This is a genomic window from Actinacidiphila yeochonensis CN732 (assembly GCF_000745345.1).
Taxonomy (GTDB): domain Bacteria; phylum Actinomycetota; class Actinomycetes; order Streptomycetales; family Streptomycetaceae; genus Actinacidiphila; species Actinacidiphila yeochonensis.
Map to the genome: position 1 here is coordinate 864,723 of NZ_JQNR01000004.1, position 57,671 is coordinate 922,393.

Annotated in this window: 42 protein-coding genes, 2 pseudogenes and 1 riboswitch (2 of these 45 cut by a window edge); of the genes and pseudogenes, 26 read left to right on the plus strand and 18 right to left on the minus strand. The window is 74.7% G+C overall.

Translation table 11 applies throughout. From position 1 onward, the window contains the following. On the plus strand, positions 1-420 hold the 3' portion of the coding sequence (locus BS72_RS10300; protein ID WP_037909950.1) for a MarR family winged helix-turn-helix transcriptional regulator. 66 nt of this gene lie to the left of the window's left edge; the window shows 420 of its 486 coding nt (coding positions 67-486); the start codon falls outside the window, past its left edge; its stop codon occupies positions 418-420. A gap of 173 nt (positions 421-593) precedes the next feature. After that, positions 594-731: a hypothetical protein gene (locus BS72_RS36435; protein ID WP_157856199.1), complete on the plus strand. Its 138-nt coding sequence runs from the start codon at positions 594-596 to the stop codon at positions 729-731. Positions 732-850: 119 nt separating this feature from the next. Here BS72_RS36435 and BS72_RS10305 read toward each other — a convergent pair whose 3' ends face one another. After that, positions 851-1,507, minus strand: coding sequence for a GNAT family N-acetyltransferase (locus BS72_RS10305; RefSeq protein WP_037908822.1), 657 nt, complete (start codon positions 1,505-1,507; stop codon positions 851-853). Positions 1,508-1,832: 325 nt separating this feature from the next. Here BS72_RS10305 and BS72_RS10310 point away from each other — a divergent pair, with 325 nt between their 5' ends. Beyond that, positions 1,833-2,876, plus strand: a complete 1,044-nt coding sequence (locus tag BS72_RS10310) for an alpha/beta hydrolase (protein WP_078901208.1) — start codon at positions 1,833-1,835, stop codon at positions 2,874-2,876. Positions 2,877-3,070: 194 nt separating this feature from the next. Here BS72_RS10310 and BS72_RS10315 read toward each other — a convergent pair whose 3' ends face one another. Continuing rightward, on the minus strand, positions 3,071-4,438 hold the full coding sequence (locus BS72_RS10315) for an MFS transporter (protein WP_051951019.1): 1,368 nt from the start codon (positions 4,436-4,438) through the stop codon (positions 3,071-3,073). Positions 4,439-5,285: 847 nt separating this feature from the next. On the opposite strand from BS72_RS10315, the gene BS72_RS33875 reads away from it, so the two are divergent. Then, positions 5,286-8,393 (plus strand): betaine/proline/choline family ABC transporter ATP-binding protein, encoded by a 3,108-nt coding sequence (locus BS72_RS33875; RefSeq protein ID WP_198545845.1) that lies wholly within the window; start codon positions 5,286-5,288, stop codon positions 8,391-8,393. Positions 8,394-8,580: 187 nt separating this feature from the next. On the opposite strand, the gene BS72_RS10325 is transcribed toward BS72_RS33875, so the two are convergent. Further along, positions 8,581-8,958, minus strand: a complete 378-nt coding sequence (locus BS72_RS10325; RefSeq protein ID WP_051950911.1) for an ATP-binding protein — start codon at positions 8,956-8,958, stop codon at positions 8,581-8,583. Between the two features lie 672 nt (positions 8,959-9,630). Here BS72_RS10325 and BS72_RS10330 point away from each other — a divergent pair. The 7 genes from BS72_RS10330 to BS72_RS10360 all read left to right on the plus strand — a co-directional run bounded on the left by BS72_RS10330 (position 9,631) and on the right by BS72_RS10360 (position 16,443). Beyond that, entirely contained in the window at positions 9,631-10,473 is an 843-nt protein-coding gene (locus BS72_RS10330; RefSeq protein WP_037908829.1) for an STAS domain-containing protein, read from the plus strand. Then, positions 10,470-10,847, plus strand: a complete 378-nt coding sequence (locus BS72_RS10335) for an STAS domain-containing protein (RefSeq protein WP_037908832.1) — start codon at positions 10,470-10,472, stop codon at positions 10,845-10,847. The genes BS72_RS10330 and BS72_RS10335 overlap by 4 nt, the downstream gene beginning before the upstream one ends. Next, complete coding sequence (locus BS72_RS10340; protein ID WP_037908834.1) at positions 10,844-11,272, plus strand: anti-sigma regulatory factor; 429 nt, start codon at positions 10,844-10,846, stop codon at positions 11,270-11,272. The genes BS72_RS10335 and BS72_RS10340 overlap by 4 nt, the downstream gene beginning before the upstream one ends. Next, a complete protein-coding gene (locus BS72_RS10345) occupies positions 11,269-12,309 on the plus strand; it encodes an ATP-binding SpoIIE family protein phosphatase (RefSeq protein WP_037909958.1) in 1,041 nt (346 codons plus the stop codon). The genes BS72_RS10340 and BS72_RS10345 overlap by 4 nt, the downstream gene beginning before the upstream one ends. Before the next feature lie 19 nt (positions 12,310-12,328). Continuing rightward, entirely contained in the window at positions 12,329-14,485 is a 2,157-nt protein-coding gene (locus BS72_RS10350; RefSeq protein ID WP_063836021.1) for an ATP-binding response regulator, read from the plus strand. Then, a complete protein-coding gene (locus BS72_RS10355; RefSeq protein ID WP_037908837.1) occupies positions 14,482-16,098 on the plus strand; it encodes a fused response regulator/phosphatase in 1,617 nt (538 codons plus the stop codon). Before BS72_RS10350 ends, BS72_RS10355 begins: the two co-directional genes overlap by 4 nt. 159 nt (positions 16,099-16,257) lie before the next feature. Further along, on the plus strand, positions 16,258-16,443 hold the full coding sequence (locus BS72_RS10360; protein WP_037908839.1) for a hypothetical protein: 186 nt from the start codon (positions 16,258-16,260) through the stop codon (positions 16,441-16,443). 108 nt (positions 16,444-16,551) lie between these two features. On the opposite strand, the gene BS72_RS10365 is transcribed toward BS72_RS10360, so the two are convergent. Next, entirely contained in the window at positions 16,552-17,364 is an 813-nt protein-coding gene (locus BS72_RS10365; RefSeq protein ID WP_037908841.1) for a DUF1206 domain-containing protein, read from the minus strand. Positions 17,365-17,528: 164 nt separating this feature from the next. Then, entirely contained in the window at positions 17,529-18,371 is an 843-nt protein-coding gene (locus tag BS72_RS10370; RefSeq protein WP_037908843.1) for a hypothetical protein, read from the minus strand. Between the two features lie 228 nt (positions 18,372-18,599). On the opposite strand from BS72_RS10370, the gene BS72_RS10375 reads away from it, so the two are divergent. Continuing rightward, positions 18,600-18,863, plus strand: coding sequence for a GlsB/YeaQ/YmgE family stress response membrane protein (locus BS72_RS10375; protein ID WP_037908846.1), 264 nt, complete (start codon positions 18,600-18,602; stop codon positions 18,861-18,863). A 279-nt stretch (positions 18,864-19,142) separates the two neighbouring features. Then, a complete protein-coding gene (locus BS72_RS10380) occupies positions 19,143-19,523 on the plus strand; it encodes a hypothetical protein (protein ID WP_037908848.1) in 381 nt (126 codons plus the stop codon). Between the two features lie 87 nt (positions 19,524-19,610). Here BS72_RS10380 and BS72_RS10385 read toward each other — a convergent pair whose 3' ends face one another. After that, positions 19,611-21,065, minus strand: coding sequence for an MFS transporter (locus tag BS72_RS10385; protein WP_037908851.1), 1,455 nt, complete (start codon positions 21,063-21,065; stop codon positions 19,611-19,613). 86 nt (positions 21,066-21,151) lie between these two features. Here BS72_RS10385 and BS72_RS10390 point away from each other — a divergent pair, with 86 nt between their 5' ends. After that, entirely contained in the window at positions 21,152-21,646 is a 495-nt protein-coding gene (locus BS72_RS10390) for a MarR family winged helix-turn-helix transcriptional regulator (RefSeq protein WP_051951020.1), read from the plus strand. 39 nt (positions 21,647-21,685) lie between these two features. Here BS72_RS10390 and BS72_RS10395 read toward each other — a convergent pair whose 3' ends face one another. Then, the gene (locus BS72_RS10395; protein ID WP_037908854.1) at positions 21,686-22,048 is read right to left on the minus strand and encodes an ArsR/SmtB family transcription factor; all 363 of its coding nucleotides are present in this window, start codon (positions 22,046-22,048) and stop codon (positions 21,686-21,688) included. 847 nt (positions 22,049-22,895) lie between these two features. On the opposite strand from BS72_RS10395, the gene BS72_RS10400 reads away from it, so the two are divergent. After that, positions 22,896-23,321: a hypothetical protein gene (locus tag BS72_RS10400; RefSeq protein ID WP_037908856.1), complete on the plus strand. Its 426-nt coding sequence runs from the start codon at positions 22,896-22,898 to the stop codon at positions 23,319-23,321. A gap of 23 nt (positions 23,322-23,344) precedes the next feature. Continuing rightward, positions 23,345-24,706, plus strand: coding sequence for an LCP family protein (locus tag BS72_RS10405; RefSeq protein WP_322942187.1), 1,362 nt, complete (start codon positions 23,345-23,347; stop codon positions 24,704-24,706). A gap of 215 nt (positions 24,707-24,921) precedes the next feature. Here BS72_RS10405 and BS72_RS10410 read toward each other — a convergent pair whose 3' ends face one another. Next, positions 24,922-25,194, minus strand: coding sequence for a GlsB/YeaQ/YmgE family stress response membrane protein (locus BS72_RS10410; protein ID WP_037908857.1), 273 nt, complete (start codon positions 25,192-25,194; stop codon positions 24,922-24,924). Between the two features lie 302 nt (positions 25,195-25,496). Here BS72_RS10410 and BS72_RS38035 point away from each other — a divergent pair. Both BS72_RS38035 and BS72_RS39165 read left to right on the plus strand, forming a co-directional pair. Beyond that, a pseudogene (locus tag BS72_RS38035) lies at positions 25,497-27,589 on the plus strand (glycoside hydrolase family 15 protein). A gap of 218 nt (positions 27,590-27,807) precedes the next feature. Continuing rightward, positions 27,808-30,033 (plus strand): SpoIIE family protein phosphatase, encoded by a 2,226-nt coding sequence (locus tag BS72_RS39165; protein ID WP_051950912.1) that lies wholly within the window; start codon positions 27,808-27,810, stop codon positions 30,031-30,033. Between the two features lie 70 nt (positions 30,034-30,103). On the opposite strand, the gene BS72_RS10425 is transcribed toward BS72_RS39165, so the two are convergent. Continuing rightward, positions 30,104-30,832 (minus strand): hypothetical protein, encoded by a 729-nt coding sequence (locus BS72_RS10425; RefSeq protein ID WP_051950913.1) that lies wholly within the window; start codon positions 30,830-30,832, stop codon positions 30,104-30,106. A 77-nt stretch (positions 30,833-30,909) separates the two neighbouring features. Here BS72_RS10425 and BS72_RS10430 point away from each other — a divergent pair, with 77 nt between their 5' ends. Further along, entirely contained in the window at positions 30,910-31,392 is a 483-nt protein-coding gene (locus BS72_RS10430) for a MarR family winged helix-turn-helix transcriptional regulator (RefSeq protein WP_037909973.1), read from the plus strand. Positions 31,393-31,773: 381 nt separating this feature from the next. Here BS72_RS10430 and BS72_RS10435 read toward each other — a convergent pair whose 3' ends face one another. Continuing rightward, positions 31,774-32,301, minus strand: coding sequence for an NUDIX hydrolase family protein (locus tag BS72_RS10435; RefSeq protein ID WP_037909976.1), 528 nt, complete (start codon positions 32,299-32,301; stop codon positions 31,774-31,776). 93 nt (positions 32,302-32,394) lie between these two features. Next, the gene (locus BS72_RS10440) at positions 32,395-34,779 is read right to left on the minus strand and encodes an MFS transporter (protein WP_078901213.1); all 2,385 of its coding nucleotides are present in this window, start codon (positions 34,777-34,779) and stop codon (positions 32,395-32,397) included. 349 nt (positions 34,780-35,128) lie between these two features. Here BS72_RS10440 and BS72_RS37140 point away from each other — a divergent pair. From BS72_RS37140 to BS72_RS10460, 4 genes and pseudogenes are all read left to right on the plus strand, one after another. Next, positions 35,129-35,531: pseudogene (locus tag BS72_RS37140) on the plus strand (mycothiol transferase). Positions 35,532-36,107: 576 nt separating this feature from the next. Beyond that, the gene (locus BS72_RS10450) at positions 36,108-37,958 is read left to right on the plus strand and encodes an alpha-L-rhamnosidase-related protein (protein ID WP_051950914.1); all 1,851 of its coding nucleotides are present in this window, start codon (positions 36,108-36,110) and stop codon (positions 37,956-37,958) included. A 64-nt stretch (positions 37,959-38,022) separates the two neighbouring features. Beyond that, the gene (locus tag BS72_RS39170) at positions 38,023-39,612 is read left to right on the plus strand and encodes an alpha-L-rhamnosidase-related protein (protein WP_051950915.1); all 1,590 of its coding nucleotides are present in this window, start codon (positions 38,023-38,025) and stop codon (positions 39,610-39,612) included. Then, the gene (locus BS72_RS10460; RefSeq protein WP_037908858.1) at positions 39,558-40,283 is read left to right on the plus strand and encodes an alpha-L-rhamnosidase C-terminal domain-containing protein; all 726 of its coding nucleotides are present in this window, start codon (positions 39,558-39,560) and stop codon (positions 40,281-40,283) included. The genes BS72_RS39170 and BS72_RS10460 overlap by 55 nt, the downstream gene beginning before the upstream one ends. A gap of 49 nt (positions 40,284-40,332) precedes the next feature. On the opposite strand, the gene BS72_RS10465 is transcribed toward BS72_RS10460, so the two are convergent. The 3 genes from BS72_RS10465 to BS72_RS10475 form a co-directional block, all read right to left on the minus strand. After that, positions 40,333-41,196, minus strand: a complete 864-nt coding sequence (locus tag BS72_RS10465; protein WP_037908859.1) for an MOSC domain-containing protein — start codon at positions 41,194-41,196, stop codon at positions 40,333-40,335. A gap of 94 nt (positions 41,197-41,290) precedes the next feature. Beyond that, a complete protein-coding gene (locus tag BS72_RS10470) occupies positions 41,291-43,999 on the minus strand; it encodes an alpha-L-rhamnosidase-related protein (protein WP_078901216.1) in 2,709 nt (902 codons plus the stop codon). Positions 44,000-44,488: 489 nt separating this feature from the next. Further along, positions 44,489-45,346: a bifunctional 5,10-methylenetetrahydrofolate dehydrogenase/5,10-methenyltetrahydrofolate cyclohydrolase gene (locus BS72_RS10475; RefSeq protein WP_037908861.1), complete on the minus strand. Its 858-nt coding sequence runs from the start codon at positions 45,344-45,346 to the stop codon at positions 44,489-44,491. A 21-nt stretch (positions 45,347-45,367) separates the two neighbouring features. Further along, a riboswitch (ZMP/ZTP riboswitch) is annotated at positions 45,368-45,454 on the minus strand. 319 nt (positions 45,455-45,773) lie between these two features. Here BS72_RS10475 and BS72_RS10480 point away from each other — a divergent pair. Next, a complete protein-coding gene (locus BS72_RS10480; protein ID WP_407638953.1) occupies positions 45,774-46,886 on the plus strand; it encodes an ABC transporter permease in 1,113 nt (370 codons plus the stop codon). Between the two features lie 387 nt (positions 46,887-47,273). On the opposite strand, the gene BS72_RS10485 is transcribed toward BS72_RS10480, so the two are convergent. Then, the gene (locus BS72_RS10485; protein WP_322942188.1) at positions 47,274-48,479 is read right to left on the minus strand and encodes a glycosyltransferase; all 1,206 of its coding nucleotides are present in this window, start codon (positions 48,477-48,479) and stop codon (positions 47,274-47,276) included. A 414-nt stretch (positions 48,480-48,893) separates the two neighbouring features. Here BS72_RS10485 and htpG point away from each other — a divergent pair, with 414 nt between their 5' ends. Further along, positions 48,894-50,870, plus strand: coding sequence for a molecular chaperone HtpG (htpG, locus tag BS72_RS10490; RefSeq protein ID WP_037908863.1), 1,977 nt, complete (start codon positions 48,894-48,896; stop codon positions 50,868-50,870). 302 nt (positions 50,871-51,172) lie between these two features. On the opposite strand, the gene BS72_RS10495 is transcribed toward htpG, so the two are convergent. Together BS72_RS10495 and BS72_RS10500 are read right to left on the minus strand one after the other, a co-directional pair. Further along, complete coding sequence (locus tag BS72_RS10495) at positions 51,173-51,442, minus strand: hypothetical protein (protein WP_037908866.1); 270 nt, start codon at positions 51,440-51,442, stop codon at positions 51,173-51,175. A gap of 295 nt (positions 51,443-51,737) precedes the next feature. Continuing rightward, positions 51,738-51,923, minus strand: coding sequence for a CsbD family protein (locus tag BS72_RS10500; RefSeq protein ID WP_037908868.1), 186 nt, complete (start codon positions 51,921-51,923; stop codon positions 51,738-51,740). A 524-nt stretch (positions 51,924-52,447) separates the two neighbouring features. Here BS72_RS10500 and BS72_RS10505 point away from each other — a divergent pair. Beyond that, positions 52,448-53,548, plus strand: a complete 1,101-nt coding sequence (locus tag BS72_RS10505; protein ID WP_037909993.1) for an NADH:flavin oxidoreductase/NADH oxidase — start codon at positions 52,448-52,450, stop codon at positions 53,546-53,548. A gap of 143 nt (positions 53,549-53,691) precedes the next feature. Here the strand turns inward: BS72_RS10505 and BS72_RS10510 are convergent, their stop codons facing one another. Further along, positions 53,692-57,671: the 3' portion of a discoidin domain-containing protein gene (locus tag BS72_RS10510; RefSeq protein ID WP_037908870.1), read on the minus strand. 136 nt of this gene lie beyond the right edge of the window; only the last 3,980 of its 4,116 coding nucleotides appear in the window; the start codon falls outside the window, past its right edge — the gene reads right to left on this strand; the stop codon is at positions 53,692-53,694.

Here is a 57,671-nt window from a genome sequence, read left to right on the forward strand (position 1 = left end):
ACCGACGCCGTCACCCGGATGCGGCGGGCGCTGCGTGCCTCCATCCGCAGCGACTACCCGTGGGAGCAGCTGCCCATGGCGCAGGTCGAGCTGCTCCAGGTCCTGGGGGAGCACTCGCCGGCCCGGATCGGAGACCTGGCCGCCCGCCAGCGGCTGGCCGCCAGCACCGTCAGCGGCCTGATCGGCCAGATGATCACCTCGGGGCTGGTGGCCCGGGAGGTCGACCCGGCCGACCGCCGCGCCTCCGTCGTCACCCTCACCGACTCCGGCCGCGAGCAGCTCGCCGCGTGGACCGACGCGCACGAGCGAAGGATGGACGCCGCGCTCGCCTCGCTCAGACCCGAGGACCGCGCCGCCGTGCAGGCCGCCCTCCCCGCGCTCTTCCACCTCGCCGAGGAGCTGGACCCGGAGAACGGGTGACGGGCCCGGTGCCAGGCCGTCACCGGCCGAGTCGAGCGGGACCAGCGGGACCAGCGGGACCAGCGGGACGGCGAGGCCGAGCGAACCGCCGACGGTGAGGGCGGTCTCCGGCGCTCCGGTGCTGACGCGCTCCGGCGCTGACGCCGGCGTGCTCGGCGGGGACCGTCGTCAGGATGATCATGTTGAGCGGGACGACCGCCACACCCGCGCCCACCCCGACCAGCGCGATCTCCGACAAGGCCCGCCCGTCGCGCAACCGCGGCGGCCGCTCCCGGGGTGCCGCCCGGCAGCGGGCCCGCGAGGGTCCGTGAGGCTCCCGTGAGAGGTCCGCCGGAGGCCGACGGACCCTCGTGGCGAGCGGCTGCGAGCCGTGCCGCGCTGCGGTGCGGTGGGTCGCCGCCGCGCGGGGAGGCCGCGGCACCCCGGTGGTTCAGCGTCCGGCGGGGAGCGTCCCCGCCGGGCGGCGGGCGGTGGCCCGGGCGATCCGGGCCTCCAGCCGGGCGCGGCACTCCGGCCACTCCCGCGCGGTGACGGAGAAGATCGCCGAGTCCCGCAGCAGGCCGTCCTCGCCCGGCGCCCAGGAGCGGGACCAGTTGCGCAGCACCCCCTCGAAGCGGGCGCCGACACTCTCGATCGCCGCCCGGGAACGCTGGTTGCGGGCGTCGGTCTTCAGGTCCACCCGCGCCGCGCCCCAGTTCTCGAAGGCGTTCCGGAAGAGCAGGTACTTGGCCTCGGTGTTGACGCCGGTGCCCTGCGCCGAGGCCGCGAGCCAGGTGAAGCCGACCTCAACCGCGCACAGCCGGTCGCCGTCCGGCCACAGCCTCGGGTCCCAGTAGGAGGTGGTCCCGACCGCGCGGCCGGTGGCGAGGTCCACCTGCGCGTAGGGGGCGAGCTTCCCCGCCGCGGCGCGGGCGGCGTGGGCGGCGAGGTACTCCTCGACCTCGGAAGCGCGGGGTACCAGGGTGAAGCCGTAGGAGGCGCGGTCCTCCTCGGCCGCCGCGGCGAGGTCGGCGGTGTGGCGGGGCGCAAGGGGCTCCAGGCGGACCAGCCCGCCTTCCAGCACGGGCCCGTCGAGGGTGAAGCTCATGGGTCGGCGCTCCTGTGTGTCGTACGGCGTGGGCGTGTGCCGCCGTGCGCCGGTCGGCGGCCCGGGGTGCCGCCGTGCGCCGTCGTGCGGCGTCGTTGCGCCGAGGTTCCGCCGTCGCAACTGCCCTGTGCCGGGCGTACGGTGGCGTGTTGTCAGGCGGTGGACGGTGTGGCCGGGCGTTCGCGGACCGCGGGTTGCGGCGGCGGGCGGCCCGAGTATCGCAAAGCGACCGCCGCCTGTCGCCCGGATTCGACCCCGCGCGGGGCGCGAAGGAGAGCGCCCTATCCTGCTCGGGCCGGGCCGGACGGCGGAGAGGCGGATCACCATGCGCGACCACCAGGAGCACCGGGCGGACCGGGAAGGCAGGGAAGGCTGGGAAGGCCAGGACGGCCAAGACGGCCAGGACGGCAGGGACGGCGGGGAACACCGGGCGGACGGGGACAGCCGGGAGGGACTGGACGGCAGGGAGCACCCCGGGCACCGGGCGTACGAGGACACGCGGGTCGCGGTCGGGGGCGGTGCGCTGGCGGTGCGCCGCTGGCCGGGCCGACCGGGTGGCGGAACGGTGCTCGCCGTCCACGGGATCACCGGCAACGGGCTGTCCTGGGCACGGGTGGCCGAGGAGTTGGAGGGCGTGGAGGTCATCGCCCCCGACCTGCGCGGGCGCGGGCACAGCCGCGACGTGCGCGGCCGGTCGGGCATGGACCGCCACGCCGACGACCTGCTGGCCGTCCTCGACCACTTCGGCGCCGGTCCCGCGGTGCTGGCGGGCCACTCCATGGGCGGCTGGGTGGCGTGCGTCGCCGCCCGCCGCGACCCCGCCCGCTACGCGGGAGTGGTGCTGGTGGACGGCGGGTTGGGCTTCCCCGTGACCGAGGACGCCGACATCGACGCCGTGCTGCACGCCGTCATCGGCCCCGCCATGCGCAAGTTGTCCATGGAGTTCCCCGACCGCTCCTCCTACCACGCCTTCTGGGCCGCGCACCCCGCCTTCGCCGGCCTGGACGGGCCGCTGGTGGCCGCCTACCTCGACCGCGACCTCGCCGGGAGCGAGCCGCATCTGCGGTCGGCGTGCCGTGCGCAGCCCGTCCGGGAGGACGCCGAGAACCAGCTGCGCAGCCCGGAGGTGTTCGCCGCGATCCACGAACTTCCGCTCCCCGCACGGCTGTTGGCGGCAGAGCGGGGCCTCCGGGACGAACCGGTGGGCCTCTACTCGCCGGAGGCCGTCGTGGCCAGCGGGCTGGCGGCCGAGGGCGTGGCCGTCCACTCCGTGCCCGGCGTCAACCACTACTCCATCGTCCTGGGCCAGCGCGGCGCCTCGGCCGTGGCAGGACACATCCGCGAGACGCTGGCCACGGCGGACGCGTAACGGGGCGCGCGTAACGGGGCACGGGGCGCGTGGCGCGCGGCACCATGCGCCCGGTGCGCCCGGTGCGCCGGTCACGGCACCGCTCGGCCGGCACCGGCAGTCCGGTGCCGGTTGTCCGGTGCCGGTCGCGGCGCCGGGACGACCCGCGCCGGTCCGGCGGACGGCTTCAGTACGGCGTACGGGCGGGCGCCGGTTCACCATCCGGGCTCCGGCGTCCCCGGGGCGGGGCGGACGCTCTCCCCCGGCTCTGGACGGGGCCGGCCCGGCGGAGCGTCCCGGACGGCCGGAAGCGTCCGGCCCAGGCGGGCGAGCGGGGACGCGGCCATCAGCACGGGGGACAGGAACATGCCCGCCACCGTCACCAGCAGGCCGGGGCGCAGCCCCCACCCCTGCGCGAGGAGCCCGCCGAACAGCGAGCCGAGCGGCGCCAGTCCGAGACCGGCGAAGGTGATCGTCGCCGCCGCGCGCCCCTGCATCCCGTCCGGCGTCAACGCCTGCCGCACGGCCATCACCGTGACGTTGACCAGTTGGCCGAACGCCCCGAAGACGGCGCCGGCGCCGAGGAGCACGCCGAAGGTCGCGGCGGAGGAGCCGCGCAGGGCCGGAACGCACAGCATCGCACCGTCGCCGACCACCGCCCCCCACACGAGCACCGGGCCGTACCCGAACCGCCTCGGAAGGCGGGCGGCGAGCAGCGAGCCCAGCAGCGCACCCGGCCCCGTCGCGGCGAGCACCACCCCGACGGCCGCGCCCGACAGGTGCAGATCCCTTGGCAGGAAGAGCAGGTAAACGGTCGTCATGGCGGCGAAGGAGAACTGGAAGGCGCCCGAGGCGAGGGCCACGGCCCGCAGCAGCGGATCGCCGGCGACGAAGCGCAGGCCCTCAAGGACCTGCCGCGCCACCGGAGCGAGGCGTTCCCGACGCTTCGGCACGACGGACCCCGGCGACCGGACCGACCGGGCCGACCGGGCTGACCGGGCTGACCGGGCTGACCGGGCTGACCGGATCGGCCGCACCAGCCGGTTCGACCGGGCCGACCGGATCGACCGGATCGACAGGAACGACAGGGCGAAGAGCAGTGCGCTGGAGCCAGCGGCGACCGGCGCCGAAGCCGACGACACCAACGCGCCGCCGAGAGCGGGTCCGCCGATCTGGGCCGCGGAGCGGACCCCTTCAAGTGCGCTGTTCCCACGGACCAGTTGGCCTCGTTCCAGTAGTCGCGGGAGCGCCGCCTGGTACGCCACGTCGAAGAACACCGACAGGGTCCCCACGGCGAAGGCGGCCCCGAGCAGCGCGGGTAGGCCGAGGCGGCCCAGCAGGCCGGCCACCGCGACGGTGCCAAGAGCCAGTGCCCGCGCGCCGTCCGACAGCACCAGCACGGTGCGGGTCCGCCACCGGTCGACCCAAGCGCCCGCCGGCAGCGACAGCAGCAGGACCGGTGCCTGCCCCACCGCACGGAGCAGGCCCAGCCTGCCGGCGCCGGCGTGCAGGGTGAGGACGGCGAAGAGCGGCAGCACCACCAGGGTCGCCTGTTCGCCCAGTTGGGACGCGGCCTGGCCGATCCAGAACCGCCGGAAGCGGTCGTCCCGCCAAAGGCTCGGCGGAACCGGCGGCCGGGAGCCCCGGGTGACGGGCCGCCGGGAGTCCCGGAGCGGAGAGGACCGGCGGGAGTGAAGGGACCGGTGGGAAGGAAGGGACCGGTGGAGGAAAGGCCGGTGGAGAAGGGACCGATGGGGCACGGCCCGGGAAGAGAAGGAACGGAGGCGAGAAAGAGGGAACGGCAAGGGGACCCCTTGGACCACGGGAACGAGGCCCGCCGCACGGCAGAGGTGCCGGCGGATCGGACGGGAACTCCCGCTGTGCCGCTGACTCGGTGCGGCACGCGGTGACCGGCCGCCACGCGCCCTACGGTGTCAGCGCGTGCTGGGACGACCGGGCATACCTCAGCTCCTCCGCTCGCTCGCTGCCCGCACCCTAGCCCTCCGCACAGTGCCGTTCCAGAGAGAAAGCGGAGAAAAGGGAGGAAACGGGTCACGTCGGGCATGCGTAGAGGTCGGGTCGGGGGCGGGCGCGCGGCGGTGTGCGCCGTTCCTCACCTTCCTCACCTTCGTCCGGTCGGCGGACGTCGCGTCCCGTTGGTATATGTTCGACGGGTCGAGCGGCGCCGGGAGACCTTCTCCCGACCTGCACAGTGCAACGGTCCGCGTACAGAGCGCGGCGGTGTCGCCGACCAGTGCGCGCGTGAAGTGCCTGTATCCGGAGGCCCCAGTGTGATCCGGCTCACGGAATCGCCGTGATTTTGTTTGGCCAGTGCAAGGGTTCGGGTACGCGCGCCGCGACCACTACATCCCTGACAGCAGTGCGGTCACGTGGAGTCGACAGGGAGTGACCGAGCATCGGAAGGCAGTTGTGTCGAAGCTTGCAGTGGAGCACGTGTACAAGGTCTTCGGACGGAGACCAAAGGAGGGTGTCCGCCGTCTGCGGCAGGGCGCCGACCGCGCCCAGCTGCGTGCCGAGGGCACGACGGCAGCCGTCATCGACGCCTCCTTCGAGGTGGCCCCCGGCGAGATCTTCGTGGTGATGGGCCTGTCCGGTTCGGGCAAGTCCACCCTGCTGCGCACCCTGAACGGGCTCAGCGGACCCACCACGGGGCGGGTCCTCTTCGACGGGCAGGACCTGGCGGGCCTGTCCGGCAAGGCGCTGCGCGACCTGCGCGCCCGCCGGATCAGCATGGTCTTCCAGCACTTCGCGCTCTTCCCGCACCGCAGCGTGCTGGAGAACGCCGGCTACGGCCTGGAGGTCCAGGGCCGGCCCCGCGAGGAGCGCGAGCGGCGGGCGGCCGAGGCGCTGGAGCTGGTCGGCCTGGCCGGCTGGGAGAAGTCCTGGCCGGACGAGCTGTCCGGCGGCATGCAGCAGCGCGTCGGGCTGGCCCGGGCGCTGGCCACCGACGCCGACCTGCTCCTGATGGACGAGTCCTTCTCCGCGCTGGACCCGCTGATCCGCCGCGACATGCAGGACCAGCTGCTGGAGCTGCAGCGCCGGCTGCGCAAGACGATCGTCTTCATCACCCACGACCTGAACGAGGCCATGCGGCTCGGCGACCGGATCGCCGTCATGCGCGACGGCCGGATCGTCCAGGTCGGCACCGCCGAGGACATCCTGGTCGAGCCGGCCAACGACTACGTCGCCAGCTTCGTCCAGGACGTGGACCGCTCCCGGGTGCTCACCGCGGCCTCGATCATGCAGGAGCCGAGCGTCACCGTGGAGCCCGGCGACGAGGCCACGGACGCCATCCGGGCGCTGCGCACCGACCACGTCCCGGCCGCCTTCGTGCTCTCGCCGGACCACCGGCTGGTCGGCCACGTCACCGAGGAGCAGGCCGCGGAGGCGTTCTCCGCCGACCACGGCCAGGTCCGGGACGTGATGCGGACCGACTCCGCCACCGCCCAGGCCGACACCCCGCTGGCCGAACTGCTCACCCCGGCCGCCCGCTCCGAGGTCCCCCTCGCGGTGGTCGACGAGCAGGGTCGCCTCACCGGCGTGATCCCGCGCGGCACCCTGCTCGCGGCTCTCGGCGAGCATCCGGAGACGGTCGTCGCCGGACCGCGGCCGGTCGCGGACGCGGAGCCCGACGCGGCCCCGCCACCCCGGGAGCCGCCGTGCCGGCCGACGGGGCCCGCAGGAAGGAGGTCAGTGGTGCCTAGGATCCACCTCGGCAACTGGGCCGAAGACGTCGTCAACTGGCTCACCCAGCACGTGTCGTGGCTCTTCGACGCGATCTCCGCCGTCGTCAACCACCTCTACGACGCGGTGGAGTGGGTCCTCGGCGGCCCCTCGCCGCTGCTCATGGCGGCCATCCTCGCCGTCGTCGCGTTCTGGCTGCGCGGTCTGACCGCGGGCGTGCTGTCGTTCGTCGGCTTCGCGCTGGTGGACTCGCTCGCCCTGTGGGACCAGGCGATGCAGTCGCTGTCGCTGGTCGTCGTCTCCGGCGCGGTCGCACTCGTCTTCGCCATACCACTGGGCGTGTGGGCGGCCAGGAGCAGGACGGCCGGCACCGTGGTGCGCCCGGTCCTCGACGTCATGCAGACACTGCCGGCGTTCGTCTACCTGATCCCGGCGATCATCTTCTTCAGCCTGGGCACCGTCCCGGCGGTCATCGCCACCATCGTCTTCGCCATGCCGGTCGGCGTGCGCATGACCGAGCTCGGTATCCGCCAGGTCGACGCGGAACTGGTCGAGGCGGCCGACGCGTTCGGCACCTCGCCGGCCAGGACGCTGCTGCGCGTGCAGCTGCCGCTGGCGCTGCCCACCATCATGGCCGGCGTCAACCAGGTGATCATGCTCGCGCTGTCCATGGTCGTCATCGGCGGCATGGTCGGCGCCGAGGGGCTGGGCTCCACCGTGTTCGGCGCCATCAGCCAGGTCGACATCGGCCTCGGCTTCGAGGGCGGCGTCTCCGTCGTCGTCCTGGCCATCTACCTCGACCGGATGACCGGCGCCCTCGGCGACCAGGTCTCCCCGCTCGGCCGCCGGGCGCTGGCCCGGATGCGCTCCGGCCTGCACGGCACGGCCGTCCTGCGGTACCGGCCGCGCCCCGCCGTCGGCCTGTCCTGCGTCGTCGTCCTGGCCCTCGCGGCCGCCGGAACCGGCGTGTTCACGGACTCCGGCTCGGACTCCGGCTCCGGCGCCGGGACGACCGCCGCCACCGACGTGGGCAAGGGCCGGACGGTCAACCTCGGCGCGTTCAACTGGGACGAGTCGGTGGCGACCGCCAACCTCTGGCAGGCGGTGCTGAGCGACCGCGGCTACAAGGCGAACGTCAAGACGTACGACCCGGGTGCGGCGTTCACGGGGCTGTCCTCCGGTTCGCTGGACTACATCACGGACGCCTGGCTGCCCACCACGCACGCGTCGTACATGAGGCAGTACGGCAAGGACTACACCGACCTGGGCTCCTGGTACGACCAGACGTCCCTGGAGGTGGCGGTGCCGTCGTACGTCAAGGGCGTGAAGACGATGGCGGACCTGAAGGGGAAGAGCGCGGAGTTCGGCGGGCGGATCGTCGGGATCGAGCCGGGCGCCGGTGAGACGAAGCTGCTCCAGTCGACGGTCCTGCCCGGTTACGGGCTGGACAAGGAGTACAAGCTGGTCAACAGCTCGACGGCGGCGATGCTGGCGGAGCTGAAGCGCGACTACGCGGCGAAGAAGCCGGTGGCCGTGGTGCTGTGGTCGCCGCACTGGGCGTACAGCACGTACCACCTGACCAAGCTGGCCGACCCGAAGGGGCTCTGGGGCAAGGGCGACTCGATCCACGACCTGGCGAACAAGGGGAGTGCGGGCAAACTGCCGCAGGTGAGTTCGTGGATGAGGAACTTCCACCTGACCGACGCCCAACTCGGCTCCCTGGAGGCCGACATCCAGAAGGCCGGCGAGGGCAACGCCGCGGACGGTGTCCACGCGTGGCTGAAGCAGAACCCTGGCTTCGAGGACACGATGGCGCCCGTCGCGGCAGGCTGACGCCAACCGGCCACCGGTCACGTATCGCCGGCCGGCCGTCGCCGGCGGGTGGCGCGCGCCCGGCGTCCCGGAACCCTCGCGTACCGGGACGCCGGTCGCCGTCGCACGCCGGGCGCCCGGCGCGCAGCGGACGCCGGTCGCGGTCACGGCGCGCCGTGTTCGCCGTGCTCGTTCCGTCCGCCGGCCGCTACGCCAGCGGCAGGACGACGACGATCCGCTTGCCGCCCACCGGCAGCACCTCCACCTCCACCGAGGAGGCCAGCCGTTCGATGATGGGCCACCCGAAGCCGCCCGGCTTCTCCGGGTCCGCGCCCAGGGTGCGGCGGGCCACCGGCCGGGCGGCGCTGGCGTCGTTGACCTGGAGCCGCAGCCCCGAACCGTCGGGTGTGACCGCCGCCTCGAACGCCACCAGTCCGCCGCCGTGCCGCAGCGCGTTGCTCACCAGCTCGGCGACGACGAGCCCGGCGTCCGCTCTGAGCCGTTCGAGGTCGCCGGGCACCCCGTCCAGCAGCCGCATCACCGCCCGACGGGCCTCCGCGGCGAGCTGGAGGTCGTGGCTGCCCACGGGGCCGGCACCTGGCGGGAACGGTTGTTCGGACATGCGGTGGCCTCAAGACGTGGTGGCTGGCGTACGGTTCGGTTCGGTCGGGCGGGGCTCGCCGTTGCCACGCTCATGCCCTCGGCTGCCCCCGGCGACCCGTTGGTACACAGAGTGCGCCGGAACGGACGGGCGCGCGCCCGGGCTCACCGCGTGGGCCCGAGCGCCGGCCTTGGCGCTGGGCCGTCCGAGGGGACCCGGTCGCGGGCCCGCCAGGGCGCCGAGGGCGGTCGCGGCGTCCGGCTCGAAGCAGGAGCAGGAGCAGGAGCAGGAGCAGGAGCAGGAGCGGAGGCGGCGGCGGTCGTCGTCATCGTCGCGTCGAGGGGACGGCGCACGCCCGCGCCGAGCGGGCGGGGCCGGCCTCCCGCTCAGCGCCCGCGGTTCCGGGGCTCTTCCCTACGGCCTGTCCCGCCGGTGTCCGGACAGCCTGTCCCGCCGGTGTCCGGCGCGCCGAGACCCCGTCGGCGCGGCGCCGTACGCGCACCGGGGCCGATGTGGCGTGAACGCGGCCTACCGGGGCAGGTCATCCTTGCCGCGGTCCCGCACCGACGGCCTTGGCCCGACTGTGACGGTACGTCATGACGTAGGGTGCGTGGCCAAGCGTTCGAAGCCAGGAGACATCGGCGAAGGGGTACTCGGATGGCGCACGACGGGGAGGCGGACCGGCTGGTCCGCCTGCTGACGGACGGCGAGCCGGAGTTCGTGGCGCGCTGGGTGCGCGGCGTCACCACGACGCTGGCCGGCCGGCTCACCCCCGCCGAGGTCCAGCAGGAGCTCGGCGACCTCTACACCGCCCTGCTCGCGGCGGTGCGCGAAGGCGGACTCGCCACCCGCTCGGAGCCCTACGGCGAGGTCCGCAGCATGCTGGCGGAGCTGTCGCGCAACCGGGCCCGGCAGGGCTTCAGCACCACCGAGACGGCCTCCGGGGTCCTCGCCCTCAAGGAGGTGCTGGAGCCGTCGCTGTCGGGGACCGAGGACCTCACGGCGTACCTCCAGTTCGCCCGGGTGCTGGACGACCTCGGCCTGTACACGGTCGAGGTGCACGCCAGGACCCGCGAGGAGATCATCTCCTCGCAGGCCGAGCAGCTGCTCGAACTGTCCACCCCGGTGGTCAAGCTGTGGGAGGGCGTCGTCGGTGTCCCGCTGGTCGGCACCCTGGACTCGGCCCGCACCCAGGTGGTGATGGAGAAGCTGCTCCAGTCGCTGCTGGACCTGAACGCCACCCACGCCATCGTCGACATCACCGGCGTGCCCGCCGTCGACACCCAGGTCGCCCAGCACCTGCTGAAGACCGTGGTGGCGGCCCGGATGATGGGCGCCCAGTGCATCATCTCCGGCATCCGCCCGCAGATAGCCCAGACCATCGTCGCCCTCGGCATCGAGTTCGGCGACATCACCACCAAGGCGACCCTGGCCGACGCCCTGCGCCACGCGCTGGAGAGCATCGAGCGCGGCCGGATCGAGATCGGCGGCCTGGTGTGACCGACCGCGTACCGGTCCTGAAGATCGGCGACGTGCTGCTGGTCTCCATCCAGATCGACCTGGAGGACCAGATGGTGATGGACCTCCAGGAGGACCTGTCGCAGCGGATCGTCGACACCGGCGCCCACGGCGTGGTGATCGACATCTCCGCGCTGGAGATCGTCGACTCCTTCGTCGGCCGCATGCTCGCCTCGATCGCCGCGATCTCCCGGGTGCTCGGCGCCGAGACGGTCGTGGTCGGGATGCGCCCGGCGGTCGCGATGACGCTGGTGGAGCTCGGGCTGTCGCTGGGCGGGGTGCGGACCGCCCTCAACCTGGAGCAGGGGATCGGGGAGCTGCGCCGCTCCCGGGGCGCAGGTCCGGTACGCCCGTGAACCCGACGTCGGAACCGCTTGAGGAGTCGTCGGCGGAGGAGTCCGCGATCGCCGGCAACGCCGACGTGGTCAGAGCCCGTCAGGCGGTGCGGGCCCTGGCCCAGCAGGCGGAGCTGTCGCTGGTCGACCAGACCAAGCTGGTCACCGCCGCCAGCGAACTGGCCCGCAACACCCTCAGCTACGGCGGCGGCGGGACGATGCGGGTGAGCATCGTCAGCCGGGGCGGCCGCCGCGGCGTCCGGGTCGCCTTCCGTGACGACGGCCCGGGCATCCCCGACCTGGAGCTCGCGCTGACGGACGGCTGGTCGTCCGGCCGCGGCATGGGCCTGGGGCTCAGCGGGGCCAAGCGGCTGGCGGACGAGTTCGAACTGGAGTCCGCGCCAGGCCGGGGCACGACCGTGGTCGTCGTCAAGTGGGCGCGATGACGGCCGGCCCGTCCACGGAGGCGGGCGAGGTGGTGTGGCTGCGGACCGACGAGGCGCTCGCCTCCGCGGGCCGGCGGCACGCCGCGCTGCTGGCCCGCCGGGTCGGGCTCGGCGCGGCCCGGGCCGGCGACCTCGCGCTCGCCGTCACCGAGGCGGCCACCAACCTCCAGCGGCACAGCACCGACGGGGCGCTGGCGCTGCGGGTGGCCGCCAGCGGCGGGCAGGCCGACGTCGAGGTGCTCTCCCTCGACAGCGGCCCCGGCATCACCGACCTCGGCGCCGCGCTGCGCGACGGCTCCTCCACCGCCGGCACCCTGGGCCTGGGGCTGGGCACCATACGACGGCTCGCCGACACCTTCGGCATCCACACCCTGCCGGGCCGCGGCACGGGGGTGTTCGCGCGCTTCCGCGGGCCCGCCGACCCGGCAGCGGAACGGTTCGCCGTCGAGGTCAGCGGGCTGACCAGGCCGATCGGCGGCGAGAGCAGCTGCGGCGACACCTGGGCGGCGCGTGAACAGCCGTCCGGGAACGGCTCGTCGGCGCTGCTGGTGATGGCGTGCGACGGCCTCGGCCACGGTCCACTGGCCGCCCGAGCCGCCGACGAGGCACGGCTGGCCTTCCGGGAGAGCCGGGCCGAGGACCCGGCGCGGGTGCTGGCCGACCTCCACACCCGGCTGCGCGGCACCCGCGGCGCCGCGATCGCCGTGGCCCGGGTCGACCCGGCCGCGCGGCGGGTCGCGCTGTGCGGCGCGGGCAACATCTCCGGCTTCGTGCTCGGCCCGGACACCCGGCAGCAACTGCCCTCCACCCCGGGCATCGTGGGCCACAACGTCGGCCGGCCGCGGACCCACGAGGCGGACCTGCCGCCCGGCACCGCCCTGGTGCTCCACTCGGACGGCCTGAGCGGCCGCTGGCAGGCCGGCGACTTCCCCGGCCTGCTCGGCCAGGAACCCGCCCTGATCGCCGGTCAGCTGCTGTGGCAGGCCGGGACCCGCCGGGACGACGCGGGCGTCGTCGTCGTCAAGGTGCCGTCATGACCGGCCGGACGGTGCCGCGATGACGCCCGCCCCCGCCCCCGGACCCGCCCCCGGCCCGGCCCCCGAGGGCGACCCGCTGTGCGTCCTGGCCCGGGCGCTGGGCGGCGAGCGCGACCTGCTGGCGCTGCGCCGGGACGTCCAGGTCGCCTGCCGCACGCTGGGCGTGTCCGAGGCCGGCACCGTCCGGTTGGCCACCGTGGTCAGCGAGGTCGGCCGGGACCTGCTCGCCGCGCCGGGGCTGACCGGCCGGCTGGAGCTCGGTGGGGTGGGGCGGCCCGAGGTGCTGGTCGAGTTCGGCTGGAGCTGCGGCGGAGGCGTGCGGCCCGGCGCCGGGGCCCTGGAGGCCGCCCACCGGCTGCTCCACCTGTGCCGGTGGGAGGAGGAACCGTTTCCCCGGGTCGTCCTGGGGCAGCAGATTCCGTGGGCGGAGACACCGCTGCGGGAGCGGGCGGCAGGGGCACGGGCAGAGTTGAGGGGACTGAGCGGCGTCAGTATGGGCGAGGAGTTGCGCAGCCAGAACCACGACCTGCTCGACGCCCTCCAGCAGGCCCGGGCGCACCAGGAGGAGCTCCAGCGGCTCAACGAGGAGCTGGAGAAGACCAACCAGGGCGTCATGGCCCTGTACGCGGAGCTGTCCGACGAGCTGGAGACCACCAACAGCGGCGTGGTGGCCCTGCACGCCGAGCTGGAGGAGAAGTCCCGGCAGCTCAGTCTGCTCAACGAGGCCAAGACCAGGTTCTGGGCCAACGTCAGCCACGAACTGCGCTCCCCGGTCAACGGCGTGATCGGCCTCACCCGGCTGCTGCTGGCACCGGAGGCCGACCCGCTCAGCGAGGAGCAGCGGCAGCAGATCGGCATGATCGCCTCCTCCGCCAGCACCATGCTGGCCCTGGTCGAGGAGCTGCTCGACGTCGCCAAGGCCGAGTCCGGCCGGCTGGAGCCCGAACTCGTCCCCGTGGACCTGCGGATGCTCCTGCACCAGCTGCGCGGCACCCTCGGCGGCACCGCCCGGCCCGGCGTGGCCCTCGTCATCCCCGACGTGCCCGACGCGCCCGATGTCCCCGACGCCGTCGGCGGCTCGGGCGACGGCGCCCCGCAGCCGTTCACCACCGACGAGGTGATGCTCACCCGGGTGCTGCGCAACGTGCTGTCCAACAGCCTGAAGTTCACCGAGCAGGGGGAGGTCCGGCTCACCGTGGAGCGGCAGCGGCGCGACGGCCGCGCCTGGTACGCGTTCACCGTCGCCGACACCGGAGTCGGCATCCCCGCCGAGGAGCAGAGCCGCGTCTTCGAGGAGTTCTACCAGGTGCGCGGCCCGCACCAGCGAGCCCGCTCCGGCACCGGCCTCGGCCTGCCCTACGCCCGGCGGCTGACCGAACTCCTCGGCGGGCGGCTGGCGCTGTCCAGCGCCCCGGGCGCCGGCACCGAGGTGACGGTCGAGATCCCGGCCGGCCCCGCCGCCGGAGCCGGCCCGGTCGGCGACCGGCCCGCCCGGTACGAGGGCGGCGGCGGGACCCGCGGCGGGGACGCCGGACCGCGCCTTGACTCCTTGGTCGTCGTCGACGACGACCCGGTCTTCCTGGCGTCCATGCGGCCGGTCCTCGACCGGCTGGCCCGGTCCGTCACCGAGGTCACCGACAGCGCCCGGGCCGTGGCCGTCATCCGCCGGCGCCGGCCCGAGGCCGTCCTGCTGGACCTCGGGATGCCGGCACCCGACGGCTACCAGGTGCTGGGGACGCTCTCCCGCGACGCCGCGCTGGCCCGGATACCCGTGGTGGTCCTCACCGCGGGCGACCGCTCCGAGCTGGACGCCTCGCGGCTCGGACACGCGCAGGCCGTACTGGGCAAGACCCACCTGTCCGCGGACCGGCTCGCCGACGTCCTCGCCCCGGCACTGGGCGGCGGACGACGACCCCCGCGGCCGGAGGAGCGCCACCCGGCGGACCAGAGCCGGTCGGACCAGAGCCGGTCGGACCGGAGTCCCGGCGAACGCCACCCGGCCGACCGAGGCCCGGCGGGGCAGCACCCCGCCGACCACGGCGGGCCGGACGGCGAAGGTGCCGGCGGCTCCTCGAACGGCGGCGCCTCGAACGGTGGCTCCACGGACGGCGGCTCCACGGATCGCGGCCCCACCGGCGCGGGTCCTGCCGGCGGCGGGGACACGGCGCAGGCATGACACGGGACCCGCTCACCGACGGGGCACCGGCCCTGGTGCTCATCGTCGACGACAACCCCACCAACCGCTACGTCCTGGGCACCTACCTGCGCCGAGCCGGACACGAGGTGGTCGAGGCCGAGGACGGCGCGAGCGCGATCGCGCTGCTCCGGGAGGCGCCGCGGCTGCCCGAGGCCGCCGTCGTCGACGTACGGCTGCCCGACATGACCGGGTTCGACGTGTGCGAGGCCGTCAAGGCCGAACGGCGTACCGCCGGACTGCCCGTCATCCAGGTCTCCGCCTCCGCGATCAGCGTGACCGACCGCGCCCAGGGCCTCAACCGGGGCGCCGACGCCTACCTCACCGAGCCCGTCGCGCCCGACGAGCTGCTCGCCACCGTGGCCGCCGCGCTCCGCTACGCCCGGGCCCGGCAGCGGGCCGAGACGCTGGCCGAGCGGTTGAGCGAACTCAACCGCGCCACCGTCGACTTCTACCGCGCCGAGGACGCCGCCGAACTGGCCGCCCGTACCGTCCTGGGCGCCACCCGCATCTACCGCACCGCCGCCGCCGTGGTGGTCCGCACCCCCGAGGACCGGCCGATCCAGGTGGACGGCGCCGCGGACGGCGGCACCGCGGTGGGCGCCGAGCCACCCGAGCGGTTCGTACGGGAGTTCCTGCGGCCCCGCTCCCCGGCCGCGGCCGCCGTCCGGCTGGAGGTGGTGCCGGCCGGGCGGCTGGCCGTCCCGGGCCTGCCCGCCGGCGCGTCCGGGCAGCTGGCCGTGGCCTCGGCCCAGGCCAAGGGCGCCGGCTCCGCCGCCTGCGTCGTGCTGCCGTACGACGCGCTCGACGCCGACGAGGAGGTCCTCACCCAACTCGTCCACGCCTGCGCGCTCTCCCTGGAGGCGCTGCGCTCCTACCGCAGGGAGCACGCCCTCGCACTGACCCTCCAGAGCACCTTCCTCCCGGTCTCGCTGCCCTCCACCCCGCTCGCCGAACTGGCCGTGCGCTACCTGCCGGCCAGCCGGACGGCGGAGATCGGCGGCGACTTCTACGAGGCCCTGACCGTCCGCGACGGCCTGCTGCTGGCCGTCGGCGATGTCGCCGGGCACTCGCTGGACGCCGCCGTGGTCATGGGCGAGCTGCGGCACGCGCTGCGCGCCTACGCCCTGGAGGGCCACGGCCCGGTCGAGATCCTCACCCTGCTCGACCACCTCCTGCAGCAGGTCGACGCCTCCGTCGGCGCGACCCTGTGCGTGGTCCTGGTGGAGGCGGGTGCCGACGGCGGCGCGGGCGGCGGTGCGGTGCGCGTCGCCAACGCCGGCCACCTGCCGCCGGTGCTGCGGGACCCGGACGGCGGTACCCGCTTCGTCACCGGCCACGGCCCGATGCTCGGTCTGGGCCTGCCGCACCCGCCCGCCACGCGGGTTCCGGTGAGCCCCGGGACGCAGCTGGTGATGGTGACCGACGGCCTCGTCGAGCGGCGCGGCACCGACCTCGACGAGGCGATGGAGCGCATGGCGCGGGTGCTGGCGGACGGCCCCCAGGACGTCGAGGGGGTCTGCGAGCTGCTGCTCGCCCACTTCCCGCCCGACGGCGGCGACGACATCGCGCTCATGGCCGCCCGCCTCTCCTGACCAGCGCGACCGCTCCTCCCGCGACCGGCCGGTCCGCCGAACAGCGGTGCGTCAAACGCGAGTTCACGGGAAGCCGCGAGGTGAGGGCGCCGAACGCGCCCGACCGGAGCGCCGGTACCGGCCGGTGTCCCTCCGGCCACCAACCGGGAGGCATTCGCCATGTTCGCCGCCGTGGGCGCCGTCGTCCTCGCCATCGCCTATCTCCTCAACGCCACGAGTACGCACACCGACGCGGCGTTCACGCCGTTCAGCCTGCTGATCGCCGGCGTGTTCCTCGTCGCCCTGCACCTGGCCGGCTTCGGCGCCGGCTGGTCCACCTCCGGCAGACGCCGCGGGCGCCGCTGAGTACGGAACGCCCCGTGGGGGCAACGGAATCCACGTCCGTTGCCCCCGCGGGGCTTTCCCTTCGTCCGCGCGGCCGCCGATCTGCCGGCAAGCGGTGGACGGGGCGGTTCACAGCCTGCGCCAGCGCGCCGAGGCGAAGGAGAACACGCCGAACAGGGCCAGCCCGGCGGCCACCGCGACCAGCAGCCACGGCCCCGCCGGGGTGTGCGCGAAGGCCCGCAGCGTGTCGTCCATCCCCTTGGCCCGGTGCGGGTCGAAGCGGACCGCCGCGACCACCACGAAGACGCCCGCCCCCGCGTACACCGCGCCCCGCGCGGCCCCGCCGCAGGCACCCGCCACGGTGACCGCCATCCGGGTGCGCCGACCCATCCGCGCCGTCTCCAGCTTCTTCAGGAACGTCCGGCGCACGGCGCGCACCGCGACCGCCAGGCCCGCCGCGCACAACCCCACCCCGGCGGCGCCGGCCAGCCAGCGGCCCGCGGGCAGCTTCAGCACGGTGGCCGTCCAGTCCTTCGACTGCTGGTCGCTGCCCGAACCGCCGCCGACGCCGGCCGCGTACGTCGCGGTGCCCCAGCACACCACGGCGTAGAAGACCGCCCGGGCCGCGCCCGCCGCGCGCTTGCCGGCCCCCTCGCCGCCGGCCGCGGCCTGCGCCCCGCGCCACAGTGCCATGCCCGCCAGACCCACTGCCAGCAGCCACAACAGGAAGGTGCCGAAGGGCTGTTGGCCGATCTGCCGGAGTGCGCCCTGGCGGTCCGCCGCCCTGTCGCCGTCGCCGAAGGCGATCCGTGCCGCGAGGAAGCCGACGAGCAGGTAGATCACGCCCCGCGCGGTGAAGCCGGCCCGGCCGGCGGGCCCGAGCAGGTCCCGCAGCGGTCCCGCAGCCTGGGAGGTGCCCCGTTTGTACGTGTGTGTCGACATCTGCCGCCTCGCGGTTCTCCGTGGTCGTGCCGGGTTCGTCTGGTGCTCGTGGCGGTCATGGTGCTTGTGGTACTCGTGGCCGTCGTCCGCGTCGTCCGCGTCGTCCGCGTCGTCCGCGCCGGGCCGCTCACCCGGGGGGTGTTCCGCCCGTACGCCGTCGGGCCTCAGCTGTTCCGGACCGACAGCGAGCCCGAGGTGACGGTGAGGGCCACGCGGTGCGCGGAGGCGGCGTCGCGCTCGACGGCCACCTGGACGCTCGCCGAGGACGCGGCCGTGGTGACCGCGTACCCGCCGCGCGCGGGCGGCAGCAGCAGCGCGACGGAGGCCGAGACGGCGTGCAGGTCGAGGTCCGCGGGCGCGGCGGCGAAGCCGAGGTCGGCGCTCCCGGAGGCCACCGTCACGGCCGCGTGCGCCGGGTGCAGCCCGGACATGGTGAGCCGCACCGAGGCGGCGTCGACGCTGAGGTCGCCGCCGAGGCCGGTCAGCGCCGTCTCGCCGGAGGTCTGGCGCAGCCGCAGCCCCGTGCTGGCCGGCACCGTCAGGTCGAGGTCGCCCGCGCACGGCTGCCCGGTGCCGGCCGCGTCCTCGCAGCGGAGGGTGAGCGCCTCGCCGCCGGAGGCCGGGTCCCGTGCCACGGTGCCGCGAAGGGCGGCGAACTCCCCGTCCTGGCGACGGAATCCACCGGACACCGTGCGGGCGTCCGGGTCCGCCGTCACCTGGACGCGGCCCGACACCCCGTCGAGTACGACCAGTCCGGCGGCCTGGGCCCGGAAGTCCCCGGCGCCGGCCGCCGGTCGAGCGAGCTGCCGGCCGGTACCGCCGTCCCCGCCGGAGCCGGAGCCGGAACGTGCGACGTGCACGAGGGCCAGCGCCAGGACGAGCGCCCCGGCCAGTACCCCGGCCACCAGCGCGGGCCGCGTCCGGCGGCGGCCCGGCCCGATCGGCGGCGGGGGAGCGGGCGCGGCGGGCGGGTGGGTCGGCTGCGGCGGCACCTCTGCGTCGTCCATACCCGCCGCCTGCCCGCGCCCGGCTCCGTCACGCCTGAGGCCGTTCCCGTCAGCAATGGCGGAGGCCGCTACTGCCGCGGCCGCCCAGCTTCTCCGCGCATGCGAGTCGCACGGGTGTTCGCAACCAACCCCGGAACGCGGCATGTTCCGGGTTGTGCCGGGCAACCGACTGGTTGAGGGCCCCCGTTGGCGGGACCTTCGACGGAGACCCCGACGAAGCGAGGCATCATGACCATCCTGTGGGCAATCATCGCCGGTCTGGTGATCGGTCTGCTGGCGCGACTCGTGCTGCCCGGGCGGCAGCCGATCCCGCTGTGGGCGACGATCGTCATCGGCATCATCGGCGGCCTGATCGGCAACGGCCTGGCCGGGGCGTTCAACGTGGCCGACACCAGCGGTGTCGACTGGATACGGCACGGCCTCCAGGTCGGTGCGGCAGCGGTCCTCATCGCGCTGGTCACGCCGCTGTGGACCGGCCGGCGCAGGGTGTGACCCGGGCCCGGGCACGCCTTCCGACCCGGCCCCCGCATCACCGCGCGGCGCCGCCGTGCCGGCCCGACCGCCGGTGCGACGGCGCCGTGCCGCGTTCGGGGGCGCCGTGCCGGGTTCGGCGCGCGGTGGCGGGCGAGGGAACGCGGTGGCGGGCGAGTGTACGAGGGGGCCGTCCCGACCGGCACGGACGGCAGGGACCGCATACGCTGGTGCCCGGCCCGGGCACGCGTCCGGACCCGCCGGAGCACGGTCCTCGGGGGGCGACAGGAGGTTGGTGCGGTGCGGAGTGGAATGCTGCGGGCCGTGGGCGCGGCCACAGCCGTCTACGGGTTCGCGGTGGCGGCCCGGCCGGCCGTGCTGGCGCGCCCCGCGGGGCTGGTGACGCCGGACGGCGGCGTGGCCGAGGACACCCGGTTGGCGCTGCTGCCACTCGGCTGGCGGGACGCGGCGAGCGGTCTGGCCATGGTCGTCGCCCCCGACGGCGCGGCGCTGCGGACGGCGGCGCTGCTGCGGATCGCGGCCGACCTCGGGGACGCCGTCCTGCTCGGCCGGCGGCTGCGGACCACGTCCCGCCGGTACGTGACCATCGCCGTCTCCGTGGGCTGGGCCACGCTGTCCGTGGCCGCCCTGGTCGCCCCCGAACGCCCGCCCGCGGACTGAACGCGCGCGGGCCGCGGGCCCATTCGTACGGAAGGCCGCGGGCCCCGCCGTACGGACGGCGGGCCCGCGACCCCTGCGTACCGCCGCTCAGGCGCCCGCCTGGGCCTGCTCCGTGCTGGGTGACGGTGCCTTCGGCCGGACCGGACGGCCGGCCGGAATGGCCAGCGTGACCAGCGCGGCCACCAGCGCGGCGCCGCCCGCGATGACGAACGCCGTGTGGAAGGCGCCCTCGGACGGCACCGGCTGCCCGCCGAACGTCCGGGTCATGTGGGCGGTCACCACCCCGATCACCGCGCTGGACGAGGAGGTGCCGATGGAGCGCATGAGCGTGTTGAGGCCGTTGGCGGCGGCGGTGTCCGCGACCGGGACCGCGCCCATGATGAGCGAGGGCATCGCGGCGTAGGCCAGGCCGATGCCGGCGCTGGTGACGGCCGAGAAGACCAGCACCCCCCATGTCCAGCCCATCAGCGGCAGTGCCACCAGGTAGCCGGCGCAGATCACCACGGACCCGGCGCACAGCGAGACCTTCGGCCCGTACGCCGCCGACAGCCGGGCGCCGAGCGGCGAGACCGCCATCATCGCCAGGCCGGACGGCACCAGCCACAGGCCGGCGCTCGTCAGCGACTGGCCCAGGCCGTAGCCGGTCGCCTTCGGCAGCTCCAGCAGCTGCGGGGCGACCAGCGACGAGGCGTACATCGCGAAGCCGACCACCACCGAGGCGAGGTTGGTCAGCAGCACCTGCGGTCGGGCCGTGGTGCGCAGGTCGACCAGCGGCGAGCGGGACCGCAGCTCCCACCACCCCCACACCAGCAGCAGCACGACGGCCGCGCCGAACAGCCCCAGGGTGGTGCCGGAGGCCCAGCCCCAGTCGCCGCCCTTGGAGACCGGCAGCAGCAGGCAGACCAGGGCGGCCCCCAACCCGACCGCGCCGACCGCGTCGAACCGCCCGGCGGCGCTGGGCCGCGGCGCCGGCACGACCGTCAGCAGCAGCACGGTGACCACCAGCCCGAGGCCGGCGGACGCCCAGAACAGCACGTGCCAGTCGGCGTGCTGCGCGATCACGGCGGACAGCGGCAGCCCGAAGGCGCCGCCCACGCCGAGCGACGAACTCATCAACGCGATGGCGCCGCCCAGGCGTTCGGGCGGCAGCACGTCCCGCATGATGCTGATGCCCAGCGGGATCACCCCCGCGCCCATGCCCTGGAGGGTGCGGCCGACCACCATCGGGCCCAGCGAACTGGTCAGCGCGCAGAGCACCGAGCCGACCACCAGCAGCAGGGTGCTGGCCACCAGGACGTGCCGCTTGCCGAACAGGTCGCCCAGGCGGCCGGCGACGGGCGTGGCCACGGCGGCGGCCAGCAGGGTGGAGGTGATCGCCCAGGAGGCGTTGGCGGTGCCCGTGTGGAGCAGGGCGGGCAGGTCCGGGATGAGCGGGATGACCAGGGTCTGCATCAGCGAGACCGTGATGCCCGCGCCGGCCAGGACGCCGACCACGGCGCCGGCGCGCGGCGGGGCTGCCGCGAGTGTCACGAGGAGCTCCATGGGGCTGGGCGGACGAGCCGCGAATGTGGGCCATACATAAGGTGTGCATGATACACATCGAATCGCCGGGCGCTAGGCTGATGGCGATGAGCGAGACGGAGAAGCAGCAGGTCGCACGGCCCGAGATCGTCGAGCTTGAGCAGGAGCTCATGCTCGTCGGCCGGCACAGCGTGCTGAGGGGCCAGAGCGCCGCCTCGCCGGAGCCGGAGGCGCACCTGGAGCGCTCGGCGTACATCCTGCTCAGCCGGATCGAGGTCGACGGGCCGCAGTCGATCGGCCAGCTCGCCGAGGCGTTCGGCCTGGACACCTCGACGGTCAACCGGCAGACCGCCGCGATGCTCCGCTCCGGGCTCGCCGAGCGCATCTCCGACCCCGAAGGCGGCCTGGCCCGCAAGCTGCGGATCACCCCCGAGGGTGCCCGGCGGATGCGCGCCTACCGCGCCTGGGTGGTCACCGGCCTCTCCGACCTGCTCTCCGACTGGAACCGCCACGACGTCTCGGCGTTCAGCGGCTACCTCGCCCGGTTCAACTCCGCGATCGAGGGCCGCGAAGGCCGCCCCTGGCCCCGCCCGGCCGGCTGACCCGGCCCCCGCGCCACGCGGCCGCCCCGGCGTGATGGGTCAGGTGCCGACCCCGACCCGGCCCGCCGTCGCGGCGGATGCGGGCGCGGCCTGCTCGGCGAGCTGGGCGAGCATCACCCGCACCACCGTCACCACCGCCGGATCGTCCACCAGGTAGACCTGGCGCCGGCCCTCGCGCCGGCAGCGCACCAGCCCCGCCAGCTTGAGCTTGGCCAGGTGCTGGCTGACCGCCGGCAGCGAGGCGCCGACCCGCTCCGCGAGGCCGGTCACGTCGCGGTCGCCCTGGGAGAGCAGCCAGACGAGGTGCAGCCGCAGCGGCGAGGCCAGCAGGCCGAACGCCGCCGCCGCGCTGCGCAGGCCGTCCTGGCTGGGGGCGCCGGGCCGCGCGGCTCCACTGCTCACGTCAACCTCCCTGGCCCGCGGGCGTCTTGGCCATCCCGTCCGCTTCCGCGGTCCTGATCCGGTCCGGTGCGGGTCCCAGGGTACCCACAGAGGGAGGGCGGCCGGCCGTTCTCCGGTCGCGCGTCGCGGGTTCGGCGTGCGGGGCCGCGCCACGGCGGGCCGGCGGGCGGGCCGCGGTCGGGGGCCTCGCAGGCGGACCTGGGCGCCCAGGGGAGAAGACGACAGGGCGAATGGCCCTCATGGGGAATGCGCCTGACAAGCCGCACGTGTGCGCGAGGGGTCCGCGGGGAGTGGCCGTATACAAAGGACTCCGCCTGTCGGGGCGAACGGAGCCGCCGCACGGGAGTTCCACGGAGTTCCGTGCGGATCGGCCGGGAGATTGCGGAGGTCCGGAAGTCGGCGGGCAGGTCCACCACCGCGGGCAGCTGTTCTGTGCCCCCGCTGTGAGGACGACGGGTTTTTCCGCTCGCGGCTGCGAAAACGCAGGTGGAACCGGCGATCGGGGCTGATGTCAGGGGGTCGCCGGGGCGTGTTCGGCGAGGCGCTCCCCGGGGCGGGAGAACACCTTCGCCGCAGTCTCCGCCAGGCGGTCGGCGGAGAGCGGGCGTTGTGACTCGGGACACCCGGATTCCTTCATGAGAGGTTTGTTAAACCGGGAACCAGGAAGCGGGCGAGGTCGTCTATCCGGGTGCCGTCTGATAGATGTAGCGGCTTACCAATGCTCCCCGGGGGATGCGGAGCGATGACCTATGCTTGCCGCATTGCGCAAGTGTGAAATCAGGGTGGAGTCGATCCTTCACCCGCGGTGACCGGCTGCCGCGCCGGCCGCCCGTCGAGGGAGTGGGAGATGAGCGACCCCTGGGGAGGCCGGGGCGGCGGGCAGCCGCACGGCCAGGCGCCCTACGGCCGCCCGCCGGTACCGCCCGGGCCGCGCAGCGGCTCCCATGACGACTTCGGAGCGCCGGCGGGCCCACCCGCCGACGGCTGGCGCGCCGCCGCCGAACCGGACGGCGACGTCTTCGAGGGCTTCGACGGCTACGGCGACCACCGCGGCCTCGACGGCACCGGCTTCCGTGACGGCGGTCACGACCGCGCCGGGCACGCCGACGGTGACGCGGGCGGCTCCGGTGCGGACGCGGACAGCCCGTCCGGTTCCGGCCGCGGGACCCGCCCACCGGCGGCCGGGCCGCGGCCCGCGCGGCCGCCCGCGGCGGCGGCCACGGTCGGCGGCGCGGCGGCTCCCGGCGCGCCCGCAGGCCGCGCCGCTTCCTGAAGATCGCCGGCATCTGCGTCTCCGTGCTGCTGCTGGTCACCGCCGGCGGCGGCTACTGGCTCTACCACCACCTCAACGGCAACCTCACCTCCGTCTCCATCACCGACGGCACCGGGAAGAACGCGGCCGGCACGGAGAAGGCGGACGCCTTCGGCCGTACCCCGATCAACATCCTGGTGATGGGCAGCGACGGGCGCACCAGCGCCGCGGACTGCAAGCTCGGCGGCGGCTGCTCCACGACCGGTGTGCAGACCGGCCAGAACGCCGACGTGGAGATGGTCCTGCACATATCCGCCGACCGCTCCAACGCGACGGTGATGAGCATCCCGCGCGACACGATCACCCAGGTGCCCGAGTGCACCAACCCCAAGACCGGCACCCACACCGGCGGTTACGAGGGCATGATCAACAGCGCCCTCGCCTACGGGCAGGCCTGCCAGGTCGCCACCGTGCACAAGCTGACCGGGATACCCATCGACCACTTCATCCAGGTCGACTTCTCCGGCGTGGTGGACATGTCCGACGCCGTCGGCGGCGTGTCGGTGTGCGTGGACGCCGACGTCTACGACACCTACTCCCACCTGAAGCTCTCCAAGGGCACCCACACCCTCAAGGGCGACGGCGCCCTGGAGTTCCTGCGCTCCCGGCACGGCTTCGGCGACGGCAGCGACCTCGGCCGCACCTACTCCCAGCACATCTTCCTCAGCTCGCTGATGCGCAAGTTCAAGAGCGCCGGCACCCTGACCAACCCGAAGGCCCTGTTCGACCTCGCCAACGCCGCCACGAAGGCGCTCACCGTCGACACCAAGCTCGGCAGCGTCGACAAGCTGATCGGCCTGGCGAAGGACATCAACAAGGTGCCGGCCGACCGCATGACGTTCACCACCATGCAGACCGGCACCGACGCCGCGGACAAGAACCGGGTCATCCCGGCCGCCTCGGCCCAGACGCTCTTCGACACCATCGCCAACGACCAGTCGCTGACCACCGCCTCGGGCGGCAAGTCCGCGGCCGCGAAGGCCACCGCCTCGCCGACCGCCAGCTCGGTGCCGGCCGGGCAGATCGCCGTCCAGGTCGAGAACGGCACCGCCACCCAGATCCCCGGCCGCGCCGGCGCGGTCGCGACGGCCCTGGTCGGCAAGGGCTTCACCCAGGCGGCCACCAGCGGCGACGCCCCGGCCACCGAGTCCACCACCCTCACCTACGGCCCCGGTCAGAAGGCGGAGGCACAGGAGGTGGCGAGCGCGCTGGGCCTGTCCGCCACGCACCTGAAGCAGGGCACCGCCGCCGGGCTGACCCTGGTGGTCGGCTCCGACTGGACCTCCGGCACCGTCTTCCCCGGCGGCACCGGCAAGGCGGCCCGGCCGACACCAAGGCCGCCCTGAACGACGCGCACGCGCAGACCGCGCAGACCAACTCCTGCGCGAAGGTCAGCACCTTCGACACCGTCGAGATCAACGGCGTGTCGATGACGCCCACACAGGCCTACCTGGACTCCCCGAAGCGGCCGGACTCCGACTCCTGACCCGCCCCGCGGCGGCCCCCGGCGGCACCTCCGCCGCCGGGGCCGCCGCCGTCCGCGGGCCGGGAGCGGCACCGGTCAGCGCCGGGCGCGCGAGTCGCCGAAGAACACGCGGTAGAGGACGAGCAGCACCAGGGAGCCGCCGACGGCCGCCAGCCACGTCTTCGGGTCGTAGAAGTGGTGCCCCACCGGACGGTGCAGGAAGTGGGCGGAGATCCAGCCGCCCACGAAGGCGCCCACGACGCCGATGACCGTGGTGCCGAGCACCCCTCCGGGGTCGCGGCCGGGCAGCAGCAGCTTCGCGATGGCGCCGGCCAGCAGGCCCAGGATGATCCAGCCGAGGAAGCCCATGAATCCGTCCTGCCTTCTTCTCATGTGAACCGATTTGTCGTACGTGCTTGTTGTCTGAGACGCCCCTACCCGCGAGGCCGTTGCACTCACCCATTCCGATCGCCCCTGAGCTGTCCCTGACCGGACCCCGACCGGACCCTGACCGGAACCCCGACCCCGCCTGGGCGGGCAGGCGGCGGGCCGGGCGCGCGCCGGGCGGGAGAACCCGTCCGGCGGACCGGCGCTCGCCCGTCCGCGTGGCAGTGCCCCGCCCCGCCCCGCCGTCCGCCCAGGCGGGCCGCCGGCCGTGGTACGCAGGGCCTGTGCACAGTGACCCGGACGGCGAGCGGCCGGCGGCGGCCGGAGCGGAGCCGGCGGACGACCGGACGAGCGGGCCGGCGCCGAGCCCGCCGTACCTGCCGATCGCCGAGCACGGCGTGATCGGCGACCTGCGGACCGCCGCCCTGGTCGGCACCGACGCGCGGATCGACTGGTTCTGCGCGCCCCGCTTCGACTCGCCCAGCGTCTTCGGGGCGCTGCTCGACTCCGAGCGCGGCGGCGTGTGGACGGTCGAGCCGGACTGCGCGGTGGCCTCGCGCCGCCAGTTCTACTTCCCGGACACCAACATCCTCATCACCCGCGTGCTCACCGGTGAGGGCATGGTCGAGGTGCAGGACTTCATGCCGGTGCTCCGGGAGCGTGACACCCGGCACCGGCAGCGGCTGGTCCGCCGGGTGGTGAGCGTGCGCGGCGGGATGCGGCTCGTCACGAGGATCGCGCCGCGGCTGGACTACGGGCGGGCCGTCCACCGCGTCGAGCGGGTCGCCGACGGGGTGCGGTTCGTCTCCGACCACCTGACCCTGCGGCTCGCAGCCGGCACCGCGCTCACCGTCGACGGCCCGGACGCCACAGCCGGGTTCTCGCTCGCGGAGGGCGAGGCGGTGCTCTTCGTCCTGGAGGTCGAGGGCGCGGGCGGCGGTGCCGCCGCCGTGCCGTCCGCCGGCCGGGACGGCCGGACCTCCGCGACCGCGACGGAGCCCGCCCCCGCGGCGGGCCCGCGGGCCGAGCCGCCACCGGAACGGACACCACCGGAACGGGCGGCACGGGGACGGGCGGCACGGGGACGGACGACACGCCCATCGACGTCGGCCTGCCGGCGCGGACCAGCGTGCCCGAGCAGCAGCCGGACGCGGAGGAGCTGTTCCAGGCGACCGTCCGCTTCTGGCGAGGCTGGCTCGCCAAGTCCCGCTACAGCGGACGGTGGCGGGAGATGGTCCACCGCTCCGCGCTCACCCTGAAGCTGCTCACCCACGAGCCGAGCGGGGCGATCGTCGCCGCGCCGACCCTCGGCCTGCCCGAGCACCTCGGCGGCGAGCGCAACTGGGACTACCGCTACGTGTGGATCCGGGACGCCGCCTTCTCCCTCTACGCGCTGCTCAGCCTCGGCTTCACCGAGGAGGCGGCCGGCTTCATGGGCTGGCTGACCCGCTGCCTGGGGCAGGTGTCCTGCACCGGGGACGGCGCGCCGCTGCGGGTGCTGTACTCGATCGACGGCCACGCCGACCTGCCCGAGACCGTGCTCGACCACTGGGAGGGCTACCGCGGCTCCCGCCCGGTGCGCGCCGGGAACGCGGCCGCCGACCAGCTCCAGCTGGACATCTACGGCGAACTCATCGACTCCGTCTACCTGTTCAACAAGTACGGGCCGGGCATCTCCGCGGACACCTGGCACGACCTGTGCGACATCCTGGACTGGCTGCTCGACCACTGGGACCGCCCCGACGAGAGCATCTGGGAGACCCGGGCCGGCCAGCGGGACCACACGTACTCGCGGCTGATGTGCTGGGTGGCGATCGAGCGGATGATCCGCATGGCGCTGCAGCGCGGCCTGCCCGGGGACGTCCCCCGCTGGGGGCAGGCACGGGACCGGATCTACCACCAGATCATGGAGCGCGGCTGGCACGAGGGGATCGGCAGCTTCGTCCAGCGGCTGTCGGAGGAGCCGGGCAGCCCGCCCGAGCCGGCCCTGGACGCGGCGCTCCTGCTGCTGCCGATGGTGAAGTTCCTCTCGCCCGCCGACCCCCGCTTCCACTCCACCCTGGAGGCGATCCGCGAGTCCCTGGTCGCCGACTCGCTGGTCTTCCGCTACGACCCGCGGCTCGCCCCCGACGGGCTGGAGAGCTCCGAGGGCACCTTCTCCATCTGCTCCTTCTGGTGGGTGGAGGCGCTGACCCGCACCGGCCGGATCGACCAGGCGCGGCTGGCGCTGGAGAAGATGTTCACCTACGCCAACCACGTCGGCCAGTACGCCGAGCAGATCGCCCTGACCGGCGAGCACCTCGGCAACTTCCCCCAGGCCTTCACCCACCTCGCCCTGATCAGCGCGGCCATCAACCTCGACCGCGCCCTCGGCTGAGCCCTTCCCGGGGCCCCGCCGCCGGGCCCCGTGGCCGCCCCGCCCCTGTCGCCAGGCCTCGGAGCGGCCCGCTTCCGGACGTCCCAGGGGGCGGGCCCCGGCGGGCGGGCGCAGAATGGATGCGGACGAGAGGCGCTGAACGGAACAAGTCGCACGAAGATGCGACTCAGTGGGCGTAGTGCGCGGCAGGCGTGCGCTGACCGAGGGGAGCGCAGGCGATGGCCGGATTCGGCGGGGCGCCGGAGCGCTCCGCGGCGCCCGCCGACCGGACGACCGGCGTGGCCACGGCCGGGCCGGCGGTGGGCCCCGCGGCGGCCGTCGTCGACTCCCGGGGGACCGTCATCGGCTGGACCCCCTCGGCCGAGCGGACCTTCGGCTACACCGCGGCCGACGTGGTCGGACGGTCCGCCGCGCTGCTACTGGCCGGGCGCGACCCGGACGGGCAGCTGGCCCGCTGGGTGGAGCGGCCCGCGGCCGCGCGCAGCCCCTGGTCGGCCGCGGTCCTGGTGCGCCTCCGCGACGGCACGACGACCCGGATGACCGTCGAGGCGGTGCCGCTGGCCGGCGAGCCGCGCGACCACTGGTTCGTCACGGCGATCGACCCCTCGGGTCTGGCGGCGTGGCCGCCGCGGCACGCGCCGGTCGCCGCGACCCTGCTCTCCCGCGCCCCGCTCGGGCTGTCCGTGTGGGACCCCGAACTGCGCTGCATCTGGGTGAACCCCCGCGCCGCCGCCCAGGACGTGCGGCTGCGCCGCCCCCGGCTGGGCCAGCACATCACGGACATCGCGCGGGGGCGCGAGGGGCGGGCCGTGGCCGCCGCCATGCGCGCGGTGCTGGAGACCGGGGAGCCGGTGATCGAGCGCGAGTACACCTGGCGGGTACCCGGTGAGGACGAGGACCGGGTCCTGTCGGCGACCTACTTCCGGGTGGACGGGCCCGACGGGCGCCCGATCGGCGTCTGCAACATGGCCACCGACATCGACAAGTCCCTCGCCCGCCAGCACCTGCTGGCGCTCAGCGAGGTCGGCAACCGGATCGGCACCAGCCTGGACGTCACCCGGACGGCCCAGGAACTCGCCGACGCGGCCGTTCCCCTGCTGGCCGACTTCGTCACCGTCGACCTCGGCGAGGCCGTGCTGCTGGGGGAGGAGCCGCCGCTGGGCCGGCCGCGCTCCCCGGCCGCCCGTTCCCCGGTGATCCGCCGGGTCGGCCTGGCCTCCGTCCAGGAGGGGGTGCCCGAGGCGGCCTGGCAGGTGGGCGACGAGATCTACGTACCGCCGTCGTCCCCGTTCAGCCGGGCCCTGGAGTCCGGGCGGTCCCACTTCGAGCCCGTCATGGACACCTCGCCGGGCACCTGGGTGGACCAGGACCCGCGCCGGGCCGACCTGCTGGCCGAGCACGGCATGCACTCGATGATCATCGTCCCGCTCAAGGCCCGCGGCATGATCCTCGGCCAGTCCGTCCTCACCCGCGGCCGCGACCGGGTGCCGTTCTCCCGCGACGACCTGCTGCTGATCGAGGAGTTCGCCGGGCGCGCCGCCCTCAGCCTGGACAACGCCCGCCGCTACACCCGGGAGCGGGCCGCCGCCGTCGCCCTCCAGCGCAACCTGCTGCCCCGCGACCTGTCCGGCGGCGCGGGCGCCGAGCTGGCCTTCCGCTACCTGCCAGCCGACGTGCACGAGGGTGTCGGGGGCGACTGGTTCGACGCGGTGCTGCTGCCCGCCGGGCGGGTCGGCCTGGTGGTGGGGGACGTGGTCGGGCACGGCATCGACGCGGCGGCCCTGATGGGGCAGCTGCGGACCGTCATGGCCACGCTCGCCGACCTGGACCTGCCCCCGGAGACGGTACTGGCCCGGCTCGACCGGCGGGTCGTCCTCATGGCCGGGCAGGACGGCCTGGGTGAGGGCGAGGAAACCGGCCCGGACCCGGACGGGAACGGCGGCGGCACGGCCGTCGGGGCCGGGCCGGTGATGAGCTGCACCTGCGTGTACGCGGTGTACGACCCGGTCAGCCGCCGCTGCACGATCGCGTCCGCCGGGCACCCGCCGCCGATCGTGCTGCGTCCGGACGGCCGGGCCGAGGTGATGGAGGTGCCGCCCGGGCCGCCGATCGGCCTGGGCACCATGGCGTACGAGTCGGCCAGCTTCGAGCTGCCCGAGGGCAGCGTGATCGCCCTCTACACCGACGGCCTGGTCGAGACCCGCACCGCCGACCTCGACGTGGGGCTCGGCCGGCTCAAGGACGCGCTCTCCGCGGGCGCTCCCACGTTGGAGGAACTCGCGTCGCGCGTGGTCACGGCCATGGGCCCGCACGTGTGGCGGCGCACCGCCGAGGGGCCCGGCGGCGCCACCTCTGCCCGTTCCGCGGAGGACGACATCGCGCTGCTGCTGGCCCGCACCCGGGTGCTCACCGCCGAGCAGGCCGAGGCCCAGCGGCGGCGGTGACGGCGCCTGCTGTGTCCGGCGGCGGTGCCCGGACACCGCCGCGAGGTGCCGGGGTCGGGGCGGGTTGAGATCAGGGTGCGATGGGCGGGGTCTGGGCCGGGAGGGTGGTGCGGGCGCGTGCGGGGCGCGTGCGGGGCAGCAGGGCGGCTGCGAGGACCAGCCACACGGTGCCGCCGAACCGTACGACGGGCAGCAGGTAGGAGAAGCCGGAGGCGAGCAGGGTCAGCTCGGCGACCATCCCGACGGCGGCCAGGGCCAGTCCGGTCCAGGTGACGGCGCGCGGCAGCAGACCCGCCATCAGACCGGTCACCGAGATGCCAGCTGTGAACAGGGCGAACATGACCACGTAGCCGGGACCGCCGGAGGCGAAGGACAGGTCCGCGAGCGCCCGGGCGAGTGCCGGGGAGGCGTCCGCGGGCAGGCGGCCGCCGGTCCAGGCGAACATTGCGGACAGCGTCGTGGCGCCGGCCGCCAGGACGCCGCCGACGAGGGCTGTCGCCGAGCCCGGAGCGGTGATCCCGAGCGCGCGGAGCCGCCGGTAGACGATCGCGGCGCACAGCGCCAGGGGCACCGCGGAGCTGAACAGCAGCAGGGCCCCGACCCTCGTGGTGGTCGCGTGGGTCCGGGTGTAGCGCAGGACGGCGGAGCCCGGGGCGTCCGGGTGCGGCGTGGAGCTGTTCACGGCGACGTAGGCCACGGTCAGCACGGCGAAGGCGAGGACCGGGGCGAGCAGAGGGGGCCCGGACTGCGGGCGGCGGGCGCGGACCTCTCGACGCTGGAGAGTGGGTGCGGCGGGCATGGCTCCTCCTGGCTTGTTCGTATACAAGCCATGATGATTACAAAGTGGAACGATTGTCAATCGACTACCATGTGGGCATGAGTGGTGAGCGTGAGAGCACGGAGCCCCGGGGCGGCGTCGCCTTCCTGCTTGCCCAGTTGGGGGCGCACGGGGCCCAGCTGTTCGCGGGGCGGACCGCCGAGCTCGACCTGACGCCCGCGCAGGCCGGCCTCCTGCGCCTGCTGGCGAGCTCGCCCGGGCGAAGCCAGCGCGAGCTCGCGGACGAACTGGGAATGCCGCCCAGCCGCTTCGTGCCGTTCGCCGACAAGCTGGAGGAGCGCGGGCTCATCGAGCGCCGCCGCAATGCCAGTGACCGCCGCCTGTACGCCCTGCACCTGACCGACAAGGGGCAGGACCTGTTCGCCGAGCTCCGCGAGGCGGGCGCGGCCCACGAGCGGGAGATGTGCCAGGGGCTCACCCCGCAGGAACGCGGGCTGCTGGTCGAGCTGCTGGGGCGCGTCGCCCGGCAGCAGCGGCTGGCCCCCGGCGTGCACCCGGGCTACCGGTCGCTTCGGGGCTGACCGCCCGCGACGTCACCGCGAGCGAGCCGAAGGCGGGGGACGGGCGCGCTCGGGCGGCGCGTCGACCGGGCGCGCCGCGGTACTCCGGCCGCCCCCCGCAGGGGCACCGGCCCGGCCGACCCGGCATGGGTCGAACGCGGCCGGTTGAACCAGGCGCCCGTCGCCCGGGCGGGGTCGAACGCGGCCGATTGAACGAGGCGCCCGTCGCCCGGGCGGAGGCGGGCGCTCCCGAAGGCGCTCGGCTGTCACCCGTTGTGGCACCCGTTGTGGCACCCGTTGCGGCCGCCGCGCGGAGGGCGGGCGGAGCGCCGCCGACGTCCGGAGCCGGCGGCCCCCGCCCGGCCCGGCGGCCCGTCACCGCGCCGGCCCCCGCCCGCGAGGTCAGGACAGGCAGCCCACGTGGGCCAGCGCCTGCTTGAGCAGCACCCCGTGGCCGCCCGGCATCTCCAGCTGCACCTGCGGGGAGGCGGCCTCCTGCGGGGTGAACCACACCAGGTCCAGGGCGTCCTGGCGCGGGCGGCAGTCGCCGGCCACCGGCACCACGTAGGCGAGGGAGACCGCGTGCTGCCGGGGGTCGTGGTAGGGCGTGATGCCGGGTGTGGGGAAGTACTCGGCCACGGTGAACGGCTGCGGGGAGGCCGGCACCCGGGGCAGCGCCACCGGGCCGAGGTCCTTCTCCAGGTGGCGCAGCAGGGCGTCCCGTACCCGTTCGTGGTGCAGCACGCGGCCTGAGACCAGCGTTCTGCTGACCGTGCCGTCCGGCCCGATCCGCAGCAGGAGCCCGACATGGGTGACCTCGCCGCTGTCGTCGACCCGCACGGGTACGGCGTCGACGTACAGGATGGGCATGCGGGCGCGGGTCGACTCCAGCTCGTCCGTGGACAGCCAGGCGGGCGTGGTCTCGGTCATGTCAGCCATTGGGCGATCGTACGTTGAGCCGACCGGGACCGGTGGACACCCGCGCGAGTCCACCGGATACCGCCACGTACCGCACGCGTGTGCTCACCCCGCTCCACCGCCCCCGCCCGCCGGCTCGGCGCCCGCCGCTCCGGCCCGGGTGCCGTCGCCCTCGCCGCTCGCGCCGGACCGGCCCGCGGCGCCGGACCCGACGGCCGTGCCGGGGCCGCCCGTTGAGCCCGTCCCGTCGGCGGGGGTGGTGGGCCGGCCACCGCGCAGCAGGGAGGCGATGCCGGACAGCAGTGCCAGCGCCGCCGCGAAGGCGAAGACCGCCACCAGTCCGGTGTGGAACGGCCCGGAGATGAGGTTCGGGAAGAACTCCCGCCCGGTGAGGGCCTGTTGCTGCGCGGGCGTGAGCGATGCCAGCGTGCCGCCCGGCTCCAGCAGGTGCTTCACCGGGTTGACGCCCAACTGCGCGGCGAACAGCGACGACACCGGCGGCAGCGAGCCGACGTGCGCCGCCACGGCCGGCGACACGCCCTGGGCGCGCAGCCCCGCGGTGAGGGTGTGCGGCAGGCTGCCGGCCAGGCCGGCGATCATCAGGGAGAAGAACACGCCGATCGACACGGCGGTGCCGGTGTTCTGGAAGGTGGACCGCATCCCCGACGCCACCCCGCGCTCGGCGGCCGGCACGCTGCCCATGATCGAGGAGGAGTTGGGCGAGGCGAACATGCCGCTGGCTATCCCGTTGACCGCGATCAGCAGCGCGAACCCCCAGTACGCGAAGTCGATCGGCAGCGCCATCAGCCCAAGGAAGCTCGCGCCGAAAAGCAGCGCCCCGCCGGTCGCCAGGCCGCGCGAGCCCAGCCGGTCGGACAGGTACCCGGAGACCGGGCCGGCCAGCAGGAAGCCCGCGGTCAGCGGCAGCATGAACACGCCCGCCCACAGCGGGGTCCGCGCGTAGTCGTAGCCGTGCAGCGGCAGCCAGATGCCCTGGAGCCAGACGATCAGCACGAACTGCAGTCCGCCGCGCCCGATCGACATGAACAGCCCGGCGAGGTTTCCCGCGGTGAATGCCCGCAGCCGGAACAGCCGCAGCTGGATCATCGGGGCCGAGACCCGCCGCTCCACCACGACGAAGGCCGCCAGCAGCGCCAGACCGCCCACCAGCAGGCCCACCACCAGCGGGTTGGTCCAGCCCATGGTGTGGCCGCCGTAGGGCTGGAGGCCGTAGGTCACCGCGACCAGCACCGAGCTGAGGCCGACGCCGAAGGTGACGTTGCCCCACCAGTCGATGCGGCCGCCGCCGCGCCGCCCGTCGTCGCGCAGCGTGCGGTACGCCCACACGGTGCCGAAGACGCCGACCGGCACGTTCACCCAGAACACCGCCCGCCAGTCCAGCGCGGCGAGCAGGCCGCCGGCCACCAGGCCGACGAACTGGCCGGCCAGTCCGGCGACCTGGTTGATGCCGAGGGCGAACCCGCGCTGCTCGGACGGGAAGGCGTCGGTGAGGATCGCGGCCGAGTTCGCGGCGAGCATCGACCCGCCGGCCGCCTGGAGCACCCGCCAGCCGATCAGCCACAGGGCGCCCTTGCCGCCGTCCAACGGGTCGAAGGAGAGCAGTACGGAGGCGGCGGTGAAGACCGCGAAGCCCGAGTTGTAGATCCGCACCCGGCCGAACATGTCGCCGAGCCGGCCGACGGACACCACCAGCACGGCCTGCACCAGCCGGTAGCCCATGATCATCCACAGCAGGTAGGCGATGTTGCCCGGGGCCAGCGGGTCCAGGTGCACGCCGCGGAAGATGGCCGGCAGGGCGATGAGCACGATCGAGCCGTCGAGCGTCGACATGAACATCGCGGCGGTGGTGTTGACCAGCGCCTTCCACTTGTAGCTGTCCGCCCGGGTGCTCGTGTTCCGGCCGGGGGCGGCCTTGCCCGCCGGGTTCATGTCGCGCCCCGGCGGCCGGCCCGTCCGCGCCGCCGGCGGGACCACCCGGGGCGGGCCGGCGGTGGGCCGGGGAGCGGCGTCCATGCCCGCCTCGGGGCCGAGGTGCCGGGCCAGCCGTTCGAGCAGCGGCCCCGTGGCGGCCAGCCGGGCCAGCTCCTCGGCGGAGAACTCCGCGTCCAGCACCCGCCGCAGCTGCTCGGCGCGGGCGTTGCGCTTGTCCCGCAGGGCCTGGGCGCCCGCGTCGGTGACCGCGAGCACGATCCGCCGGCCGTCCGCCGGGTCCGAGCGGCGCTCCACGAGCCCGCGCTCCTGGAGCACCGCCGTCGTCGCTCCCATCGACTGCGCGCTGATCTGCTCCTGCCGGGCGAGCTCGGCCGAGGTCGCCGGGCCGCCCCGGTCCAGCCGAGCCAGCGCCGCGCGCTGCGGCATGGTCAGTTCGTCCGCCACCGGCACCTGCCGCATCCGCCGCACCAGCAGCCCGACGGCGGCGAGCAGCGAGGCGGCGACGGTCGCGGTCTCGGGGTGATCCTCTTCAGGCATACCGTAAGGCTATCTGATCAGTTTCCCTGATGGTATCCCCCCGGCGTCCCCCGTACAGCCTCCCGCCGCCTCCGTGCCCCCTCGCGGTACCCGGCCCGTTCGCCTGCCGTCGCTCGGCGTCGGGCGCGGGTGGGGCCGGAACGCGCCCCCGGGCGGCCGGCGGGAAGCCGCACGCGTCCTCAGGCGCCGTTCGGGAGGACGGACGAGTGACCCGACCCGGCAGAAGAGCCGAACTGTTCACCGGAACCGACGACCCTCGCTTCGGCGGACCGGCGGCGGGGCCCGAACGCCCCTGCGCGTCGGCGCGTCGGCCGCCCAGCGCGCCACCCTGGAGCTCAAGTGCCAAGGGGTGGAACGCGAGTCGGCCCGGCGGTCGGTGGAGCCGTCGACCCTCTCGCCGCTCGGGCTGGTGCGCCACCTCGCCGATGCCGGACGCCGCTGGTTCCGGCGGGTGCTGGCGGGCGAGGCCGCCCGCGCGCTACTCCTCGCCGGCCGACCCCGACGGGGACTTCGACGGTGCGACGGTGGAGCCGGGCGCGGTCCGCGAGGCGTTCGACGTCTGGCGGGTTGAGGCGGCCTTCTCCGGCCGGTTCACCGCGGACGCCCCCGATCTCGACGTCACCGGGTACGACGAGTGGCGCGGCGAAGTGTCGCTGCGGTGGGTGCTGATCCACCTGGTCCAGGAGTCCGCGCGGCACAACGGCCGCGCCGACCTGCCGCGGGAGCGGATCGACGGCGCCCGCCGGCTGTGACGCCGGGGCCGGCGGCGCCAGGCCTCCATCCGGCGTGCCCTGGTGCTCCGGAGGGTCCGGGCCCCGCGCGCCTCGCGGACGGCGTCGGGTTCTCCCGTGCACGGGGGTGGACGGGGTGTGCGGGCCGCCCATAGGGTGACGCGGCCGGGACGGGTTCATCCGGAATTCTGGCAGGCGGGTTTGAAACGATTCATGTGAAACGATTCACAAAGGGGAGAGCATGTCACGTCGCACCACCCCGGAACCGACACGCCGCGTCGTCGTCACCGCCGGCCTCACCGCCGCGCTCACCGCCGCCGGGGGCGCCGCGGCCGCTGGCGCCGAGGCCGCGGCCCGCCGGCGGGGACCGGGCCGCACGGCGCGCACGCGCCGTCCGGCGCGGCCGCGAACGCCGCCCACCGCCCGGAACGGGCCCCCGCGGGCAGGTGGGACGCCTTCAACCTGTCGCCGCGCAGCCGCACGCTGAGGCCCGTCGCCGTCTTCCGCACCGCCGGCACGGTTGACCGGCCCGAGGCCCTGGCTACCGGCGGCCGGACGCCCGCGCGTACCACCCGGCTGCGCGGCGCGGGCTCCTGCGTGACCTACGACTTCGGCCAGGAGGTGGGCGGTTATGTCACGCTGCGCGTCGCCCCCGGCTCTGAAACGAACCAGACCGTCGGCCTGACGTACTCCGAACTGTCCACCTATGTCAGCCCCGACAGCAGTGACGGCTCCAACGGCGGCAGCAACGACGAACCCGCCGTCCAGTACCCGGCGGCCCCCGGCGGCACCGTACGGACCGCCTCCGACGTGCCCGTCGCCGGCGCCGGCCCGGCCGCCGCGGCGAACCCGCGCTCCCAGCTGCGCGGCGGCTTCCGCTACCTGACCGTCGTCAACGAGTCCGGCGGCGCCATCGAACTGGCCGAGGCGACAGTCGAGTTGACCTTCGCGCCGAACGCCACCGACCTGTCGGCGTACCCCAACTACTTCTCCTGCGACGACGACCTGCTCACCCGGATCTGGTACGCCGGCGCCTACACCGTGCAGACCAACATCCTCGCCACCGACCAGGGCCGGGTGTGGGGCCCGCCCGGCCTCGGCTGGGACAACAGCGCCACCGTGGGCGACACCGGCAGCACCGTCCTGGTCGACGGCGCCAAGCGCGACCGCACCGTGTGGCCCGGCGACCTCGGCATCTCCGTCCTCACCGACTACGTCTCGCTCGGCGACCTGCCGACCGTCCGCAACTCCCTGCAGACCCTCCTCGACCACCAGGACCAGTCCACCGGCGCCCTGCCCTACGCCGGGCCCGCCGTCGACTTCATCGGCAACTCCGACGCCTACCACCTGTGGACGCTGATCGGCGCCGCCTCCTACGTCCAGCTCTCCGGCGACACCGCGTGGGCGCGCGGGGCGTGGCCCGCCCTCACCAAGGCGGTGGCCTTCAGCACCGCCAAGCTCGACGGCGACGGCCTGTTCGACGTCACCGCCGCCGCCGACTGGGCCCGCGGCGACGCCGACGGCAGGAACATCGAGGCCAACGCCATCATGTTCAGGGCGCTGACGGTCTGCGCCGCCCTGGCCGGACAGCTCGGCGACACCGCCGCGGCCGCCGACTGGGCCGCGAAGGCCGCCGCGCTGCGCTCCGCCGTCGAAGCGGGCGGCTACTGGGACCCGGACGCCGGCCTCTACCGCGACAAGCCCGCCGGGGCCGGCGCCGCCCTCCACCCGCAGGACGGCAACGCGCTCGCCGTCTGGTTCGGCCTGGTCCCCGACCAGGAGCGGGGGGCCGCCGTCAGCCTGGCCCTGGCCGGGCGCTGGACCCCGGTCGGCGCGCCCACGCCCGAGAAGAGCGCCGACTCGGTGCACCCGTTCCCCGGCGGCATGGAGGTGCACGCCCACTTCACCGCCGGACGCGCCGCCACCGCCCTGGACCTGATCCGCCGCGAGTGGGGCTACATGCTCGACGCCCCGCAGGGCACCGCCAGCACCTTCTGGGAGGGCTACCGCACCGACGGAACCTCCGACTACTCCGGCTCCTACATGAGCGCGGCCCACGGCTGGTCCACCGGCCCCACCTCCGCGCTCACCTACCACCTGCTGGGCATCGCGCCGGCCGCCGACTCCGGCGCCGGCCACCGGATCCAGCCCCGCCCGGGCGGGCAGCGCCGCGCCGAGGGCAGGCTGGTCACCGCGGCCGGCGCCATCACCGCCGCCTGGCACCAGGGACCCGGCACCTCCTTCGACCTGTCCGTGGACGCCCCGGCCGGCGCCATCACCGAGATCGCCGTCCCGGTGCCCGCCGACGGGCGCTGCACCGTCCGCCTCGACGGCCGCACCGTGTGGGACGGCGCCCCGCGCGCCGCCGGCACCACCGGCTCCGACGGATACGTCCGGCTCACGCGGGTCCCCGCCGGCGCCCACCGCGTGACCGTCCGCGCGCGCTGAGACCGAACAGCCGGTACCCGCCCGTACCGCCCCTGCCCGTCCGCCCGCACCCGAAGGGACCCCGATGCCGCACCCTTCCCCGTACCGCTCCCGGCTGGTCCGGACCGCCGCCGCGGTCGCCGCCGGCGCCGCCCTGCTCACCCTCCCGCCGGCCTCCGCCTCGGCCGCCTCCGCCCGCGGCGGCGGCCGCACCGGCGCCACCCCCTGGACCGCCGCCTCCTGGACGCCGAGCCCCGGCGACTGGCGCCCCTACGTCCTGGCTCCCACCGGCCACACCGTCACCCCCGTCCGGGTCCTCACCACGGACCCGCGCGGCGGCGCCGTCCAGGGCGACCCCGACGCCGTCCTCGGCAAGGGCGGCTCCAGCGTCCGCCTGGTGAGCACCGGCGACCGCACCACCTCACCGCTGCTCACCCTCGACTTCGGCAAGGACGTCGGCGGCCGCGTCCGCATCCACGTCACCGGCGCCTCCGCCACCCCGCCGAAGCTCCACGTGTGCTTCAGCGAGTCCCAGCAGTTCGCCGCCGCCGGGCCCACCGCCAACAGCGGAGAGGCCGCGCAGGCCCCCGGATGCGACACCGCCAACATCTGGAACGGCTACCCCGGCCAGCCCTACACCTACGACTCCGACAGCCACACCTTCACCCTCGACCCCGCCCACCTGCCGGCCACCCTCACCGACCCGCAGATCCGCGGCGGCTTCCGCTACGCCACCCTCTTCCTCGACGGCCCCGGCAGCGTCGACGTCGGCGCCGTCTCCCTCGACTTCGCCGCCGCGCCGAAGCAGCAGGACCCCGCCGCCTACCAGGGCTGGTTCCTGTCCAGCGACAACGAGCTGAACAAGATCTGGTACGCCGGCGCCTACACCGTCCAGCTCGACACGTGGATGTCGGACACCGCCAAGAGCTGGCCCTACACCGGGGGCGAGGCCGACCACGCCGACAGCCAGGTGCCGTACGCCGACCCCGGCCAGGAGGTGATCTTCGACGGTGCCAAGCGGGACCGGATCGTGTGGCAGGGCGACCTCGCCGTCCAGGCGCCGGTCACCTACCTCAGCACCGACGACGTCCCCGCCGTCGACAACTCCCTGTCCTCGCTGGCCGCCCAGCAGCTCCCCGACGGCTTCGTGCCCGCCGAGAGCCTGGTCGGCCAGCACAACGAGGACGAGATCCGCACCTACGGCGAGTACGTCACCTGGTTCGTCGACAACGCGTACGAGCACTGGCTCTACACCGGCGACCGCTCCTTCCTCGACCGCTGGTGGCCCGCGCTCACCAAGGCCACCGGCTGGCTGGAGTCGGTGCGGCAGCAGGACCCGCAGGGCCTGATCGCGTTCGGCGAGGCCGGCTCCTGCGGCCACTACGGCTACAGCGACTGCGGCCACGAGACGTACGTCAACGCCCTGTACGCCCGCAACCTCGACCAGATGGCCCGGCTGGCGGCCGCCCGCGGCGACCGGAGCGGCGCCGCCGCCTACACCGCCCGCGCCGGACAGCTGAAGAAGGCGATCAACGACCAGCTGTGGGACCCCGCCACCGGTGCCTACCGGCTCTCCCGGGAGACCCCGACGCGTACCCGCAGGACGCCAACGCCACCGCCGTGCTCACCGGCGTCGCCGACCCGGCCCAGGCCCGCAGCGCCCTGGCCTACCTGAGCCGCACCAGCTCGGGCCCGTACGGCGCGCTGACCGTCTCCCCGCAGACGCCGAACGCCGCCATCTCACCGATGTACGAGCCGCTGCCCAGCGGCTTCGAGGCGAGCGCCCGGCTGGCCGCGTCCGACCCCGACGGTGCCCTGGCCGAGTCCGGCCTGGACCTCATCCGCACCTTCTGGGGCCACCAGCTCGCCGCCGACCCCGGCGGCACCTTCTGGGAGAAGGCCGGCACCGACGGGCAGCCGGGGATCGCCCAGTTCACCAGCCTGGCCCACGGCTGGGCGGCCGGACCGACAGTCAGCCTCACCACCCAGGTACTCGGCGTGCAGCCCACCGGCGCCGGCTTCGCCACCTACAGCGTCTCCCCGACCCCCGGCGGCCTGCGCTGGGCGCAGGGCAGGGTCCCCACCCCGCACGGGGCGATCAGCGCGTCCTGGCGCCGCTCCGGCAGCGCCTTCACGCTCACCGTGGACAGCCCGCACGGTACCAGCGGGCGGCTCGCCGTCCCCGTCCACGGAGCCGCCCGCGTCACCCTTGACGGCCGCACCGTATGGGACGGCACCCGGGCGGTCGGTGGCGCACACGCGGGCAGCGACGGCACCACCGTGTACGTCGACGGTGTCGGCGCGGGCCACCACACGCTCACCGCCCGTCCCGTGCATTCGAACTGACGGTACGTCAGGACGGTGCCGGAGGGCGGGTCCGCCCTCCGGCACCCTGTCATGCCGTGCCCGTCGGGGCGACCCGGTCGCCCACCCGCACCGTCCCCGGTTCGACGACGTCCAGATAGACGCCGACACACGACAGCGGGCCCATGTCGAAGACCGGCACCCGGTGTTCGCGAGCCACCACCCGCATCAGGGCGGGGTCGGGAGGCAGTTCGCCGTGGCCGAGGGTCGGCACCACGCAGCGGGGTGTCGGAACCACCACCCGCAGCAGCGCCTCGCCCACCCGGATCAGCGAACCCGTCCACGCGTCCTCCGGGTACCCCGGGGCCCCGCCGGTGTCGACCACCAGGTTCGGGCGGAAGCGGCGCGGGTCGGCGTCGCCCGCCGGACGCGCCGCCCGCAGCCGCTCCAGCGACGAGGTGGTGACCAGGTGGAGCCGGCCGAAGTCGAGGAACGTCCCCGCCGCCACCGAACCGACCGTCACCGCCGTCCCGGTGGCGTCCACCTCCGCCTGCCGCCGCGCCGCCTCGGGAATCCCGCCCGCGTACTCCGGTACGGCCCGCTCCAGCCTGCCCTGCTCCGGTGGCAGGTCCGACAGGGCCACCTCGCGGCCCAGCAGCTTCGACAGCCGGGCATCCAACTGGCGGTCCCGGCAGCTGAGTTCCGTGCCGTCGGGCAGTACGACCAGCACCTCACCCGATTCCGCTCCACCGCTCCCGCCGGCCGTTCGGCTGCGGCACCGCAGCAACGCCCCCCACTTGCGCGGGTGTTTGGCGCTGCCCACGGCGCCCGCGGTGTCGAGCACGGCGAACCGGCGGTCGCCGGCCAGGCCCCGCGCGGTGACCGCCGCGGACTCCAACTCCTCGCCGAGCATGGACTTCACCGGATACCGGTACAGCGCTGAGAGAGTTCCCATCACCCCATGATCGCGGTAGTGGGCGGCGGGCGGCGGGCGGCGGAACGGGCGGGGCCCGGTCCCCGACCGGAGCCCCGCCCGCCGTGCCGCGCCGTCAGCGCGCCAGGCGCACCGTCACCGTCGTGCGGCCGGCGCCCAGGCCTGACAGGGTGATCCGGCCGCCCTCCGCCTTCGCCTCGAACTCCCGCCCGGTCCGGCCGGTCCGGCTGGTGAAGGCCGTGCGGCCGTTCACCGCCACCTCGACCCGCCGCCCGTCGTCGGGGACGGAGACGCTGCCGCGGGTACCGCGCGGGGCCTGGACGGTGAGGGTGAGGGCACCGGCCGAGGGGTGCGACCACGAGACGGCCAACGGCCCCTGCGGGGTGGGCACCTGGCCGGCCGCCCACGCCACGTCGCCCGGGCTGGGCACCACCTCCCAGGTGGCGAAGCCGGGCGCCGTCGGGCGCGCCCCCAGCAGCTCGTTGGTCAGCGCGGGCAGGACGCCGGTCGACCAGCCGTGCGCCATGCTGGTGTACGCGTCCTCGTACGGGGTGCCGTCCGGGCCGATGCCCTCCCAGTTGGTGGTGCCCGGGTCGTGGCTGTCCATCCAGCCGTAGGTGCGGCGGATCTGGTCCAGCGCCGAGTCCGCCCGGCCGGTACGGAAGCGGGCCACCAGCTCCGGGTACGAGGTGAAGGCGTACACCCGCTGCGAGGCCCCGGCGAAGAGCGTGTCGTTGTCCATGAACGCGTTGCCGTACGGCAGCACCGTGGTGGCGTCCAGGTGGGCCAGCGCCGAGGCGGCCCGGCCGGCGTCGGCCACGCCCGCGGTGATCGCGATGGCGTTGCCGTCCTGGGCGTGACGTACCGCGCCCGTCGAGGAGTCCAGGTAGGCGCCCGCCGCCGCGTCCCACAGCGACGCGTTGACCGCCTTCGCCACCTGGGCGGCCCGCGCCGTCCACCGGTCGGCGTCCGCGCCCTTGCCCAGCCAGCGGGCCAGCGCCGCCGCGTCGGTCAGCGCCTGCACGTAGTTGGCGTTGTAGTACGTGATCTTGCCGGTGCGGCCGAGGAAGGCGTAGTCGCCGTAACCGTCGGTGCCGTTCAGGCCCTTGGAGAGCAGGCCGTCGGAGTCGGTGACCGAGGGGTACCAGCCGTCGAGGACCTTCAGCAGCACCGGGTACCACGTGGTGGCGTAGGCGCGGTCGCCGGTGTAGAGGACGTAGTCCCAGCTGCACGTCACCCACCACAGCGGGTAGTCGAAGAGCGGGAGAGTGTAGCCGTTGATCGAGGCGGGCGGTATCCAGCCGTCGGCGCGCTGGTGGGCGGCCAGGTCGGCCAGCACGTCGCGCGCCGCGGCGGCCGCGTCGTCGTGCGTGAGGTACAGGGTGCGGGCGGAGACGGCCAGGTCGCCGACGTACGGGTCGCGGTCGCGCTTGGCGCCGTCGTGCAGCACCAGCTTGCCGTCCAGCGTCGGGGTGTCGGCGCCGCGCGGGTCGATGTCGTCGGAGCGGAAGGTGTCCGTGACCAGCTCGTTGGTGTAGGCGGCCCCGTACCAGTAGCGGTTCAGGTCGTCGTCGGAGCTGAGGAACCAGCCGCGGTAGGAGTCCGGGGTGCCCACGTAGGCGGTGAAGTCCACCCACACCGCGTCCACCGAGACCTCGCCGTAGGGCAGCGCGGCGGGCGCGTCGGAGGCCAGCGCGTCCAGGCTGATCTGGAGGTAGCGGAAGCCGTGCAGGCCGTCGGCGTACACCTGGTCGCCGGCCAGGTAGCCCTTGGCGTCCTGCCAGTCGGCGCCCTTGGCCGGCACCGCGTACTGGTCGGTGCCCTGCGAGGGCACCCCGGACTGGTCGGCGCGGGTGAAGTCGCTGCGCTCGGTGAGGAACTCGACGGTCTCGGAGAACGCCAGCCGCACCCCGGGGCTGCCCGCGGAGGCGGACTGGAAGCGCAGGTGCGGGTAGCCGACCACGACCTTGCCGAAGTCGACCACGATCCGCGGCACGTCGTCGTCGGCCAGCACCCCCGGGTAGACCTCGTTGACCCGGGTGAACTGCCCCTGGGGGGTGTCCTGGTCGCCGGTGACGGTGATCCGCACACCCGTGGTGGACACCTTCCGGTCGAACGGGACCGCCCGGCGCGTGCTGGTGTTGCCGGTGACGGTGGCCGCGCTCTGCCAGGCCGAGCCGTCCCAGGTCTCCACGGTGAAGTCGGTGGGCACGCCGTCGGCGTTCGACAGCAGGGTGATCCCGGGCAGGTCGAGCGCGGCGGGCACCGTGACGGTGAGGGTGTCGGGGTAGGAGGCGATCGTGTCGTCGTTCCAGAACGTGTCCGGGTCGCCGTCGACCGCGTTGCCCGCGTCGTAGGTGCGCGGCTGCCCGTTGTCACCGTTGTTGGGCGCGTGCGAGGAGGACGCGGCGGCGGTGGTGCCGGCCGGCCACGCCGGCGGCTGCGCAGGCTTCGGCCGGGTCAGCACGGCGACCCCGCCGCCGGGGCGCAGCAGCGAGTCGGCGCCGCTGACCTGGCCCTCCGTCCGCAGGATGCGCACCGGGCGGACGGTGCGGCCGCCCGGGCCCTGCACGTAGCGCTGCCAGTCGCCGGCCGCGCTCGCGAGGCCGGCGGGGCCGGACTTGGCGGCGGCGTGCCCGTCGCCGGCCGGGGCCGCGACAGCCGGGACGGCCCCGGCGGCCAGCCCCGCGGCGACGGCCGCGCCGCCGACCCCGGCGCGCAGCACGCTGCGGCGGGCAGGACCCGGGACCGGATCGACGGACGGGCCGACGGACGGGCCGGTGGGGCCGGCGAGGGCGGGGTCTTCAGCGGGGGACGTGGACATGGCGACTCCCAGCGAGTACGACAACGTTGTCTAGGCGCAATGCATGCGTGAAACGATTCAGTTTCCTGGTTCGGCATGAGGCTACAAGCAGCCCGGGGCCGCGTCCATACACGTGCACCGGGTCGATTGCTCCGCCAGTACACCGCGGACGGGTTGAAACGGTTGCAGTGGCCCCCGCGCCCGGCCTGTGGTCCTGGCCGTGGACGGTACGCGGTCAGTGCTGATCGGCGGGGCGTCGGACGACCGGACCTCGAACGGCGGGCGTCGGACAGGGTGTGGCGGGCTGGGGGTGGCGGACAGAGGGGGCGGGCAGGGGGCGGGGGACAGGGATGTTGGACGGAGGGTGTCGGACAGCGGGACGTCGCGTCCGGCGCGTGTGGTCGCGCGGCGCCTCGGGCTGCCCCGCGTGCCGACGGACCGGTCGGTGCGGCACCCCCGTGGGCCTGGCCGGCCGGCCGGGACGGCTCACACCGTCCCGGCCGGGTCCGGTCACTCGCCGAGCTGCCGCGCGGCGGCGGCCACGGTCTGGGCCAGAAGGACGGCGATGGTCATCGGTCCGACCCCGCCGGGGACCGGGGTGATGAGGCCGGCACGGGTACGGGCGGAGTCGAAGTCCACGTCGCCGACGTTGCCCGCGCTGTATCCGGCGTCGATCACCACCGCGCCCGGCTTGACGTCCTCGCCCCGGATCAGGCGGGGTCGTCCGACGGCCGCCACGACGACGTCCGCTTCCCTGACGATCGCGGACAGGTTCGCTGTGCGGGAGTGGCAGTACGTCACCGTGGCGTCCCTCGCGAGCAGGAGCATCCCCGCCGGCTTGCCGAGGATCGCGCTGCGGCCGACGACCACCGCGTGTCTGCCGGCCAGTTCGACGGCGTACTCGTCCAGCAGCCGCATGATGCCGCCGGGGGTGCACGACACGAAGCCGGGCAGTCCGAAGCTCATCGCGGCGAAGGAGTGCGTGGTGACACCGTCGACGTCCTTGTGCGGTGCGATGGCCTCGAAGGCCGCGCGCTCGTCGATGTGCGGGCCTACGGGGTGCTGCAGGAGGATGCCGTGCACGTCCGGGTCGTCGGACAGGGCGGTGAGCGTGTCGACCAGTTCCGAGGTCGTGGTGGTGGCGGGCAGGCCGATGTGCCGGGACAGGATGCCGGCCTTCGCGCTCCGTGCCTGCTTCATCCGCACGTACGTGACCGAGGCGGGGTCCTCACCCACCAGGACGGTCGCCAGGCATGGTGCCGCCCCCGTGCGCCGGGTGAGCTCCGCCGCCCTGGCCGCGGCCTCCTCGACGACGCGGCGGGCAAGGCCGGCACCGTCCATGAGCTGTGCTGTTTGTGTTGGGAACATGCTGCCTCCCAGGCGTGGCTGACCACTCGCCCAGGCGCACGGCATCGACGCTCTCGTCAGGCCGCTCCCCGGTGGTGCTCCACCTCAGCGCCAGTCACGGCCCACGCCGCATTGTAGACGCGAACGGCCTCGGTGGGACGGAAGCCGCGGCGGACGGTGCCGCGGTGCTGCGGGTGGAGGGTTCGAGCGGCACGTCCGTCCGGCCCGGCTTCAGCCGCCTGTCGGGCGTCCAAGTGGGACCGGCACGATGCCACCGGCTGCTCGGGCTGCTCCCGCCGGGACTTCGGACCCTCCTCGGCCCTTATCTGCCTCCTCGGCTCCTCGGTCCTCCCTCGGCCTTCCGCTGTCCCCTTCCTCCGCTCGGCTTCCTCACCCGATCGGCTCGCCCTCGGGGGTGGTGGCGGTCGGGGGCGCCCACGCTGGGGGCATGGACGGTGACCAGCGCGGCGTTCCGGCCGAGGGCGACCCCGACCTTCCGGCCGAGGGCGACCCCGACCGGCCGCAGGGCCTGCTGCGGGAGTTCCAGGACGCGGTCACCACCCGCTCCGCCCTGCTTGTCCTCGGGGTCATGGCGCTCGGCGTGCTCTTCATCGCCTCCTACGCCGGCGCGTTCCACCACCCCGTCCCGAAGGGCATCACCCTCGGCGTGGTCGCGCCCGCGGGGGCGTCAGGGCGGCTGGTCGCCGAACTCGACTCGCTGCCCGGCCACCCGGTGGCGCCGCACGCGGTGGACTCGGCGGCCGAGGCGCGACGGCGGATCCGGGACCGCGACCTCTACGGCGCTCTGGTCGTCAGCCCGCGGGGCCGGACCGACCAACTGCTGGTGGCCGCCGGGGGCGGCCCGCCCGCCGCCCAGGCGCTCCAGCAGATCGCCACCCGGGTCGCCGCCGCCCAGCGGCCGGCCCGCGCCGTCACCACCCTCGACCTCGCCCCGGTCGGCAGCGGTGACTTCCACGGCCTGTCCTCCTTCTACCTGGTCGTCGGCTGGTGCGTCGGCGGATACCTGTGCGCGTCGATCCTGGCCGTCAGCTACGGCGCCCGCCCGGTCAACCTGCGGCGGGCGATCATGCGGCTCGCCGTGCTGGCCGGCTACGCGATCTCCAGCGGCCTGCTGGGCGCGGTGGTGATCGGGCCGATCCTCGGCGCGCTGCCGGGCGGCGTCGTCCCCCTGTGGTGGCTGGGGGCGCTGACCGTGTTCGCCGTGGGCGCGGCCACCTTCGCGTTCCAGGGGCTCGCGGGCGTCATCGGCATCGGGCTGACCATCCTCGTGGTGGTGATCGCCGGCAACCCGAGCGCCGGCGGCGCCTACCCGTACCCGCTGCTGCCGCCGTTCTGGCGTGCCATCGGGCCCGCGCTGCCCCCGGGCGCGGGGACCTGGTCGGCCCGCTCCATCGCGTACTTCGGTGGCCGCGGGCTCCTCGGCCCGATGCTGGTGCTGGGCGCGTGGGCGCTGTGCGGGACGGTGGTGACGCTGGCGGCCGCGGTGTTCGGCGGCCGTGTGCGGCCGGTGGTGCCGCCCGAGGCCGCGTCGGCGGTGTGAGGGCGGCGGTCGGCACGGCGTGTCGTCCGGTGAGGGCGGCGGTCGGCACGGCGTGTCGTCCGGCCGTTCCTCGTCGGATGAATGTTCCCGGACCCGGGCGGGTGACTCCGGAAAGGAGCCGCGGGAATGATCTCCGCCGCGCCGAAAGGCCCGTTCCGGCGCCGCACGGCGACGGCGCCGAGCGGAATGCGATCTCGGCAGCCGTAATCGGCCCGGCTGCGGAATGCGCGCGTGAATTCAGGCGGTGTCTCAACTCGGCCGCGGGGCGACGAGGCGGACCGATCAACGACTGGTCGTCTTTTGTCGCCGGCCGCTCGCGGTGCACCGAAGCGGACCCGTTCGCCCGCGCGGGTCCGGCCCGCGCGGGCGAACGGGTCCACGGGACGGCTACAGCGGCTCGGGCTGCGCCGACAGCGGCGCCCCCTGGTGCACCTGGTCGATCAGGGCGCCGTAGGCGGCGACCATCCGGGTGCGGCTGAACTGCTCCCGGCATGCCTCCAGCGCCGGCGCGAACAGCGGTGCCCGCTCCACCGCCTCGGTCCAGGCGGCGGCGATCGCCTCGCGGTCGGGCGGGGTCAGCAGCCCCCGTCCGGCCACCAGGTCCGCGCAGTCGCCGACATCGGTGGCCACCGGTACGGCGCCGCACATCATGCCCTCGATCAGGCACAGCGGCGCGGCCTCACCCGACGACGAGGTCAGCGACACCACGTCGGAGGCGGCGTACAGCGCCTCCATGTCGGCCCGGACACCCAGCGTCAGCATCCGTTCGGCCAGCCACGGCTCGTCGCCGAGCGCCGCCGCGATCTCCGCCCGCAGCCCCGGGTTGGCGGCGGTCATGCCCGCGCCGCACATCAGGACGCGCGCGTCCGGCGACCGCCGCAGGTACGCGCGGGCCGAGGCGAGGAAGAGCGGCACGTTCTTCATCGCCGCCCAGCGCGCCGCGAACGTCACCAACGGCGCCTGCGCCGGGATGCCCAGCGCGGCCCGCACCTGGGCGCGGCGCACCGGATCGGGGCGGAAGCGCAGCAGGTCCACGCCGTTCGGGATGACGTGCAGGATCTCGGCGGGGACGCCCGCGGCCGCGTAGGCGCGGCGGGTGGACTCCGCGCAGCACACGCACGCCTGCACCCGGCCCGCCGCCACACCCGCGAGCAGCGCGTCCAGGGCCGGACCCTGGTTCTCCGGATCGGACCGGTGCAGGCACACCACGACCGGGCGCAGCGGCAGCCCCGCCTGGTTGAGCAGGGCCAGCGGCTGCTCCTTGAGGGAGAGCACCACGTCGGCCGCCGCCGTCGCCCGCGCGGTCGCCGCGAGCTCGGCGGCGGTGAACGCCGTCATGCCGGCCGCCGGGCCCGCCGCGTCCGAGCCGCGGCGGAGCGCCGTCACCGGCACCCCCGCGGCGGTCAGCGAGCGGTAACAGGCGTCCTCCTCCATCGGCTGCCGGGTCGCCTCCCGGTTCATCTCGCCCTCGACGCTCAGCACCGAGTGCCGCTGCGCGCCGCCGTGCAGGCCGAGCACCACATCACTGTGCAGGATGCGGGCTCCACCGGAAAAGAAACCCTCGTAGATCGACAGCACACGCACTTCGCTCATAACGCGCACCCATCGGGACGTCCCGCGCTGACGGGAATGTGAACGGACCCCCTTGACCAGCGGGTTAGCCGCGATGGGACCACCTGAAACCAGATACCGGGTGAATTCCGTATTTCTGGCAGGGGTAGCCGGTGTTTCCGGTGGTACCCCGCTCCGCGGACGACGCGCCGGCCGTCTCTGGGAGAGGTCGCGCGGCGCCCCGGGGGCACGCCGCAACAGGCCGCCCACCAGGCACTTTTCGGGCAGGAGCCGAGACTCGGCGGGGGCGGTGCGCGCCGTGGCCGCCGTCCCGGGCGGCGCCCCGTGCGAACGGCCCGGCCGGACCCCCTGCGGTCCGGTCGGCGCGCGGCGTTAGATTGCCTGGGTCAGCTCCTGTCGCCCAGGTGACCCGAGAAGCAACGAGGATCGATCCCCATGCCCACTGAGACGTTCGAGTTCCAGGTGGAGGCGCGCCAGCTCCTCCAGATGATGATCCACTCGATCTACTCGAACAAGGACGTTTTCCTGCGCGAACTCGTCTCCAACGCCTCCGACGCCCTGGACAAGCTCCGCCTCCAGGTACTGCGCGAGGAGGTGCCGGACGTCGACGCGTCCGACCTGCACATCGAGATCGAGGCCGACCCGGTCGCCCGCACGCTGACCGTGCGGGACAACGGCGTCGGCATGTCCCACGACGATGTCGTCCAGCTCATCGGCACCATCGCCAACTCCGGTACGGCGCAGTTCCTCCAGGACCTGCACCGGGCCAAGGAGACGGACGGGGACGGCGGCTCCGGCTCGCCCGAGGGACTGATCGGCCAGTTCGGCGTCGGCTTCTACTCCAGCTTCATGGTCGCCGACGAGGTGACGCTGCTGACCCGGCGGGCCGGCGAGCCGCACGGCACCCGCTGGACGTCCACCGGCGAGGCCACCTACTCCGTGGAGACGGTCGAGGAGGCGCCGCAGGGCACCGCCGTCACACTGCGGCTGAAGCCCGTCGACACCGAGGACAAGCTGCACGACTACACCTCGCCGTGGAAGATCCGCGAGATCGTCAAGAGGTACTCGGACTTCATCACCTGGCCGATCCGGATGGCCGCGCCCGAGCCGGCCCCCGCCGACGGCGCCGCCTCCTCCGAGGACGCCGAGAGCGCCGCCGAGGGCGCGGAGACCGCCGGGGCCCGCGAGCCGGAGACGCTCAACTCGATGAAGGCCCTGTGGGCCCGCTCCCGCGACGAGGTCTCCGACGCCGAGTACCACGAGCTGTACAAGCACATCAGCCACGACTGGCAGGACCCGCTGGAGACCATCCGCCTCCAGGCCGAGGGCACCTTCGAGTACCAGGCGCTGCTCTTCCTGCCCGCGCACGCGCCGCACGACCTCTTCCACCAGGACGCCCGGCGCGGCGTCCAGCTCTACGTCAAGCGCGTGTTCGTCATGGACGACTGCGAGGCGCTGATGCCGCCCTACCTGCGCTTCGTCAAGGGCGTGGTGGACGCCGCCGACCTGTCGCTGAACGTCTCCCGCGAGATCCTCCAGCAGGACCGGCAGATCCAGCTCATGCACCGGCGGCTGGCCAAGAAGGTGCTCTCCACCATCAAGGACCTGATGGCCAAGGACCCCGAGCGGTACGCCGCCTTCTGGCGGGAGTTCGGCCGGGTGCTCAAGGAGGGCCTGATCGGGGACCTGGAGAACCGCGACGCGATCCTCGCGCTGTGCTCCTTCGCCACCACCCACGACAAGGACGCGCCCACCACGCTCGCCCAGTACGTGGAGCGGATGAAGGAGGGCCAGAAGTACGTCTACTACGCCACCGGCGAGTCGCGGCAGGCGCTGGAGAACTCCCCGCACATGGAGGCGTTCCGGGCCCGCGGGGTGGAGGTGCTGCTGCTCACCGACCAGGTGGACGAGGTGTGGGTGGACGCCGTTCCGGTCTTCGACGGCAAGGAGCTGCGGTCGATCGCCAAGGGCGAGGTCGAGCTGGACGACGAGGCCGGCGGCGAGGAGGCCGAGGCCGAACGCGGCAAGCGGCAGGAGGAGTTCTCCGGTCTGCTGGAGTGGCTGGGCGGGCAGCTGGCCGAGCAGGTCAAGGAGGTGCGGCTCTCCTCCCGGCTGACCGTCTCCCCGGCCTGCGTCGTCACCGACGCGCAGGACGCCTCCCCGGCGCTGGAGAACCTCTACCGTGCCATGGGGCAGGAGCTGCCGCCGGTCAAGCGCATCCTCGAACTCAACCCGGACCACGCCCTGGTGACCGGTCTGCGGGCGGCCCACGCCGAGCGGCCGGACGACCCGGGCCTCGCGGAGTCGGCCGAACTCCTGCACGGCATGGCCCTGCTGGCGGAGGGCGGCGACCTCGCCGACCCGGCCCGGTTCGTCCGCCTGGTCGCCGACCGGCTGGAGCGCACCCTGTAGCTCCGCCGGTACGGCCCCGGGCCGCCGGACGGAGAGCCGTCCGGCGGCCCGGGCGGGTCCGGTCGGCGGCAGGCGGGCCAGGACAGCGGTGGGCAGGCCAGGACGCTGCGCCGTGAGCTGCGTGCCCCTGCGGGGCCCGACGCCGCGCCGTACGTCCGTGCGATGACGACGCTGAGGGGTGACGGTGCCTCAGCCGGGCGGCGCGGCTGCCGGGTTCCGCCGTCGGAACCGCCGGAACGTGCTCCGGGGTGCGGTCCGCCGTCGGAACCGCCGGAACGTACCCCGGAGAGCCGCGAGCGGACTCAGCGGGAGTCCGCCTCCCACTCCCAGAAGCGCGGGTCGGCCGGCCGGGGGCGGTACCAGCTGCGGCCGCCCGCGCCGAACGCGCCGATCTCCGTGACCAGGCCGGCGCCGGCCGCCCGTTCCACCGCCGAGTACGCCGTGACATCCAGCAGCAGCCCGTCCAGCGGACCACCCACCAGGTCCACGTACTCGCGCCCCGCCTTCGGGCCGGGGTCCGGGTCCTCGTGGTCGGCCCCGTACACCCGCCGCACCATCCACCGTCCGTCCATACGGCCCAGCCTGCCATCCGCCACTGACACCGCCCCGGCCCGGCCGCCTGTGGTCCGGCCGCCGGCAGGGAGGTGCGGCGCCCCCGGTGGACGGACACCCGGAAGGGGAAGGGGTACCCGCCCACCGGGGGCGCCGGCGGGGGACGGGGACGCTCGGAAGGGGGGCGAGCATCCCGCGTGGTCTCGGTCCGAGCCGGCCTCGCGGAGCCGGGCCCGGGCGATCGGTCCCGTGCGAACGGTCCCGTTCGGTCAGTGCCGTTCGATCGTCCTGTCGGATTCGACCGGTCCTGTGCGATCAGTCCTTGCGGATGTGCTTGGCGGCGTCCTTGGCCTTCTCACCGGCCTGGCGCAGATCACCCTTCACCTGGTCGCCGCGGCCCTCGGCCTCCATCCGCTCGTTGCCGACCGCGCGCCCGACCGTCTCCTTGAGCTTGCCCTTGGCCTGGTCGGCCTTGGCGGTGTTCCTGCCCTTGTCGCTCATGGCGTGTGGCTCCCTGCTGCGGTTCGATTGCGGGCGGGGAGGCCGTACCTCCGGCTCCCGCCCCTCCTGACAGTGCGGCTGCCCGGTCGCCGCGCCGTCATGCGCGGTCCGCGGAAAGGACGCGGAAAGGACCCGGAAAGGACCCGGACGGCCGGCGGCACCGGCCGGAACGGGTGAGGCGGCGGGGCCGCGGGGCAGCCGCCCTGCTGGCGGTGTGCCCGTCGGACCTCGTCCCTCTGCCGCGCCGCGCCGGTGACGATCCCGCGGGCGCGCCGCCGCCAGGTCTTCCGCGCCCTGTCACCGGCGGGTCCTCCGCGGTGCGGCCGTACCGCGCGCAAGCGCCTCCGACCTGGCGGTGTGCGCGAGCCCGCGGGCTATTCCCGGGTCCGGGGTGAGAAGGCCGACCGCCCGGCGGGCGATTTTAGCCCGCGCCTGCAACTAATCTGTTCTCTGAGCGCTGGAGCGTGCGCGGCGGCGCCGGACCGGTCCGCCGCGCCACCGACCCACCGGAGGAGAACACCGAGATGACCAGTCTGTTCGAGCCGTACCGCCTGCGGTCGGTGACCGCGCCCAACCGCATCTGGATGCCCTCGATGTGCCAGTACAGCGCGGCGCCGGAGGGCGAGGCGGTCGGCGTGCCGGGTGACTGGCATTTCACGCACCTCGCGGCGCGCGCGGCGGGCGGCACCGGGCTGATCCTCACCGAGGCCACCGCGGTCAGCCCCGAGGGCCGGATCAGTCCCTACGACCTCGGCATCTGGAACGACGCGCAGACCGAGGCGTTCCGCCGCGTCACCGCCTTCCTGAAGTCCCAGGGCACCGTCCCGGGCATCCAGCTCGCCCACGCCGGCCGGAAGGCCTCCACGGAGCGTACGTGGGCGGACCGCGGCGCCCCCATCGCGCCCGGAGCCCCCTACGGCTGGACCCCGGCCGGCCCGAGCGCCGAGCCGTTCTCGCCCGCGCACACGACCCCCTCCGAGCTGACGGTGGAGGGCATCCGGGAGATCGTCGAGCAGTTCGCGGCCGCGGCCGTGCGGGCCCACGAGGCCGGCTTCGAGGTCGTGGAGGTGCACGGCGCCCACGGCTACCTGATCCACCAGTTCCTCTCCCCGTACAGCAACCACCGCACCGACGAGTACGGCGGCTCCTTCGAGGGGCGGACCCGGTTCGCCCTGGAGGTCGTCGAGGCGGTGCGCGCGGTGTGGCCCGAGGAGCTGCCGCTCTTCTTCCGGGTCTCCGCCACCGACTGGCTGGCCGGCGACAGCGACGACCCGCGCGAGGGCTGGACCGCCGACGACACCGTCCGGCTGGCCAAGGAGCTCGCGGCCCGGGGCGTCGACCTGCTGGACGTCTCCACCGGCGGCAACGTGCCGGACGCCCGCATCGAGGCCGTTCCCGGCTACCAGGTGCCCTTCGCCGAGCGGGTCCGCTCCGAGGCCGGCCTGCCCGTGGCCGCCGTCGGCCTGATCACGGACCCCGAGCAGGCCGCGCGGATCCTGGCCGAGGGCCGCGCCGACGCCGTCCTGGTGGGCCGCGCCCTGCTGCGCGAGCCGTACTGGGCCCGCCGTGCCGCCGAGGAGCTGGGCGGCGAGGTGCCCGCCCCGATCCAGTACCACCGCGCCTGAGCGGCACCTGAGCGGCCTGAGCGGCACCGGGCCCGGCAGGGCCGCCAGGCCCGGGCCTGGCGGCCCTGCCGGGCCCCCGGCGGACGTGTCGGCGTCCGCCGGGGCCCGGCCGCCGTTCAGCGGGAGCCGGGGCCCGGCGCCGTTCAGCGGGACGCGGCCGCTCCGGTGTTGTAGCCCTCCGCGTGCAGTACCGCTGAGCCCTGCCGCAGCGCCGACACCGGCCAGTCCACCTCCACCTCGCGGGACTCGCCCGGCAGCAGCCACAGGTAGTTGTCGCCGTACAGCGCGGGCAGCACCCGGCCGCCGTGCTCGTCGAGCAGCGACAGCCGCACCATCGCGGCCACCGCGCCGCCCTCGTTGCGGACGGTGGCCGTGGCCGTCGACCGGTCCCCGGCCCGGCCGGACACCCGGCCGGCGCGGCCCAGGCCGACCGACAGGCGGGTGCGGGGCGCGTCGTTCAGGGCGGCCATGTCCCCGGGCTGGTCGTACCGCCAGTACGTGGTGCGCGAGCGCACCCGGCCGGCGGCGTCCGCCAGCGTCAGCCGCAGCAGGTGGAAGGCGGGCAGCCCGCCGCCCGGCGGCGCCGTGAACGCCCCGGCCGTACCGGCGGCCGGAACGTCCAGCCGGGCCCGCTGGGCCGGCCTCAGCAGGCGCCCGCGCAGGTCGTACGCCTCGGCGGTGACCGCCGCCCCGGCCAGCGCCAGCGGGGTGTGGTTGGCCGCCAGCACCTGCCAGGTGTCCGGACGGATCTGCACGTGGAGCGGCTCGCACCCCGAACGGGCCCCGTAGTAGGCGCCGTTGACGTCGAAGTCGTAGTCGTACGTCTGCCACACCGTGCTGTGCCAGGCCGGGTGCGACATCCACAGCATCAGCCCGCTGGCGTCGTCCCACAGGTGCGCGTTCCACGCCTCGAACATCGCCCGGTGGTTCTCGTAGTTGACGAACTGCGCCTTGCGCGCGAAGTCGTCCAGGTCGCGGGCGGTGCCCAGCCGGGCCTCGATGGCGGCCAGGTAGTTCTGCGGGGCCTGGTTCCCCTGGGTGCTCCAGTCGTGGTAGTACCAGGCGCCGCCGATCGGCCACTCGGCCTCGCCGCCCAGCAGGTCGCGGACGCTGGCGGCGGTGGAGACCACCGGCATGCCGATCTCGGTGTGGAAGCCGAAGCCGCCGCTGCCGTAGGTGGACGGATCGCCGTAGCGGGACGGCTCCACCCAGCCGTAGGGGCCGCCGCCGGTGATGATGCCGCCGGCGGAGTTGTTCTGGTACAGCACGCCGGGCGCCAGCCGCTGCACGGCCGCACGCATGCCGTTGTCGATCGCGGCCGGCGGGTTGCCCTCGTTGGCGCCGCACCACACCACCACGCAGGGGTGGACGCGGTAGCGCAGCACCGTGTCGGCCGCCAGGTCGTTGAACGCGTCGTGGTCCGGCGGGTCCATGGCCCAGGCGTTGGGGAAGTCGTTCCACACCAGCAGCCCGTACGCGTCGCAGGCGGCGAAGAACTCCTCGCGGTCGCTGCTGCCCACCCAGTTGCGGATCATGGTGAAGTTCATATCCCGGTGCATCCGCACCGCGGTGTCCATCCGGGTCGCCGGCATCCGGCGCAGCAGCTCGTCCCAGCCCCAGTTGCCGCCGCGGCAGAACACCCGCACCCCGTTGACGGAGATCTTCAGCGGCTCGGGCGTGTTGTCCACCGTCGTCACGTCCGTCCACGACGACCCGTCGTCGGAGACCTGGATCGTGTACGTCTTCGGGTACGCGGCCTCCCACACCACGGTGACCCGGTCGAAGGCCGTGGGCGAGCCCAGGTCCACCTGGAGCCACTGGTCGTCCGCGTACGCGGAGGACCAGCGGGTGGAGGCGTTGCCGTCGGTGGCGTTGGCGGCCGGGTTGGACGGGTCCTCGGTGGACGCGGTGGTCGCCGCGTGCAGGGCCAGGTCCGTACCCGGACGGGCGCTGTCCACGACCGACAGGGTCCACAGCGAGTTGCCCCAGCTGGTGGCGCGCCGGTGGCAGGCCAGCCGCACGTAGCGGGCCGTCACCGCCGGGAAGTCCTCCGTCCGCAGGCTCGCGTCACCGGAGTTGAACGGCAGCGGCACGGCCGAGTTGTCCACTGACGCCGCATCGGTCCATGACGATCCGTCAGCGGAGACCTGGACGGTGTAGGTGCGCGCGTACGCCTGCTCCCAGGTGAGGTCCACCCGGTCGAAGGAGACGGACGAGCCGAGGTCCACCTCGATCCACTCGTCGTCGGTGTACGCCGAGGACCAGCGGGTGGCGGGGTCGCCGTCGGTGGCGTTGCCCGGCTGGTGGTCGTCCTCGTCCACGGAGGAGGCCGTGGCGGCGGCGTGCAGCGCCAGGTCGGTGCCGGGCGCCGAGCTGTCGACCACCGCGAGGGTCCAGAGCGAGCTGCCCCAGCCGGTGGCCCGGGTCAGGCAGCGCACCCGCACGTAGCGGGCGGTGCGCGGGCCGAGGTCCACGCTCTGGGTGTAGGCGTCGCCGCCCGAGGTGAAGGGCAGCGGCGTGTCGAAGGCGTAGTCGAACTGCCGTATGCCGAAGCGGGTGGAGCGCCGGTCGCTGGCCCGCCCGCCGACGGACGCCTGGAGCTCCAGGTCGTACAGCTCGGGGCTGCCGTAGCCGTTGGGCCACCACAGCCGCGGGTCGCGCAGCCGCAGCTGCCCGTACGCGGACGGGCTGAACACCGCGTCGACCGAGCCGCCGGCCGGCACCGTCACCTGCTGCGTGACCCGCACCCCGGCGAAGGACGCGGTGACCGCCACCTGGTGCTCGGCGGTGTCGGCGTTGCGCACCGGGACGGTGAGGGTGAGCTCGGCGGTGCGGGTGTCGGGCAGGTCGGGCAGCACGGTGTCCACCCGGGGGTCGCCGATGACCGCGTGGCCGGTCGAGCGCAGCCGTACGTGGTTCCACAGCCCGGCCGCGCGGTCGCGCACCGCGGGCATCCAGTCCCACCCCGAAGAGGCCAGGTAGGTGGGGGAGTTGCGGTTCATCGTGTTGGCGCCGGCGTCCACGAAGGACAGCCCCTCGGGGCCCTTGTCGCCCGGCGACCCAGGGTAGGGCATCGGGGATATCCGCACCGCCAGCGCCTGCGGGCCCTTCGCGGCCAGCAGCGCCGTCACGTCCAGCGCCGCCCGGGCGAACGGGTAGGTCATCGACCCGGCGGCGGCGCCGTTGAGGTGGATGTCGGCCTGGTGGTTGACGCCGTCGAACTCCAGCCACACGTGTCGTCCGGGGCCGGTGTCCAGCCCCGCTGGCAGCTCGAACTCCCGCCGGTACCACCACGCGTGGCGGGACAGTGCCTCGGGCACCCGCAGGTTGTTGAACCCGGCGACCGGGTCGGGCAGCCGGCCCTGCTCCACCAGCGCCCCCAGCACCGTGCCGGGCACGGTCGCCGGCAGCCACGCGGAGGTGTCCACGCCCGGCGCCGACAGCGCGGCGCCGTCGCCGCCGGCCCGGTCGTCGAGGGTGAGTGTCCACCCCGACTCCAGCGGCACGGTGCCGTCCGCGACGACCTCCAGGGCCGGCGCCCGCACGCCGCGGGTGCTCCAGTCCGTCCAGCCGGTGGCCGCGGGGCGGTGCGCGGGGGCGGTGCCGTAGACCTCGAAGCCGTTCAGCCCCAGCGGGTTGGCGTTGGACCGCTCGCGTACGGTGAGCCGCACCCAGCGGGCGGTCACCGGGTGGGCGGGGGCGATGTCCACGACGCCGCCGGTGCCGGCGGTGGTGCGGTACACCGTGGTCCACGCCTCGCGGTCGGTGGAGGTCTCGACGGTGAAGTCGACCGCGCAGCTGGAAAGGATCTCCTGGCCGGTGGTGTTCTCCCGCGGGTTCCCGCCGGTGGCCGGGGTGAACACCGGGTCCTCGGCGGTGGCCTCGAAGGTCAGGCGCACCGCGTCGACCTCGCAGGCGGCCTGCAGGTCCACCTCGATCCACTGCGGGTCGCCCGCCTGGGCCCGCCAGCCGCTCCCGGCCACCCCGCTTGAGGTGAGGCCGTCCACGGCGAAGGCGCCCGGCGTGGGCGCGTAGTCGGTGGAGGACACGGCGACCGGCCGGTGGGCGGCGAGTTCGGCCGGGCCCGCCGGGGGTCGGGCAGCCGGCCCGGCGGCGGGCGCGG

Coding starts and splice junctions, on each gene's coding strand:
- BS72_RS10480 (WP_407638953.1), top strand. CDS start 45,774: ATGGACGGTGACCAGCGCGGCGTTCCGGCCGAGGGCGACCCCGACCTT.
- BS72_RS10485 (WP_322942188.1), bottom strand. CDS start 48,479: ATGAGCGAAGTGCGTGTGCTGTCGATCTACGAGGGTTTCTTTTCCGGT.
- BS72_RS10500 (WP_037908868.1), bottom strand. CDS start 51,923: ATGAGCGACAAGGGCAGGAACACCGCCAAGGCCGACCAGGCCAAGGGC.
- BS72_RS39170 (WP_051950915.1), top strand. CDS start 38,023: ATGCCGCACCCTTCCCCGTACCGCTCCCGGCTGGTCCGGACCGCCGCC.
- htpG (WP_037908863.1), top strand. CDS start 48,894: ATGCCCACTGAGACGTTCGAGTTCCAGGTGGAGGCGCGCCAGCTCCTC.
- BS72_RS10440 (WP_078901213.1), bottom strand. CDS start 34,779: ATGCCTGAAGAGGATCACCCCGAGACCGCGACCGTCGCCGCCTCGCTG.
- BS72_RS10390 (WP_051951020.1), top strand. CDS start 21,152: ATGAGCGAGACGGAGAAGCAGCAGGTCGCACGGCCCGAGATCGTCGAG.
- BS72_RS39165 (WP_051950912.1), top strand. CDS start 27,808: ATGGCCGGATTCGGCGGGGCGCCGGAGCGCTCCGCGGCGCCCGCCGAC.
- BS72_RS10410 (WP_037908857.1), bottom strand. CDS start 25,194: ATGGGCTTCCTCGGCTGGATCATCCTGGGCCTGCTGGCCGGCGCCATC.
- BS72_RS10305 (WP_037908822.1), bottom strand. CDS start 1,507: ATGAGCTTCACCCTCGACGGGCCCGTGCTGGAAGGCGGGCTGGTCCGC.
- BS72_RS10505 (WP_037909993.1), top strand. CDS start 52,448: ATGACCAGTCTGTTCGAGCCGTACCGCCTGCGGTCGGTGACCGCGCCC.
- BS72_RS10475 (WP_037908861.1), bottom strand. CDS start 45,346: ATGTTCCCAACACAAACAGCACAGCTCATGGACGGTGCCGGCCTTGCC.
- BS72_RS10375 (WP_037908846.1), top strand. CDS start 18,600: ATGACCATCCTGTGGGCAATCATCGCCGGTCTGGTGATCGGTCTGCTG.
- BS72_RS10355 (WP_037908837.1), top strand. CDS start 14,482: ATGACACGGGACCCGCTCACCGACGGGGCACCGGCCCTGGTGCTCATC.
- BS72_RS36435 (WP_157856199.1), top strand. CDS start 594: ATGATCATGTTGAGCGGGACGACCGCCACACCCGCGCCCACCCCGACC.
- BS72_RS10435 (WP_037909976.1), bottom strand. CDS start 32,301: ATGACCGAGACCACGCCCGCCTGGCTGTCCACGGACGAGCTGGAGTCG.
- BS72_RS10310 (WP_078901208.1), top strand. CDS start 1,833: ATGCGCGACCACCAGGAGCACCGGGCGGACCGGGAAGGCAGGGAAGGC.
- BS72_RS10495 (WP_037908866.1), bottom strand. CDS start 51,442: ATGGACGGACGGTGGATGGTGCGGCGGGTGTACGGGGCCGACCACGAG.
- BS72_RS10360 (WP_037908839.1), top strand. CDS start 16,258: ATGTTCGCCGCCGTGGGCGCCGTCGTCCTCGCCATCGCCTATCTCCTC.
- BS72_RS10470 (WP_078901216.1), bottom strand. CDS start 43,999: ATGTCCACGTCCCCCGCTGAAGACCCCGCCCTCGCCGGCCCCACCGGC.
- BS72_RS10345 (WP_037909958.1), top strand. CDS start 11,269: ATGACGGCCGGCCCGTCCACGGAGGCGGGCGAGGTGGTGTGGCTGCGG.
- BS72_RS10400 (WP_037908856.1), top strand. CDS start 22,896: ATGAGCGACCCCTGGGGAGGCCGGGGCGGCGGGCAGCCGCACGGCCAG.
- BS72_RS10430 (WP_037909973.1), top strand. CDS start 30,910: ATGAGTGGTGAGCGTGAGAGCACGGAGCCCCGGGGCGGCGTCGCCTTC.
- BS72_RS10330 (WP_037908829.1), top strand. CDS start 9,631: ATGGCGCACGACGGGGAGGCGGACCGGCTGGTCCGCCTGCTGACGGAC.
- BS72_RS10350 (WP_063836021.1), top strand. CDS start 12,329: ATGACGCCCGCCCCCGCCCCCGGACCCGCCCCCGGCCCGGCCCCCGAG.
- BS72_RS10370 (WP_037908843.1), bottom strand. CDS start 18,371: ATGGACGACGCAGAGGTGCCGCCGCAGCCGACCCACCCGCCCGCCGCG.
- BS72_RS10465 (WP_037908859.1), bottom strand. CDS start 41,196: ATGGGAACTCTCTCAGCGCTGTACCGGTATCCGGTGAAGTCCATGCTC.
- BS72_RS10425 (WP_051950913.1), bottom strand. CDS start 30,832: ATGCCCGCCGCACCCACTCTCCAGCGTCGAGAGGTCCGCGCCCGCCGC.
- BS72_RS10365 (WP_037908841.1), bottom strand. CDS start 17,364: ATGTCGACACACACGTACAAACGGGGCACCTCCCAGGCTGCGGGACCG.
- BS72_RS10385 (WP_037908851.1), bottom strand. CDS start 21,065: ATGGAGCTCCTCGTGACACTCGCGGCAGCCCCGCCGCGCGCCGGCGCC.